Origin of the sequence: Aeromicrobium sp., from assembly GCF_023146395.1 — a bacterium.
In the GTDB taxonomy this organism is placed as follows: Bacteria; Actinomycetota; Actinomycetes; order Propionibacteriales; family Nocardioidaceae; genus Aeromicrobium.
The window spans coordinates 1-55,238 of record NZ_JAGLCD010000018.1 but is presented as its reverse complement, the minus strand read 5'-3'; the positions used below and the strand labels follow the sequence as shown (position 1 = coordinate 55,238).

General features: G+C 71.1%; 57 protein-coding genes and 1 tRNA gene (1 of these 58 running past the window's edge). 23 read left to right on the top strand and 35 right to left on the bottom strand.

The features are described from left to right. The 8 genes from KAG51_RS12960 to KAG51_RS12925 form a co-directional block, all read right to left on the bottom strand. On the bottom strand, positions 1 to 465 hold the 5' portion of the coding sequence (locus tag KAG51_RS12960; RefSeq protein WP_290584260.1) for an enoyl-CoA hydratase/isomerase family protein. 309 nt of this gene lie to the left of the window's left edge; only the first 465 of its 774 coding nucleotides appear in the window; it begins with the start codon at positions 463 to 465; its stop codon lies off the left edge, out of view. Continuing rightward, the gene (locus KAG51_RS12955) at positions 458 to 1,348 is read right to left on the bottom strand and encodes a GTP-binding protein (protein ID WP_290584259.1); all 891 of its coding nucleotides are present in this window, start codon (positions 1,346 to 1,348) and stop codon (positions 458 to 460) included. Before KAG51_RS12955 ends, KAG51_RS12960 begins: the two co-directional genes overlap by 8 nt. Continuing rightward, positions 1,345 to 1,737 (bottom strand): cobalamin B12-binding domain-containing protein, encoded by a 393-nt coding sequence (locus KAG51_RS12950; protein WP_290584258.1) that lies wholly within the window; start codon positions 1,735 to 1,737, stop codon positions 1,345 to 1,347. The genes KAG51_RS12955 and KAG51_RS12950 overlap by 4 nt, the downstream gene beginning before the upstream one ends. A gap of 1 nt (position 1,738) precedes the next feature. Beyond that, positions 1,739 to 3,349 carry a methylmalonyl-CoA mutase family protein gene (locus tag KAG51_RS12945; RefSeq protein ID WP_290584257.1) on the bottom strand — a complete coding sequence of 537 codons (1,611 nt, stop codon included), beginning with the start codon at positions 3,347 to 3,349 and terminating at the stop codon, positions 1,739 to 1,741. An 87-nt stretch (positions 3,350 to 3,436) separates the two neighbouring features. Continuing rightward, positions 3,437 to 4,537 carry an acyl-CoA dehydrogenase family protein gene (locus KAG51_RS12940; RefSeq protein ID WP_290584256.1) on the bottom strand — a complete coding sequence of 367 codons (1,101 nt, stop codon included), beginning with the start codon at positions 4,535 to 4,537 and terminating at the stop codon, positions 3,437 to 3,439. Positions 4,538 to 4,615: 78 nt separating this feature from the next. After that, a complete protein-coding gene (locus tag KAG51_RS12935; protein ID WP_290584255.1) occupies positions 4,616 to 5,545 on the bottom strand; it encodes an SMP-30/gluconolactonase/LRE family protein in 930 nt (309 codons plus the stop codon). 27 nt (positions 5,546 to 5,572) lie between these two features. Then, entirely contained in the window at positions 5,573 to 6,232 is a 660-nt protein-coding gene (locus tag KAG51_RS12930; protein WP_290584254.1) for a TetR/AcrR family transcriptional regulator, read from the bottom strand. 37 nt (positions 6,233 to 6,269) lie between these two features. After that, positions 6,270 to 7,064 carry an SDR family oxidoreductase gene (locus KAG51_RS12925; protein ID WP_290584253.1) on the bottom strand — a complete coding sequence of 265 codons (795 nt, stop codon included), beginning with the start codon at positions 7,062 to 7,064 and terminating at the stop codon, positions 6,270 to 6,272. 164 nt (positions 7,065 to 7,228) lie between these two features. Here KAG51_RS12925 and KAG51_RS12920 point away from each other — a divergent pair, with 164 nt between their 5' ends. From KAG51_RS12920 to KAG51_RS12900, 5 genes are all read left to right on the top strand, one after another. Then, a complete protein-coding gene (locus KAG51_RS12920) occupies positions 7,229 to 8,779 on the top strand; it encodes an AMP-binding protein (protein ID WP_290584252.1) in 1,551 nt (516 codons plus the stop codon). 147 nt (positions 8,780 to 8,926) lie between these two features. Beyond that, positions 8,927 to 10,879: an NAD(P)/FAD-dependent oxidoreductase gene (locus tag KAG51_RS12915; RefSeq protein ID WP_290584251.1), complete on the top strand. Its 1,953-nt coding sequence runs from the start codon at positions 8,927 to 8,929 to the stop codon at positions 10,877 to 10,879. A gap of 10 nt (positions 10,880 to 10,889) precedes the next feature. Further along, positions 10,890 to 12,041: an alpha-hydroxy acid oxidase gene (locus tag KAG51_RS12910; RefSeq protein WP_290584250.1), complete on the top strand. Its 1,152-nt coding sequence runs from the start codon at positions 10,890 to 10,892 to the stop codon at positions 12,039 to 12,041. Beyond that, complete coding sequence (locus tag KAG51_RS12905) at positions 12,038 to 13,057, top strand: zinc-binding dehydrogenase (protein WP_290584249.1); 1,020 nt, start codon at positions 12,038 to 12,040, stop codon at positions 13,055 to 13,057. The genes KAG51_RS12910 and KAG51_RS12905 overlap by 4 nt, the downstream gene beginning before the upstream one ends. Further along, positions 13,050 to 13,871: an enoyl-CoA hydratase/isomerase family protein gene (locus tag KAG51_RS12900; RefSeq protein ID WP_290584248.1), complete on the top strand. Its 822-nt coding sequence runs from the start codon at positions 13,050 to 13,052 to the stop codon at positions 13,869 to 13,871. The genes KAG51_RS12905 and KAG51_RS12900 overlap by 8 nt, the downstream gene beginning before the upstream one ends. On the opposite strand, the gene KAG51_RS12895 is transcribed toward KAG51_RS12900, so the two are convergent. The 7 genes from KAG51_RS12895 to KAG51_RS12865 form a co-directional block, all read right to left on the bottom strand. Continuing rightward, positions 13,861 to 15,519 carry a thiamine pyrophosphate-binding protein gene (locus tag KAG51_RS12895; protein ID WP_290584247.1) on the bottom strand — a complete coding sequence of 553 codons (1,659 nt, stop codon included), beginning with the start codon at positions 15,517 to 15,519 and terminating at the stop codon, positions 13,861 to 13,863. The genes KAG51_RS12900 and KAG51_RS12895 overlap by 11 nt on opposite strands. Positions 15,520 to 15,618: 99 nt before the next feature. Continuing rightward, positions 15,619 to 16,866: an ABC transporter substrate-binding protein gene (locus KAG51_RS12890; protein WP_290584246.1), complete on the bottom strand. Its 1,248-nt coding sequence runs from the start codon at positions 16,864 to 16,866 to the stop codon at positions 15,619 to 15,621. A 63-nt stretch (positions 16,867 to 16,929) separates the two neighbouring features. Continuing rightward, positions 16,930 to 17,814, bottom strand: a complete 885-nt coding sequence (locus KAG51_RS12885; protein ID WP_290584245.1) for a branched-chain amino acid ABC transporter permease — start codon at positions 17,812 to 17,814, stop codon at positions 16,930 to 16,932. Then, positions 17,811 to 18,617, bottom strand: a complete 807-nt coding sequence (locus KAG51_RS12880) for an ABC transporter ATP-binding protein (protein ID WP_290584244.1) — start codon at positions 18,615 to 18,617, stop codon at positions 17,811 to 17,813. The genes KAG51_RS12885 and KAG51_RS12880 overlap by 4 nt, the downstream gene beginning before the upstream one ends. Then, positions 18,614 to 19,348, bottom strand: coding sequence for an ATP-binding cassette domain-containing protein (locus KAG51_RS12875; RefSeq protein WP_290584243.1), 735 nt, complete (start codon positions 19,346 to 19,348; stop codon positions 18,614 to 18,616). Before KAG51_RS12875 ends, KAG51_RS12880 begins: the two co-directional genes overlap by 4 nt. Next, on the bottom strand, positions 19,345 to 20,439 hold the full coding sequence (locus KAG51_RS12870) for a branched-chain amino acid ABC transporter permease (protein WP_290584242.1): 1,095 nt from the start codon (positions 20,437 to 20,439) through the stop codon (positions 19,345 to 19,347). Before KAG51_RS12870 ends, KAG51_RS12875 begins: the two co-directional genes overlap by 4 nt. A gap of 243 nt (positions 20,440 to 20,682) precedes the next feature. Continuing rightward, positions 20,683 to 21,462: a hypothetical protein gene (locus tag KAG51_RS12865; RefSeq protein WP_290584241.1), complete on the bottom strand. Its 780-nt coding sequence runs from the start codon at positions 21,460 to 21,462 to the stop codon at positions 20,683 to 20,685. 167 nt (positions 21,463 to 21,629) lie between these two features. On the opposite strand from KAG51_RS12865, the gene KAG51_RS12860 reads away from it, so the two are divergent. The 5 genes from KAG51_RS12860 (at position 21,630) to KAG51_RS12840 (ending at position 26,082) form a co-directional block, all read left to right on the top strand. Then, entirely contained in the window at positions 21,630 to 22,454 is an 825-nt protein-coding gene (locus KAG51_RS12860) for an ABC transporter ATP-binding protein (protein WP_290584240.1), read from the top strand. Then, positions 22,451 to 23,284, top strand: coding sequence for an ABC transporter permease (locus tag KAG51_RS12855; RefSeq protein ID WP_290584239.1), 834 nt, complete (start codon positions 22,451 to 22,453; stop codon positions 23,282 to 23,284). The genes KAG51_RS12860 and KAG51_RS12855 overlap by 4 nt, the downstream gene beginning before the upstream one ends. Before the next feature lie 85 nt (positions 23,285 to 23,369). Beyond that, entirely contained in the window at positions 23,370 to 24,413 is a 1,044-nt protein-coding gene (locus KAG51_RS12850) for an ABC transporter substrate-binding protein (protein ID WP_290584238.1), read from the top strand. 5 nt (positions 24,414 to 24,418) lie between these two features. After that, the gene (locus KAG51_RS12845) at positions 24,419 to 24,808 is read left to right on the top strand and encodes a nuclear transport factor 2 family protein (RefSeq protein ID WP_290584237.1); all 390 of its coding nucleotides are present in this window, start codon (positions 24,419 to 24,421) and stop codon (positions 24,806 to 24,808) included. Between the two features lie 20 nt (positions 24,809 to 24,828). Next, on the top strand, positions 24,829 to 26,082 hold the full coding sequence (locus KAG51_RS12840; RefSeq protein WP_290584236.1) for an MFS transporter: 1,254 nt from the start codon (positions 24,829 to 24,831) through the stop codon (positions 26,080 to 26,082). Between the two features lie 30 nt (positions 26,083 to 26,112). On the opposite strand, the gene KAG51_RS12835 is transcribed toward KAG51_RS12840, so the two are convergent. From KAG51_RS12835 to KAG51_RS12825, 3 genes are read right to left on the bottom strand one after another with little or no spacing between them, the layout of a single operon-like run. Next, positions 26,113 to 27,210 carry a hypothetical protein gene (locus tag KAG51_RS12835; RefSeq protein WP_290584235.1) on the bottom strand — a complete coding sequence of 366 codons (1,098 nt, stop codon included), beginning with the start codon at positions 27,208 to 27,210 and terminating at the stop codon, positions 26,113 to 26,115. Next, positions 27,207 to 27,935 (bottom strand): ABC transporter ATP-binding protein, encoded by a 729-nt coding sequence (locus tag KAG51_RS12830; RefSeq protein WP_290584234.1) that lies wholly within the window; start codon positions 27,933 to 27,935, stop codon positions 27,207 to 27,209. The genes KAG51_RS12835 and KAG51_RS12830 overlap by 4 nt, the downstream gene beginning before the upstream one ends. Then, positions 27,932 to 28,843, bottom strand: a complete 912-nt coding sequence (locus KAG51_RS12825) for a branched-chain amino acid ABC transporter permease (protein WP_290584233.1) — start codon at positions 28,841 to 28,843, stop codon at positions 27,932 to 27,934. The genes KAG51_RS12830 and KAG51_RS12825 overlap by 4 nt, the downstream gene beginning before the upstream one ends. Here KAG51_RS12825 and KAG51_RS14045 point away from each other — a divergent pair. From KAG51_RS14045 to KAG51_RS12810, 4 genes are all read left to right on the top strand, one after another. Then, positions 28,842 to 29,228, top strand: a complete 387-nt coding sequence (locus tag KAG51_RS14045) for a DDE-type integrase/transposase/recombinase (protein ID WP_363316172.1) — start codon at positions 28,842 to 28,844, stop codon at positions 29,226 to 29,228. The genes KAG51_RS12825 and KAG51_RS14045 overlap by 2 nt on opposite strands. Then, positions 29,159 to 29,683 carry an integrase core domain-containing protein gene (locus tag KAG51_RS12820; RefSeq protein ID WP_363316175.1) on the top strand — a complete coding sequence of 175 codons (525 nt, stop codon included), beginning with the start codon at positions 29,159 to 29,161 and terminating at the stop codon, positions 29,681 to 29,683. Before KAG51_RS14045 ends, KAG51_RS12820 begins: the two co-directional genes overlap by 70 nt. Before the next feature lie 97 nt (positions 29,684 to 29,780). Continuing rightward, the gene (locus KAG51_RS12815; RefSeq protein WP_290584231.1) at positions 29,781 to 30,566 is read left to right on the top strand and encodes a helix-turn-helix domain-containing protein; all 786 of its coding nucleotides are present in this window, start codon (positions 29,781 to 29,783) and stop codon (positions 30,564 to 30,566) included. Continuing rightward, positions 30,497 to 30,970, top strand: a complete 474-nt coding sequence (locus KAG51_RS12810; RefSeq protein WP_363316174.1) for an integrase core domain-containing protein — start codon at positions 30,497 to 30,499, stop codon at positions 30,968 to 30,970. Before KAG51_RS12815 ends, KAG51_RS12810 begins: the two co-directional genes overlap by 70 nt. Before the next feature lie 60 nt (positions 30,971 to 31,030). On the opposite strand, the gene KAG51_RS12805 is transcribed toward KAG51_RS12810, so the two are convergent. Continuing rightward, a tRNA-Ser gene (locus KAG51_RS12805) sits at positions 31,031 to 31,117 on the bottom strand. Between the two features lie 43 nt (positions 31,118 to 31,160). Further along, positions 31,161 to 32,660, bottom strand: coding sequence for an alanine/glycine:cation symporter family protein (locus KAG51_RS12800; protein WP_290584229.1), 1,500 nt, complete (start codon positions 32,658 to 32,660; stop codon positions 31,161 to 31,163). Between the two features lie 135 nt (positions 32,661 to 32,795). On the opposite strand from KAG51_RS12800, the gene KAG51_RS12795 reads away from it, so the two are divergent. After that, positions 32,796 to 34,004 carry a trypsin-like peptidase domain-containing protein gene (locus KAG51_RS12795; protein WP_290584228.1) on the top strand — a complete coding sequence of 403 codons (1,209 nt, stop codon included), beginning with the start codon at positions 32,796 to 32,798 and terminating at the stop codon, positions 34,002 to 34,004. A gap of 76 nt (positions 34,005 to 34,080) precedes the next feature. Here KAG51_RS12795 and KAG51_RS12790 read toward each other — a convergent pair whose 3' ends face one another. From KAG51_RS12790 to KAG51_RS12780, 3 genes are all read right to left on the bottom strand, one after another. After that, positions 34,081 to 34,941: an aldo/keto reductase gene (locus KAG51_RS12790; protein ID WP_290584227.1), complete on the bottom strand. Its 861-nt coding sequence runs from the start codon at positions 34,939 to 34,941 to the stop codon at positions 34,081 to 34,083. Positions 34,942 to 35,010: 69 nt separating this feature from the next. Further along, complete coding sequence (locus KAG51_RS12785; protein ID WP_290584226.1) at positions 35,011 to 35,616, bottom strand: CE1759 family FMN reductase; 606 nt, start codon at positions 35,614 to 35,616, stop codon at positions 35,011 to 35,013. Beyond that, positions 35,613 to 36,710 (bottom strand): LLM class flavin-dependent oxidoreductase, encoded by a 1,098-nt coding sequence (locus KAG51_RS12780; RefSeq protein ID WP_290584298.1) that lies wholly within the window; start codon positions 36,708 to 36,710, stop codon positions 35,613 to 35,615. Before KAG51_RS12780 ends, KAG51_RS12785 begins: the two co-directional genes overlap by 4 nt. Positions 36,711 to 36,891: 181 nt before the next feature. Between KAG51_RS12780 and KAG51_RS12775 the strand changes: the two genes are divergently transcribed. After that, positions 36,892 to 37,344: a hypothetical protein gene (locus tag KAG51_RS12775; RefSeq protein ID WP_290584225.1), complete on the top strand. Its 453-nt coding sequence runs from the start codon at positions 36,892 to 36,894 to the stop codon at positions 37,342 to 37,344. Positions 37,345 to 37,357: 13 nt separating this feature from the next. Here KAG51_RS12775 and KAG51_RS12770 read toward each other — a convergent pair whose 3' ends face one another. Next, the gene (locus tag KAG51_RS12770) at positions 37,358 to 38,323 is read right to left on the bottom strand and encodes an MsnO8 family LLM class oxidoreductase (protein WP_290584224.1); all 966 of its coding nucleotides are present in this window, start codon (positions 38,321 to 38,323) and stop codon (positions 37,358 to 37,360) included. Between the two features lie 46 nt (positions 38,324 to 38,369). Then, on the bottom strand, positions 38,370 to 38,831 hold the full coding sequence (locus tag KAG51_RS12765; RefSeq protein ID WP_290584223.1) for a nucleoside deaminase: 462 nt from the start codon (positions 38,829 to 38,831) through the stop codon (positions 38,370 to 38,372). Positions 38,832 to 38,893: 62 nt separating this feature from the next. Here KAG51_RS12765 and upp point away from each other — a divergent pair, with 62 nt between their 5' ends. The 3 genes from upp to KAG51_RS12750 all read left to right on the top strand — a co-directional run bounded on the left by upp (position 38,894) and on the right by KAG51_RS12750 (position 41,795). Then, positions 38,894 to 39,535 (top strand): uracil phosphoribosyltransferase, encoded by a 642-nt coding sequence (upp, locus tag KAG51_RS12760; RefSeq protein ID WP_290584222.1) that lies wholly within the window; start codon positions 38,894 to 38,896, stop codon positions 39,533 to 39,535. A 325-nt stretch (positions 39,536 to 39,860) separates the two neighbouring features. After that, entirely contained in the window at positions 39,861 to 40,181 is a 321-nt protein-coding gene (locus KAG51_RS12755; protein WP_290584221.1) for a putative quinol monooxygenase, read from the top strand. 159 nt (positions 40,182 to 40,340) lie between these two features. Next, positions 40,341 to 41,795 carry an MFS transporter gene (locus tag KAG51_RS12750; RefSeq protein ID WP_290584220.1) on the top strand — a complete coding sequence of 485 codons (1,455 nt, stop codon included), beginning with the start codon at positions 40,341 to 40,343 and terminating at the stop codon, positions 41,793 to 41,795. On the opposite strand, the gene pntB is transcribed toward KAG51_RS12750, so the two are convergent. From pntB to KAG51_RS12735, 3 genes are all read right to left on the bottom strand, one after another. Next, positions 41,779 to 43,230, bottom strand: coding sequence for a Re/Si-specific NAD(P)(+) transhydrogenase subunit beta (pntB, locus tag KAG51_RS12745; RefSeq protein WP_290584219.1), 1,452 nt, complete (start codon positions 43,228 to 43,230; stop codon positions 41,779 to 41,781). The two genes, KAG51_RS12750 and pntB, sit on opposite strands and share 17 nt — an antisense overlap. Continuing rightward, entirely contained in the window at positions 43,172 to 44,752 is a 1,581-nt protein-coding gene (locus KAG51_RS12740) for a Re/Si-specific NAD(P)(+) transhydrogenase subunit alpha (RefSeq protein ID WP_290584218.1), read from the bottom strand. Before KAG51_RS12740 ends, pntB begins: the two co-directional genes overlap by 59 nt. 164 nt (positions 44,753 to 44,916) lie before the next feature. Beyond that, complete coding sequence (locus KAG51_RS12735; RefSeq protein ID WP_290584217.1) at positions 44,917 to 45,804, bottom strand: enoyl-CoA hydratase-related protein; 888 nt, start codon at positions 45,802 to 45,804, stop codon at positions 44,917 to 44,919. Between the two features lie 113 nt (positions 45,805 to 45,917). Between KAG51_RS12735 and KAG51_RS12730 the strand changes: the two genes are divergently transcribed. After that, positions 45,918 to 46,343 carry a hypothetical protein gene (locus KAG51_RS12730; RefSeq protein WP_290584216.1) on the top strand — a complete coding sequence of 142 codons (426 nt, stop codon included), beginning with the start codon at positions 45,918 to 45,920 and terminating at the stop codon, positions 46,341 to 46,343. Positions 46,344 to 46,399: 56 nt separating this feature from the next. On the opposite strand, the gene KAG51_RS12725 is transcribed toward KAG51_RS12730, so the two are convergent. Beyond that, on the bottom strand, positions 46,400 to 46,987 hold the full coding sequence (locus KAG51_RS12725) for a uracil-DNA glycosylase family protein (RefSeq protein ID WP_290584215.1): 588 nt from the start codon (positions 46,985 to 46,987) through the stop codon (positions 46,400 to 46,402). 60 nt (positions 46,988 to 47,047) lie between these two features. Then, positions 47,048 to 47,992, bottom strand: a complete 945-nt coding sequence (locus KAG51_RS12720; RefSeq protein WP_290584214.1) for a 1,4-dihydroxy-2-naphthoyl-CoA synthase — start codon at positions 47,990 to 47,992, stop codon at positions 47,048 to 47,050. A 95-nt stretch (positions 47,993 to 48,087) separates the two neighbouring features. Here KAG51_RS12720 and KAG51_RS12715 point away from each other — a divergent pair, with 95 nt between their 5' ends. Further along, entirely contained in the window at positions 48,088 to 48,975 is an 888-nt protein-coding gene (locus KAG51_RS12715; protein ID WP_290584213.1) for an SDR family oxidoreductase, read from the top strand. Between the two features lie 73 nt (positions 48,976 to 49,048). Here KAG51_RS12715 and KAG51_RS12710 read toward each other — a convergent pair whose 3' ends face one another. Next, positions 49,049 to 49,708 (bottom strand): amino acid-binding protein, encoded by a 660-nt coding sequence (locus KAG51_RS12710; RefSeq protein WP_290584212.1) that lies wholly within the window; start codon positions 49,706 to 49,708, stop codon positions 49,049 to 49,051. Between the two features lie 55 nt (positions 49,709 to 49,763). Here KAG51_RS12710 and KAG51_RS12705 point away from each other — a divergent pair, with 55 nt between their 5' ends. Next, positions 49,764 to 50,138 (top strand): DUF3817 domain-containing protein, encoded by a 375-nt coding sequence (locus KAG51_RS12705; protein ID WP_290584211.1) that lies wholly within the window; start codon positions 49,764 to 49,766, stop codon positions 50,136 to 50,138. Here KAG51_RS12705 and KAG51_RS12700 read toward each other — a convergent pair. Next, positions 50,086 to 51,333 (bottom strand): FAD-dependent oxidoreductase, encoded by a 1,248-nt coding sequence (locus tag KAG51_RS12700; RefSeq protein WP_290584210.1) that lies wholly within the window; start codon positions 51,331 to 51,333, stop codon positions 50,086 to 50,088. The two genes, KAG51_RS12705 and KAG51_RS12700, sit on opposite strands and share 53 nt — an antisense overlap. 134 nt (positions 51,334 to 51,467) lie before the next feature. On the opposite strand from KAG51_RS12700, the gene KAG51_RS12695 reads away from it, so the two are divergent. After that, a complete protein-coding gene (locus KAG51_RS12695; RefSeq protein ID WP_290584209.1) occupies positions 51,468 to 52,073 on the top strand; it encodes a hypothetical protein in 606 nt (201 codons plus the stop codon). A gap of 83 nt (positions 52,074 to 52,156) precedes the next feature. Here the strand turns inward: KAG51_RS12695 and KAG51_RS12690 are convergent, their stop codons facing one another. From KAG51_RS12690 to KAG51_RS12680, 3 genes are all read right to left on the bottom strand, one after another. Beyond that, on the bottom strand, positions 52,157 to 52,861 hold the full coding sequence (locus KAG51_RS12690; RefSeq protein ID WP_290584208.1) for a hypothetical protein: 705 nt from the start codon (positions 52,859 to 52,861) through the stop codon (positions 52,157 to 52,159). 144 nt (positions 52,862 to 53,005) lie between these two features. Beyond that, positions 53,006 to 54,334, bottom strand: coding sequence for a HAMP domain-containing sensor histidine kinase (locus KAG51_RS12685; protein ID WP_290584207.1), 1,329 nt, complete (start codon positions 54,332 to 54,334; stop codon positions 53,006 to 53,008). A 9-nt stretch (positions 54,335 to 54,343) separates the two neighbouring features. Next, positions 54,344 to 55,018 (bottom strand): response regulator transcription factor, encoded by a 675-nt coding sequence (locus tag KAG51_RS12680; RefSeq protein ID WP_290584206.1) that lies wholly within the window; start codon positions 55,016 to 55,018, stop codon positions 54,344 to 54,346. Positions 55,019 to 55,238: the final 220 nt, after the last annotated feature.

Here is a 55,238-nt window from a genome sequence, read left to right as displayed (position 1 = left end):
ACGCAGCGCCGGAACCATCTGCACCATGCGGCGCAGGCCGACCGGGTGGTACGCCACGCCGATCCGGGTGGCCGGGAGCCCGATGCGGCTGCCGGTCCGCGCGATCCGCAGGTCGCACGACGCTGCCAGGTCGAGCCCGGCACCCACGGCGTGCCCGTCGAGCACCGCGACGGTCGGGACCGGCGAGGTCCGCAACGCCGTCAGGAGGCTCTGCAGCTCGACGTCCCGCACCCCCGTCGTGACGCCGCTGAGGTCGAAGCCGCCGCAGAACACCCGTCCGCCCGCACCGCGCAGCTGGACGACCCGCACGTCGGGATCGGCCTGCAGCGCGCGCAGGGCCTGCTCGATCGCGACCGCGGTCTCCGGGAGCAGGGCGTTCGCCGCAGCACGCCGGTCGAACACGATGCGGGCCACGTGCCGGCCCACGGCCTCGGTGACGACGTCGGGGGACGAGTGCTCAGGCATGGCGAGCCCCCTCCAGCAGGTGGCGGATCGCCGCGGACCGGTCACCCGCGCGGGCGAGGTCGATCACGGCCGACCGCAGCGTGGCGTCGGCGAGCGACGCCCGGAGCGCGACGGAGGCGTCGTTCAGCACCGCCGACACCAGGGCGGCGTCCCGACGGCTGGCATCGCCGTCGCCCACCTCACGGGTCCGGTCGTCCAGGTCCTCGAGTCCCGTGCCGTCCGCCGCCGAGACCAGGACGATCGAGCCCTGACCCCGACCCCGCCACTGCGAGCGCAGCATCGTGCGCAGCGTCGAGGCGCCGGGACGATCGGCCTTGTTGATCGCGATGACGTCGACCATCTCGAGGATGCCGGCCTTGAGGGCCTGGATGTCGTCCCCGGACTCCGGGCTGACGACGAGGACGACGTGGTCCGCGCACGCGACGACGTCGACGTCGTTCTGGCCGCCGCCGACGGGCTCGATGAAGACGCGGTCCCAGCCGAGGGCCAGGGCCGTCTCGACCGCCGCCGGGATCGCGGCGGACAGACCGCCCGGGTGCCCCCGGCTCGCGAAGCTGCGGACGAAGACACCCGGGTCCGTCGCGTGCTCCGCCAGCCTGATCCGGTCGCCGAGCAGGGCGCCACCGGTCATGGGACTCGACGGGTCGACCGCCAGGACCACGACCCGCTCCCCGCGGTCCCGAGCCCGTCGGACGAGCGCCGAGATGAGCGAGCTCTTGCCGACCCCGGGCGGGCCCACGAGGCCCAGGATCGCGTCGCTCGGGCGCGGGGCGGCTCGCAGACCGGCTCCGCCACGCTCAACGTCGCTCAGTGCTCCGGCGAGCTCGCGCATGCGGACCAGGCCCTCGGCCACGGCGGCGTCCTCGACAGGCACGGGCGTCACGACGTCGCGGTCGGCAGGGCGGCGAACCAGCCGATGATCTCCTCGTAGGAGGTCCCGGTCGGGAAGACCGCCGCAGCGCCGAGGCCCGTGAGCAACGCGACGTCGCGCAGCGGGATGTTGCCGCCCACGATGACCGGGCGCTCCCCGAGGCCGGCCTCGCGGAGCTGCTCGATGACGTCGCGCGAGAGGTCGACGTGGGCGCCCGAGAGCATGCTGAGCCCGATCACGTCGACGTCCTCCTGCACCGCCGCCAGCGCGATCTTCTGCGGGGTCTGGTGCAGGCCGGTGTAGATGACCTCGCACCCGGCGTCGCGCAGGATCGTCGCCAGGACCTTGATGCCCTTGTCGTGGCCGTCGAGACCCGGCTTGGCCAGCAGCACACGTGTCATGTCAGATCCCCACCGGTGCGTCGAAGTCGCCGAAGACGTCGCCGAGCGCGCCACACATCTCGCCCGTCGTGGCGCCGGCCTTCGCCGCCTCCACGAGGAGCTCCATGACGTTGGTGTCGCCCTCGGCCGCGGTCGTCAGCGCCGCGAGCGCCGCCGTGACCGCCTGGGAGTCGCGGGTCGCGCGGTGCTCCTGGAGCCGCTTGATCTGCAGGTCGACCGCGCCGGGGTCGAACTCGTGGACCGTGATCTCGCCGTCACCCCCCATGCCGCGCTGGCCGCTGCCCAGGCCGACCCGGATCTCGCTGCCGTCGGCGACGCGTTCCTCCCAGACCCGCGCCTCCTGGCTGATCGCGGCCTGCATGCGACCGTCGGAGATCCACTCGATCGACCCGCCCGTCGAGGTGACCTCCTCGATGATCGCGCGCAGCTGGGCAGCGATCTTCTCGGTGAGGTCCTCCACGAAGTACGACCCTGCGAACGGATCGGCCGTGTAGCGCACGCCCGACTCGTAGGCGACGATGTGCTGCACACGCAGCGCGTTGAGGATCGCGGCCTCGGTCGGGATCTCGTAGGCCTCGTCGTAGCACGGGACCTGCATCGACTGCACGCCGCCGCAGGCACCCGCGAAGGCGTTCAGCGCCATGCGCGCCACGTTGTTGATCGGCTCCTCCGACGTCATCGCGTCGATGTCCCCGCCGCTGTGGACGCGGAACATCATGGAGCGCTCCTTCTGGGCGCCGAACCGGTCGCGGGCGATCTCGGCCCACACCGTGCGGCACGCCCGGAACCGGGCGACGGTCTCGAAGACGTCCTTGTAGGAGGAGGTCAGGAACGACAGGTTCGGCGCGAAGTCGTCGATGTCGATGCCGCGCGCGATGACGGACTCGCAGTAGGCGATCGCGTTCGAGAGCATGAAGCCGTCCGACATGACCGGCGTCGCGCCGGCCGATCGCATGTGGGCCGCGGAGATGCTGATGGCGTTCCACTTAGGCACGCTGCGCATGCAGAACTCGATGACGTCGGTCGCGAGACGCACGCTGGCGGCCGGTGGGTACAGGTAGGCGCCGCGGGCGACGAACTCCTTCAGGAGGTCGTTCTGCACGGTCCCGGCCAGCTGGTCGCGGGGGATGCCGCGGCGGTCGGCCATCGCGACGTAGTACGCCAGGATGACGGGCGCGGTGCCGTTGATCGTGAAGGACGACGAGATGCGCTCGATCGGGATCCCGTCGTAGACGGCCTCCATGTCGGCCAGGCGGTCGATCGCGACGCCGAGTCGACCGACCTCGTAGTTGGCCCGCGGGTCGTCGGAGTCGAGCCCCATCTGGGTCGGCAGGTCGAGGGCGATGCTCAGGCCCGACTGCCCGTTCTCGACCATGTACTTGAGCAGTCCGTTGGTGTCGCTGCCGCCGCCGTGACCCGCGTACTGGCGGAACGTCCACGGACGCGTGCGGTAGCCGTCCTCGCGGAATCCACGGGTGAACGGGAAGGCAGCCGGACCGGGGACCGGGGCGGGAGCGTCGGACGCCGTGTAGAGCGGTTCGACCGCGATGCCGCTCTCGGTGTGCGTGACGCCGAACGTGTCGATGTCACCCCGGGATGTCCACACTGCCATCGATCGCCCTCGTTCCGTCCGACTGCCAACACTGACGTTGATTCCTACCTCGGCAGCGTCGCACGCCCGACCGAAGGCTGTCAACTGTTACGTTGACAGCGCCGGAAAGGCGGCCGAGGACCCGGTGTCGACCGGCCCCAGCCCGAGGTGTGCGGCCAGCTCGCGCCGCACGTCGACGCCCGCCCCGCCGAGCAGCCCGTTGACCCGGGCGCGCTTCAGGAACAGGTGCGCGGGGTGCTCCCACGTGAACCCGATGCCCCCCAGCACCTGGATCGTCTGGGCCGCCACGAGCTCGAAGGACCGCGAGCAGTAGTCGTGCGCGAGGGCCGCCGCGACCGCGAAGTCGGGAGCGGCCGGGTCGACCGCGGTCCGCGCCGCGGCGTCGGCCGTCGACACCGCAGTCTCGAGCGCGAGGAGCATCTCGGCGCACGCGTGCTTGACCGCCTGGAACGAGCCGATCGGCTTCCCGAACTGCTCGCGGGAGCCGGCGTGCTCGACCGCGACGTCGAGACAGACCCGCGCCGCACCGACCGAGTCCAGGGCCGATCCGAGACGCCGGACCGCGAGAGCCGTCCGGCGCAGCAGGCCGACCGGGTCGGGCACGACCACGTCAGGAAGCACCCGGTCGAGCTCCAGACGCACGGTGTCGCGCGTCGGGTCGATCGAAGTCGTGCTCCGTCGCGTGACACCGGGCGCGTCCACCGCGACGACCACCGCCTGCCGAGGCGAGGGCCATGTCAGGAGGTGCGTCGCGCCGGCACCGGCGACGACGGCCTCCGTCAAGAACGAGACCGCGGTCGTCGGGCCGACATCACCCACGTCACGCACGCCGAGGTCGACGGCGACGATCGCGGAGCCCGCGGCGACGGCCGGCAGGAGATCAGGCGCGACGTCGCGCAGGACGACGGCCGCAACGGCCGCGTCGACGAGCGGGAGCGGCGACAACGCTCGACCCGCCTCCTCGAGGACGACCGCCATCTCGGCCAGGCCGAGACCCAGGCCGCCGTGCGCCTCGTCGACGGCCACGGCCGTGACCCCGAGGTCGGTCGTGACGCGCCGCCAGAGCGGCCCCCAGTCGGCAGCGGGCCCCGTGTCGAGGCCCGACCTCTCGACCGCCGACTCCAGCGGCAGCTCCTTCGCGAACAGCTGCCGCGTCGTCTCGCGCAGCTCGTCCCTCACGTCGTCCACCTCTGGAACCTCCCGGCCACCGGAACCCGCCCACTGCGGATCGCCCCTCACGCTAAGGGCGGTCGGGACGCGAGTCAACTACAGTGTTGACGCACGGCGCAGGGCGTCGAGGAACCCGAACCGGTGCTCGGGCACACCCCGCTCACCCACGTCCGCGACGTAGACGTCCCCCGCCCCCGGCTCGGCGGCCAGGACCTCTGGCGAGGCGAACGCGCGTCCCGAGGTCAGGAACATCCGGTCACCCGACGCCCCACCGAACGCCACCATGGTCGGGTGGGTGACGGGCGCCCGGAGCACACGGTCGAGGCGCCCGTCCGGCGCGAACCTCAGGACGAGCCCGGCACCGTAGACCGCGATCCAGTAACCACCGCGGGCGTCGACCGCGGCACCGTCCGGCAGGGCCGTGCCACCCTCGGATCCCTCCACGGTGGCGAAGACACGGCGGTTGCTGGGCGTGCCGGTGTCGAGGTCGTAGTCGAACGCGACGATGCTCCGCGACATCGAGTCCGCGGCGTACATGACGTCGCCCTCGGGGCTGAAGGCCGTGCCGTTCGACACCGAGAACCCGTCCATGTGCGGGGTCAGGCCGGCGGCGTCAAGGCGCCAGAACCGGGCCGACCCGCGGGGCGCACCCGAACCCGGGATCCGGTTCGACCCGATCCAGAGCCGGCCCCGCGTGTCGCAGCGCCCGTCGTTGAAGCGGTGCTGCGCGCGGTCGTACGGAGCGTCGAGCAGGCGTCGCAGGGTCCCGTCGGCACGCAGCTCATGGATCCCGTCGACCAGCACGACGACCGCGGCTCCCCCGTCGGCCAGGGCGAAGGTCGCGACGTCGCTCGGCATCGCGACCGACGTCGGCACGGCGCCGGCCTCGGCCGACCACCGCACCGACGGTCCGACGACGTCGGACCACCAGAGGCGCTCGGCCGCGGCGTCCCAGACGGGGTTCTCGCCCACGCCGTCCTGCGACGCCGACCAGCGGTCCCACCGGGGCGCCTCAGTCGTCGCCACGTCGCACCCCCGCGCGAGCGAGGCCGGTCAGGACTCCTGCGGCTCCGCGAGGACGCCGGCGAGGAAGATCTCGGAGAAGTTCTCGGCGATCTGCTCGACCGTGGTCGAGCCGTCGGGGCGGTGCCAGCGGTGCGTCCAGTTCAACATGCCCCACAGGGCCTTGGCCGTGAGCCGTGGGTCGAGACCAGGCCGGAACGTGCCGTCCTCGATCGCCTCGCGGATGAGCTCGTCGATCAGGCTCTCGAACTCGACGACCTGGCGCGCCATCTCCTTGGCCCACGGCTCGTCGTCCGGGGCCACCTTGGCCATGTTCTCCTGGATGTACACGTACACCTGGGGGTAGTTCTCGTCGTACGTCCGCAACGTGCTGAGGATGAACATCCTGATGCGCTCGGCCGTCGCGAGGTGCTGCTGACCGGCGAGCGACTTCGCCAGGTCGAGGTTGAGGCTGCTGACGCCCGTGACGGCCTCGAGCAAGAGCTCCTTCTTGCTCTCGACGTAGTAGTAGATCGAGGCACGGTCGACCCCGACCGCCTCGCCGATGTCGGCGAGGGTCGTGGCCTCGAACCCCTTCTCCTTGAAGAGCACGGCCGCGGCCTGCACCATCTGGCGCCGCTTCTCGAGATACGTGGGGTTGCCCTCCCGACGCGCCTGCGCCCGCCGGCGACCGATCCCGCTGGTCGTCATTACCCACCCCTTCCGTCCGACTCTCGAGCTCCACGGGTCAACCTACCTCCACGGCACCGGAGATCGGCGCGCTCGGCGTGCGCGTGCGCTGCCGCGCCACGTAGCCGCCGTCGACCACGAGCCGCGACCCGACGACGTAGCTGGCGTCGGGAGAGATCAGGAACCGGACCGCACGGGCGACCTCGTCGGCCCGCCCGAGCCGGCCTGCCGGGATGCGGTCGGCGGCCTTGCGGGTCCAGTCGAACTGCATGCTGCGCTCGCCCATCGGCGTCTCGACGACGCCCGGCGAGACGGCGTTGACGCGCACCTGCGGAGCCAGGCGCACCGCCATCCGCTCGGTCTCGCACAGGAGGCCCCACTTGCTGTGCGTGTACGCCTCGGCGGGCTCGCCCGCCACCGCCACGACCTCGTCGAGGAACCCCTCGCGCAGCGGGTCCTCGAGCAGGTCGGCGTGCCGGGCCACCGCGAGCTCGCCGGTGATCGACGCGACGTTGACGATCGATCCGCCCGCGCGCACCGAGACCGCCGCGGCGACCCGCAGCGGCGCCAGCAGGTTGACCGACCAGATCAACCGGGCGTTCTGGGCATCGGGCCCGAGGCCCGCGACGTTGACGAGCGCATCGACCTCACGACCACCGACCGCGGCCGTGATCGCGGCCGGGTCGGCGAGGTCGACCACGAGCGCCTCGACGAGCGAGCCGTCGGCCGCAAGGCGCCCGAGTCCGTCGGCGTCGACGTCGATCCCGACGACCCGATGGCCGCCCGCGGCGAGCAGGCGAGCGGTCGCCGCGCCCATCCCGGAGGCGGCTCCTGTGACGAGGACGTGGGACATCTCGGCTCCTTCGTGTCGATGGTGCCGAGGATGCTCGCAGGTCCCCGGAGCAAAATCAACACAGAAGTTGACTCGGCTTGTGACCGGTGTCACGATGTCCGCACGCCGCTGGCTCGACGTCACGAGACGCCGCCGCGACCACGCGCCATCCCGAAGGAGACCTCGTGCTGAACCTCGCGCAATGGACCACCAAGGCCGCCCACGCCGACCCCCACGGCGTCGCCCTGATCGAGCCTCACCTGAAGATCACCCGCACGTTCGCCGAGCTCGAGGACCGCACCCTGCTGCTCGCCGGGGCGATGACCGGACGACTCGAGGCAGGCCTCGGGGAACGGGTCGTCGCCTTCGGGCGGAACTCCCTGGAGTTCGTCGAGCTGTACATCGCCTGCGCCTGGTCGGGCACGGTGCTCTTCCCGCTCAACTGGCGCCAGTCGTCGGCCCTGAACCAGGCCGCGCTCGAGGACTGCCAGCCCCGGGTCGTGTTCTACGACGAAGAGTTCAGCGACGAGGTCGACGAGCTGCGACCCCATGCGCCAGGTGCGCAGTGGGTCATGTGGAGCCCGGGGAACGACTCGCCCTACGAGCAGCTCATCGCCGAGGCGGCCGCCGACCGGGGCTCCCTGCCCGAGCTCCCGGACCCGACGTCGCTGATCCACGAGCCCTACCTGGCCGTGTCGACCGGCGGCACGACCGGGATCCCGAAGGCCGCGGTGCACTCGCAGTACACCTACGCGGGCAACCTGGTGAACTACCTCGCGGCGCAGCGCATCGACGAGTCCGACGTGTTCATGATGCTGGGCCAGTTCTTCCACGTGACCGGGTACATGCCGTTCGCGCACCTGGCGATGGGGCGCCCCGTCGTCATCACGAACTTCGAGGCCGAGGAGACGGTCCGGGTCATCAACGACCACGGCGTCACGACGTTCTTCTGCATCGCGACGATGCTGCCGCGCATGGTCGAGGTCCTGCGGGCCAGCAGCATCGAGACCCCGTCGGTCCGCCTCGTGGGCTACGGCGGCGCCCGGATGGGCGAGGAGGTCATCCGGGCCGCCGGGGCCTACTTCGGGGCGGACCTCGTGCAGATCTGGGGCATGTCGGAGTTCGGCACGGGGACGATCCTGGGGCCGGAGGCGCACCGGCGGGCGCTCGCCGGCGACGAGCCCGGCCTGCTGCGCTCCTGCGGGCGAGCCGGACTGATCACCGACGTCAAGGTCATCGACCCCGACGGACACCCGGTGCCCCAGGACGGCCGCACGGTCGGTGAGCTCTGCCACCGGGGTCCGAACAACATGCTCCACTACTTCAACAAGCCCGAGGAGACCGCCGCACTGGTCCACGACGGCTGGGTCCACAGCGGCGACGGCGCGACCTGGGACGCGCAGGGCTACGTCTACATCGCCGACCGGATCAAGAACATGATCATCTCCGGCGGCGAGAACATCTTCCCGGCCGAGATCGAACGCGTCATCGCGAACATCCCCGGCGTCGCGGAGGTGTCCGTCGTCGGCGCGCCGCACGAGGAGTGGGGCGAGATCGTCCGCGCCGTCGTCGTGACCCGCTCCCCCGCCGTGACGACCGACCTCGTGGTCACGACCGTCGAGCGCGAGCTGGGCAACTACCGCCGACCGCGCATCGTGACGTTCGTCGACGAGCTGCCCATGACCCCGACGGGCAAGGTCAACCTGCGCGCCGTCCGGGAGATCCCCCTGTCCTGATCGATCCCGCCGATCATCCGACCGGTCGTGTCGGCAACACGAGTGTTGACACGTGTCCGACCGTCTGTCACGATCGTGCTGTCAACGTGAATGTTGATACCTGTTCTCGTCCCGCTACACCCGTGTTCTCGTGATGTTGGAGCCGCCATGACACCGCCGATCGACCTCGCCCCCGCACCGCGCCTCACCGAGGCGCAGATCCGGACGGCCGCGGCGAGCGCGAACGTCCCGGCGCTCCTCATGCTGGTGTTCCAGGCGACCGGCGACGAGCGCTGGCTGCGCGACCCGTACCGGCCGACGCGCGGCAAGGGCCTCGGCGACCACGACTCCGGCGGGCTGCCCGAGGACGTCCAGGCCGAGATCCGGGAGGCCGCGGTCGCCGCGATCGTCGACCTGCAGGAGGGCAAGCCGCCGGCGATCGAGTTCCCCTCGCCGGAGCTCACGATCGAGATGATGTCGATCTGCATGGGCGAGCCGGTCGGCGCCGAGTACGGCGGCATGCTGAGCGAGGGCATCGCGACGCGCATCGACCCCCACGTCGCCGAGCAGGCCATGCCGACCTCACCGCAGACGCATGGCCTGTCGGTCGTCGTGATCGGCGCCGGACTGGCCGGGATCGCCGCGACCCACCAGCTGGAGGCCATGGGGGCCGACTACGTCGTCATCGAGAAGCAGCCTGAGGCCGGCGGCAACTGGTGGCAGACGGTGTACCCCGGTGCCGGCGTCGACACGCCGAGCCACCTCTACTCCTACTCCTTCGCCCGCAATGACTGGGGCCAGCACTTCGAGCTGCGCGACCGCATCCAGGAGTACTTCGCCGAGGTCGTCGACCGCCTCGGCGCCACCGACCGGGTGCGCTACGACACCGAGGTCCTGCGTGCCGTCTACGACGAGGACGCGATGGTGTGGCGCACCACGATCCGCACCAGCTCGGGGGCCGAGGAGGTCCTGGAGTCGACGATCCTCATCAGCGCGGTCGGCGTCCTGAACCGTCCCAAGCTGCCCGCCGTCCCCGGCGTCGGCACGTTCGCCGGACCCGAGTTCCACTCGGCCGAGTGGCCTCCCGGGCTCGACCTCGACGGCAAGCGCGTGGCCGTCGTCGGCAACGGCGCCAGCGCGATGCAGATCGTGCCGGCCATCGCGGGCCGCGTCGGGCACCTGACGGTGTTCCAGCGCTCGACGCAGTGGGTCGCGCCGTTCGAGAAGTTCATGACCCCGATCGGGCCTGAGCTGCGCCAGCTCCTGGAGTCGTGCCCGATCTACTTCGCCTGGTACTGGGCCCGCCTGTTCTGGCAGTTCGGCGACAAGGTCATCGAGGCCCTGCGGGTCGACCCGGAGTGGGAGCACCCCGAGCGCTCCGTCAACGCACGCAACGACGCCCACCGGGCCTACTTCACGCGCTACATCGAGACGTTCCTGGCCGACCGTCCCGACCTGATGGAGAAGGTCGTGCCCACCTACCCGCCCTACGGCAAGCGGATCCTGCTGGACAACGGGTGGTACGACGCGCTGAAGCGCGACAACGTCACGCTCGTACCGGAGGGCGTCACCGCGGTGACCGAGGCCGGCGTCACGACCGAGTCGGGCACGACGCACGAGGACATCGACGTCCTCGTCTGGGCCACGGGCTTCGACGTCGCGCGCTTCCTGGCCTCGTTCGAGGTCGTCGGGCGAGGCGGGCAGACGATCCGCGAGGCGTGGGACGATGACAACCCGAGGGCCTACCTCGGGGTGGCGGTCCCGGGGTTCCCGAACCTCTTCATGCTCGGCGGACCCAACACGTTCCCCGGCAGCGGCAGCTTCACCTACTTCAACGAGATCCAGATGCAGTACATCCGCAGGCTCGTGACCCAGATGGTCGACGACGGGCTGCACGAGATCGAGGTCGACGAGACCACGTTCGAGGAGTACAACGACGCCGTCGACCGCACGCACGCGGCCATGGTCTGGACCCACCCGGGGACGTCGTCGAACTGGCGCAACGCCGAGGGCCGGGTCGTGTACCTGAACCCGTTCCTCAACGTCGAGTTCTGGCAGATGACCCGGACGTCCGACCTCGGCGACTTCGTCGGTCGACGCCGCGAGGCCTCCCGATCGTGATCCGGCCGTCATGACGCCCCCGGTGACCCTGGAGGACCTGCGCCGACGCTCCCGCCGACGGCTCCCGCGCTTCGTGTTCGACTTCGTCGACGGTGCGGCCGGCGACGAGGTCTCGATGGTCGACAACCAGGAGGCCTTCCGCCGCCTGCGGATCCAGCCACGGCAGCAGGTCGACGTCAGCGCGAGGTCCACCCGGACCACGGTGCTCGGCGAGGAGCTCACGAGCCCCGTCATGCTGGCGCCGACCGGTCTGCAGCGTCTCGTGCACCGTCATGCCGACCTCGAGGCAGCTCGTGCCGCGAGCCGCTTCGGCACGACCTACGTCGTGAGCTCGGCCTCCGCGTTCTCGGTCGAGGAGCTCGCCGCGGTGAGCGACCGCCCGCTCTGGTTCCAGCTCTACCTCTGGCGCGACCGCCGGGCCGTCGAGCACGTCGTCCGCCGGGCCCGGGACGCCGGGTACTCGACGCTGGTCGTGACGGTCGACGTCCCGATCGTCGGGACCCGCGACCGTGACCTCCGCAACGGCATGAGCCTGCCGCCGCGGATCACGGCCCGCAACGTCTTCGAGGGCGCGCGGCACCCGAGGTGGGCCCTCGACCTGGTGAGCGGCCCTCCGATCACGTTCAAGAACTTCGCCGAGTTCGCCCCGCAGTCACGGGGCATGGCGCTCATGAAGTACGCCAACGAGGAGCTGACCAACCCGGCCTCGGGCTGGGACGACCTGCGTTGGCTGCGCGAGCTCTGGCCCGGGCCGCTCGTCGTCAAGGGCGTCATGTCGGCCCACGACGCGGAGCTCGCGGTCGCCGCGGGCGCCGACGGGGTCATCGTGTCGAACCACGGCGGCCGCCAGCTCGACGGCGTCCCCGCCACGATCGACGTGCTGCCGGAGGTGGTTACCGCGATCGGCGACCGAGCGGTCGTGATGCTCGACGGAGGCGTGCGCCGCGGCACCGACGTGCTCAAGGCCCTCGCGCTCGGCGCTCGCGCGGTCTTCGTCGGCCGCCCGTACTGGTGGGGCCTCACGTGCCGCGGGGAGGCCGGGGTGACGCAGGTGCTCGAGATCCTCCGCTCCGAGCTCGACTCGGCGATGGCCCTGTCCGGCCGCCCGACGATCGCCGACGTCGGCGCCGACCTCGTGTGGCGCCCGCCCCCGACGCCGTGACCTCCGCGACCCCCTCGATGATGCGGGCCTGGCAGCTCGCCGGGCCCCGTCGGCTGGAGCCCCACGACGTTCCGGCACCTCGCCGGACGACCACCGACCAGGTGCTGCTCCACACGGTCGTGGGTGCCGTGTGCGGCAGCGACCTCCCGTGGTTCGACGGTGCGGTGTCGACGCTCTTCGACGACCGAGGCGCGCGGGCGGCGGAGGTCCCTGGCTACCCGCTGCACGAGGTCGTCGGCGAGGTCCTCGAGAGCGACGACCCCGACCTCCCGGTCGGCGCCCACGCGGTGGGCTGGGCGACCGGCTCGGACGCCCTGGCCGAGCTGACCCTCACCCACGCCGCGAGCCTGCTGCGCGTGCCTGCCGACCTCGACCCCCACGACGCCGTGGTGCTGCAGCCGCTGGCGTGCGTGCTCGACACGATGGCCCGCCTCGGCGACCTCGCCGGGCGGCACGTCGCCGTCGTGGGGCTCGGACCCTTCGGGCTGCTGTTCACGCACGCTGCCCGGGTGCTGGGCGCCGGCCGGGTCACGGGTGTCGACCCGATCGACCGGTCGGACGTCGCGGCCCGCTACGGGATGGACGAGGCGGTCCACGCGCACAGCGGCCGCTGGGCGGCCCGGATCGCGGACGTCGACCGACCTGACGTCGTGATCGAGGCCGTCGGACACCAGACGCACACCGTGGCGCACGCGATCGAGGCGGCCGCCCCCGGGGCGACGATCTTCCTCTTCGGCGTGCCCGACGAGCCCGTGTACCCCGTCCCGCTGCAGCTCGCGTTCCGCAAGGGCCTGACCCTGCGGACGGGCATCGTGACGGAGCGACGCCCCGCGCTGGAACAGGCCGTCGAGCACCTCCGCCGGCATCCCGACCTCGCGGCGGGCTACTTCACCCACACGTTCGGCTTCGCCGAGGCGACGGAGGCGTTCGAGCGTGCGAGCCGGTCACGACCGGGCCAGGTCAAGGTCCGCCTCCTCGCCGAGGACGCCCTGCACGCCGGTGGCGCCGATGGGTGACCCGGGACGCGAGACCGTCTCCCTCGCCGTCGACGACGGCGTCGCCACCATCACGATCGACCGCCCCGACCGCCACAACGCGCTCGACCTCGCGGCGATCCACGGCCTGCGCCGGGCCGCCGACGCGGTGCGCGACGACGAGACCGTCCACGTCGTGGTGCTCCGCGGCGTCGGCGGTCGTGCGTTCTCGACCGGCGTCGACCTCGACGTCGCCCGGTCCGAGCGGATCCTGGAGGACGGCGCCGCAGCCCTCCGGTTCACGGCGACGATCCGGGACACGCTCCTCGCGATCGAGACCCTGCCGGTCCCGACCGTCGCCGCGATCGACGGGTTCGCGCTCGCCGGCGGGCTCGAGCTCGCGCTCGCCTGCGACCTCGCGGTGTGCACCGACCGCAGTCGCCTCGGCGACCAGCACGCGGCGTACGACCTCGTGCCCGGTGCCGGCGGGAGCCAGCGCCTGCCGCGTCGCATCGGGACGCAGCGCGCGCTCGAGCTCCTCCTCACCGGGCGCCACCTCGACGGCCCCGAGGCCGAACGGATCGGGCTCGTCGTGCGGTCCGTGCCGGCCGAGGCACTCGGCCGTGCACTGTCCGAGATCACCGATCGTCTTCGCGCGACGAGCCGCGCCGCCCTCGTGACGATGAAGGCGATGGTCACCGAGGGCAGCGAGCTGCGCCAGCGCGACGCGCTCGAGCACGAGCGGCTGCTCAGCCAGGAGTACTTCGTCGGCCGTGGCGACGCCGTCGCCGGGCTCGCGGCGTTCGCCGCGCGCGAGCGGCCGACCGCGTCGCCCGGCCCCGACCTCAGGCCGTGACGCTGACCTCGTTGCCCATCACGGCCGACACGTCGACGACCGACGTCGAGACCTTGGCGTCCACGAGGGTCACGCCCGTCCAGGCGTGCCCGTCGAGGAGCTCGTCCAGGACCGCCTGGTCGCGCACGATCGACCCCTCGGCACCGAGGCCCTGAGCCACGAGGTCGAGGCGCGGCGTCGGCACGAGCGCCGCCGCGTCGGGGACCTGCTTCAGCCGGAGCTTGTGGAGCTCGGCCCCCATCGCGTCGTCGTCGAGCACCACCGCGGTGAGGTCGACGCCGGCGCGGACCGCCGTGTCGAGCTCCGCGACGTGCATGAGGATGCTGGAGTCCCCGTCGATCACGACGACCGGGCGACCCGGGTGACCGACCGCGACGCCGACCGCGACCGGCAGCGCCTGACCGATCGAGCCGAACCCGAGGCAGTACAGGAAGCGTCGCCCGCCGCGGCCCGTGAGGCCCTTGTTGACGAACGACCAGAAGTGCCCCGCGCCCGAGACCACGATCGCGTCGTCGGGGATCGTCCGCTCCAGCGCGGCCACGACGTCGCGCGGGTCCATGGCCTCCTCGCCGGGCTCGACCCGGCCGGCCTCCGCGGCGTCGTGCGGGTCCCACGCCTCGCGCTCGAAGCGCTCGCGCCAACCCACCGCGGTGTGCTCGGCCTCGGCCAGGGACTCCTCGAGGAGCTGGACCGTTGCCGCGGCGTCGCCCCGCAGGTAGAGGGTCGTGGGCTGCTTTTGCACCATCTCGGCGGCGGCCTGGTGCGAGATCTGGATCGTGCGCGCCTGGGCGAACAGGTGGCCCTCCTGGCGCGTGAACCGGTTGAGGCTCGCGCCGACCCCGATCACCAGGTCGGCCTCGCCGAGCACCTTCTCGGCCTGCGGCCGCGAGAACGTCCCGGCGACGCCGAGACCCCACGGGGAGTCGTCGAACGTGCCCTTGGCCAGCAGGGTCGTGGCGTACAGGGCACCGATGCGGTCGCCCAGTGCGGCGACGGGCCCGAGGGCGTCGCCCTGGACCGCGCCGGTGCCGACGATCAGGACGGGGCGCCGTGAGGACGCGATCAGGCCGAGCGCCTGATCGAGCGTGTCCTGGTCGGGCACCAGGACGCCCGAGGCCTCGCCGAGCTCGTGCGAGGGGGTGTAGCGGTACTCGTCGAGCAGCTGCTCCTGCACGTCCATGGGGACGCTCAGCATGACGGTCTGGCGCAGCGTGCGCGCGCGCAGGAACGCCCGCTGCACCGCGTCGAGGGCCTGGTTCGCGGACCGCACGGTCTCGACGTGCACGCCGCACAGACGCCCGAACGCCTCGTGGTCGATGTACTGGAGCGCGGCCGTGTCGCCGCGCTGGGTGTCGCCCGCGAACAGCACGACGGGCGACTGGTAGCGCGCGGCACCGACGAGGGCCGTCATCGCCTGGGCGAGGCCCGGACCGCTCGTGACCGTCGCGACGCCGACCGAGCCCGTGCTCCGGGCGTAGCCGTCGGCCATCGCCATCGCGGCGTTCTCGTGGCGCGCGTGGACGTTGGTGACCTGTCCGTCCGCGACCAGGGTCGCCATCCAGTACATGTTGGCGTCCCCCATGAGGGAGAACAGGGTCGTGGTGCCTTCATCGCGGAAGGCCTGGGCCATCGCTTCGTAGACCTTCATGGTCGTCCGTCCGGTCGAGGTGGTGGTCAGCGTCGGTGCTGCAGGTGGGGGGCACCTCGGCGGGACCCGCTCGTCGAGCGGGTCCCGCCGAGTCCGTGCTCAGGAGGAGGGGACCTCCGCCTCGAGCGTGTAGACGGATCCGGCGAACTGCTGGCCGTCGAGCGCCACGACGATGGCCGAGCCGTCCCACGAGTAGAAGGAGCCGCTGTTGGTCGCGAGGTGGTCGTCCTCGGTGAACGTCAACGGGCTGGGCGTGAAGCCACCGGTCTCGACCTCGAGGTCGTTGAACACGTCGGCGAGCTTGGCCCGGTCGCAGTCCTCACCGCACTCCTCGAGCGCCTTCACGACCGTGAGGCCCATCAGGTAGCCCTGCGTGTACTGCGTCGCGGACCGCGCCTGGTCGGCCTGGCCGGCGGCATCGACGAGCTCGACGAACTTCTTCGTGCCCTCGTCCTCGCTCAGCGGGTCGTACTGCGCCGCCGTGCGGAACACGTACAGACCCGGGTCGGCGATCGTCTCGAGCGTCTTGGACGCCGAGCCGAAGGAGAAGTTCACGATCGGCTTGGTGTAGCCGAGGTCGCGGATCTTCTCCACGAGGGCGACGAGGGGTCCGTCCGGAGCCTCCAGCAGCAGGATGTCGGGCGAGCCCTCGACCAGGCGCTGGGCCTGGGCCGTCACGTCGCCGGGGGTCACGGGGACCGAGACGCGACTCGTGATCGTGAAGCCCTTGTCCGACGCGAGGGTCTCGACGTTGTCGCCCCAGGCCACGCCGGCCGGGGTGTCGACCGGACCGATGCCGGCGGAGAACTTCTCCTTGCCGAGCAGCTCGGCCGCGAACTCCGTCATGGGCTGGGCGTTCGAGGACGACGTCTGGTCGATCTGGAACATCGTGCGACGCACGGGGTCCAGGATCGACGGAGGCGCACCCTGGGCGAGCAGGACGATCTCCTCGCGCTCGAGGGTCGGGAGGATGCCCTCGGCCACGGTGCTGATGTTCGCGCCCGCGACCATCAGGACGTCCTCGGCCGCCAGCGCACGGACCGCCGTGATGCCGGCCGAGGCGTCGGCCTCGTCGTCCTCGGTCACGACCTCGATCTCCCGACCGTTGACGCCGCCGTTCGCGTTCACGTCGTCGATCGCGAGGTTGAACCCGGCCAGGAGGGCCGTGCCCACCGGGGCCACGGCTCCGGACAGGCTGCCGACGAAGCCGATCTTGTAGGGGCCGTCCTCCGTCCCGGAGTCGCTCCCCCCGCCGCACGCGGCCAGCATCGTCACGACCAGAGCGGCCGCCCCCGACGCTCGTACGATCCGACCAGCACGACGGCCGGACAGGTTGTTCGTCCTCATGTGTTGCCTCTTCTTCTCGATGGGGCGGCCGGCCGTGCCGACACGCGGACCCGGGACCGTGCGCTAGACGCGGTCCACGATGGGGGAGCCGTACAGGCCTCGCGGACGGATCATCAGCACGAGCAGCACGACGGCGAAGCCGGCGGCGATGCTCGTCTGGACGTCCCAGAGCACGGCGGCGAACTGTTGGACCAGCGCCAGGATCATCGCGCCGACGAGACAGCCCTTGACACTGTCCATCCCGCCGATCATCGCGGCCGGGAAGGCCATCAGTCCGATCTCGGTGATGGTCGGGTCGACCGGCACGCGCATCGCGAAGCTGACGCCCGCGAGCACGCCGACGGCCGCCGCGATAGCCCAGGCCACCCCGAACCACCGCGTCAGCGGCATGCCGCTGTACGCCGAGAGTGTGGAGTTCTCGGCCGTGGCCCGCAGCCGGACGCCCATCGGCGAGACCGTCAGGAGCCAGTACAGGGCGAGCCACAGCAGGACGCCGCCCACCAGGATCACGACGTCGACACGGCTGATCACGGCGCCGCCGGGCAAGGTCCAGTTGACCCGCTCCCCCGGCGCGCTGAGGAAGCGCGGGTCCGAGCCCCAGACGAGCTGGGCGATGTTGAGGCCCGCGATCCCGAGGAACATCGTGAGCAGCATCTGGATCCAGTGCGGCTGACCGGCGGTGCGGTGTATCACGAGCGCGTACAGGGCGGCGCCGCCGATGCCCACGACGATCGTCGTGGCCACGAGGGCCAGCGCGAAGGTCGCGAGACTGTCGCCGCCCCACAGCGTGATGAACAGCAGCGCACCGAAGTACAGGAACTGCGCCTGGAGGAAGTTGAACACCCGGCTGGCGCGGTACACGACCACGTACCCCAGGGCGATGAGGCTGTAGATCACGCCGACGACCGCGGCGCTCACGACCGTCTGGTAGGCCATGTCGATGCTCATGCGTGCTCCTCGAGCGGCGTGGTGTCGGTGTCGGGTCGGCCGATGTAGGAGTCGATGACACGCGGGTCGGCGAGCACGACGTCGTTGGGCCCGGTCGCGATGACGGCACCGGCGTCGAGCACGACGAGGCGCTGAGCCAGGGCCGACACGAACGCGAGGTCGTGGTCGACGAGCAGCTGGGCGATGCCCATCGTGTCGCGGATGCGCGCGATGACGTCTGACATCACGGCCTTCTCGTCCGACGTCAGGCCCGCGGCCGGCTCGTCCATCAGGAGGATCTCCGGCTCGCAGGCCAGGGCACGACCCAGGTCGACGAGCTTGCGCACGCCGTACGGCAGGTTCTCGTAGGCGGTGTTGCGGCGCACGACCTCGGCGATGCCGAGGTCGGCGGCCAGCCCCTCGACGACCTGGCGCGCCGCGCGCTCGGCCTTCCGCGCAGGCGGCCAGCCGAACGCGTAGGCCGCGAAGCCCGACGGCAGGAACCGGTCGCGCCCCAGCATCATGACGTCGGCCGCGCCCATCCCGGACAGGCTCTCGGCCTGCTGGAAGGTCCGGGAGACGCCCAGCAGCGCCACCTGGCGGGGATCGAGTCCGCTGATGTCCCGGTCCGCGACCGTGACGACGCCCTCCTGGGGCACGTAGAACCCGGTCAGGCAGTTGATCAGGCTCGACTTGCCGGCACCGTTCGGTCCGATCAGGCCGACGATCTCGCCCGGGGCGAGGGCGAACGAGACGTCGCGCAGGGCCGAGACCCCGCCGAAGTGCAGCGAGACCGCGTCGCAGGTCAGCACGGGGGCGTTCACGAGGCGACCGCCTTGGAGTAGCCCTCACGGATGAGGCGTTCGTGCACGTTCGGGCCGGTCTCGAGGCGCAGGACCCCGGAGTCCATCGTGTAGACGTGGTGCGCGAGGTGCTGCGTCGACCGCACGTTCTGGTCGACCAGGAGCAGCGCCAGCTCACGCTCGGCCATGATGCGCCCGAGGGCACTCATCATCTCGAGCACGATGATCGGCGCGAGTCCGAGCGACGGCTCGTCGACCAGCAGGACGTCGGGCGAGCTGATGATCGCTCCCGAGATCGCGAGCATCTGCTGCTCGCCGCCGCTCAGGAACCCGGCCGGCCGGCCGGCGGGGAGCTTGGTCAGCGCCGGGAAGACGTCGAACGCGAGCTCCCGGTCATCGGCGAGTCCAGCCTTCGACCGGCGACGCTGGGCGAAGATCTCGAGGTTCTCCGAGACGTTGAGCTCACGGAAGATCTTGTCGCGCTCGGGGATGTAGGCGATGCCGCGGCGCGCCCGGCGCGCCGGGTCGAGCCGCCCGATCGACGTGCCGCCGACCGACACCTGCCCCGACACCTGCACGTTCTCGTGCGGCAGGAATCCGCAGATCGAGCGCACCAGGCTCGTCTTGCCGGCGCCGTTGGCACCCAGCACGACGACGCACTCACCGCGCGCGACCGACAGGCTGGCACCGTGGACCGCCGCTGCTCCGCGGCTGTAGCGGACGCTGACGTCCGTGACCTCGACGTGGCTCATCGCTTCCTCCTGACCAGTCGACCGAGACTCTCGCCGAGACCCACGAGCCCGCGGGGCTGGAAGATGACCATCGCCGAGACCGCCAGGCCGACCACGGCGCCCTGGACCAGGTAGATCTGGGTGTTGCTGATCGCGTCCTCCAGGCCGAGTCCGACCCGCAGCTCGCGGACCAGGTGCGGCAGGCTCACGATGACCGCGGCGCCGATGACCGGGCCGTAGACCGTGCCGAGCCCACCCAGGATGACCATCGCGAGGTACTCGATCGCGATGTGGAAGTTCTGGAAGTTCGCGTAGCTGACGTGCCCGATGTAGTAGGCCGTGAAGGCACCCGCGACGCCGATCAGCATCGAGCTGACGACGAAGGCCGTGACCTTGTGCCGCGTCACGGAGATCCCGCTCATCTGGGCCAGGGCCGGGCGCTCGCGGATCGCGTGCAGCGCCCGCCCCGGACGGCTCTCGACCAGCGCGCGGTATCCCAGCAGCACGACGACCAGCACGACGGCCAGGAACACGAACCAGACCCGCAGGTCCAGCAGCTCGAGACCGAACACGTTCGCGATGGGCACCGTGAACCCGCTGTCACCGACCTGACCGGTCTGCCACTCGCGCAGTGCCCAGATCGCGACGAAGTGGAAGCCCATCGTGGCGATGGCCAGGTACAGGCCCGAGATCCGGAGCGCCGGCAGCGCGACGATCATGCCGACGATGCCGCACACGAGCGCCGAGAGCGCGACCCCGAGGACGAAGGGCACCTCCATCTCCCGGTTGAGCACCGCGACGACGAAGGCTCCGATGGCCAGGAGCGCCGCGTTGCCCACGGAGATGAGCCCGGTGTGGCCGAGCAGGAGGTCGAGACCGATCGCCCCGAGGGCCGCGATGATCGCGAGGTTCGCGATGTCGATCCAGACCTGCGAGCCGCCGATGCCGATGGCGACCAGCACGACGAGCATCACGAGCATCGGGACACCGACGTGCGAGACGGCCCCGGCAAGGCGCGCGACGGGGCTGCGTGGCGGCACCTCCGAGCCCCCGCGGCGGGCCGTGGCGAGCGGTCGAGCGTCGTCGACCTCCACGGCTTCCTGCTGAGCCACCGTCACCAACTCCTTCTGCACAACGTGCTCTGGGTCACATCTGTCAACAGCACTGTAGACCAGGCTGCAGCCGAAAATCAACTGTTGTGTTGATCTCGGTCACCCGACGAGAAATCACTGGCATTGCAGTTGCATCACGCACCAATGTGACGCACCGCACGTCCAGGTCCCCGAGCCAATCACTGCGAATCTGCCCTGTCAAGCAAGCGTTTGTTTTATTGATTCGGACAGGGGTCGACGCCCTCAGGCGAACGTCACGCTCGCGTGACCGATCCCGGTGTACGACGCGGTGTAGGTGCCCGGCTCGGCCGACGGCGGGTAGAAGAACGTGCCCGAGGCGACGAGCACCCCGGCCCGCAGGATCTCGCCACCGCGGGCCACCATCCCCGAGAGCCACGCCACGGCGAGCACAGGATCGCCCATGACCGCGTCGCCGCGGCCCGTGCCGATCACGACGCCGTCGTGGCGCAGCTCGCCGACGACGGCGGACAGGTCGAGCGAGGCCGCCGGCACACCGACCTCGGCGTGCACGACGCGCCCGGCGAACGACGCGTCAGCGACGAGGTCGCCGACGGTCTGGCCGGGCACCGGCGACCACCCTCGCCAGCGGGAGTCGGGGATCTCCATGCCGGCCATGACGTCGCACGACTCCCGGACCTCGTCGGCGGACGCGTTCGGCGAGAGGTCGCGCCGGACGCGGAACACGAGCTCGGGCTCGACCAGCGGGTGGAACAGCGACGACATCGCGATCGTCCGCCCCGAGGGGACCAGCTGCGACTCCCCGAGGCGACCGCACGTCGGCTCGCTGGCCCCGAACGCGGCACGGTGCTCCGGCGCGACCAGGCTGACCTTGTAGCCCGCGGGCGACGATCCGTGCAGCTCTCCGAACACGCGGCGCTGGACCGCGTAGGCGTCGGCGAGCTCGAGCTCACCCTCCTCGTGGAGCGCCGGGACGGGCGCCCCGCCGGCGTGCACACCGAGCAGGCGCTGGGCTTCTCGTTCGATGCGGGCGTGCTGCGACATGGGCGCCTCCTCGGGCGACGGTCCGCTCCCGGCGGGGGCGGCGAGGTCACCGTACGAACCCGCTCGACGTTCGTCAACAGCAACGTTGCTTTCTTCAACTCATGTGTTGACGGCCAGTGTGACCCGTGCCACGCTGAGGCCCCAACGCACTCCAGGAAGGGACCCCGATGACATCCGACGCGGCCTCCGAGCCCCGCGAGACCTCGATCGAGATCCGAGGCGTGACCCATCACTTCACGTCGGGCGGTCGATCCGTGCAGACCCTGGACGACGTCTCGATCTCGATCCCGCAGGGCCAGTTCGTGTCGGTCGTCGGGCCCAGCGGCTGCGGCAAGACCACGGTCATGAACATGGTCGCCGGGCTCGTGACACCGTCCTCCGGCACCGTGACCGTCGGCGGACGACCGCGCTCCCAGGTCGGCCGTGACGTCGGCTACATGTTCGCCCGGGACGGCCTGCTGCCGTGGCGGACGGCCCGGCAGAACGTCGAGCTCGGGCTCGAGCTCCGCAAGGTGCGCGCCGAGGAGCGGCACCTGGCCTCGAGCCGCCTGCTGGCCAAGGTCGGCCTGAGCTCGTTCGCCGACTACTACCCCAAGCAGCTGTCCCAGGGCATGCGCCAGCGGGTCGCCGTCGCGCGCACGCTCGCCCTCGACCCCGACCTGTTCCTGCTCGACGAGCCGTTCGCGGCGCTGGACGCCCAGACCCGCGTGACGCTGCAGAACGAGTTCCTCTCGATCTGGGAGGGCCTCGGCAACACCGTCATGTTCGTGACCCACGACCTGGACGAGGCCATCGCGCTGGCCGACCGCGTGATCGTGTTCAGCGGACGGCCCGGTCGCGTCAAGCTCGACATCCCGATCGACCTCCCCCGTCCTCGCGACGTCGCCACGATCCGCTTCGACCCGGAGTTCCGGCGGCTGTCCGAGCTCGTCTGGGACGCGATGGAGCACGACACCGGCATCGACGAGTCGACCGACGAGGTCGCGTCGTGACGGCGGAGTCGACGGTCGAGCTCCGGGCGAGCCAGCCGACCGCGAACGACGAGGCCCGCCCCGCTCCCGTCCGCGGGCGCGGACGCTGGGCCCTGGTCCTCGGGCTGCAGCTGCTGGTGTTCGTGGTGGCGGTGGGCGGCTGGTCCCTCGCCGTCTCGCGCGAGTGGCTCGACGAGTTCTACGTCAGCTCGCCCGGCCTCGTCTGGGACGCGCTCGTGGAGTACTTCCGCAGCGGGGACGTCTGGACCCACGGCTGGGTCACGCTGCGCTCGACGCTCCTGGGCTTCGCGATCGGATCGGCGCTCGGCGTCCTGGTCGGCATGGTGTTCGCGCGGGTGCCGCTGCTCGACCAGGTGTTCTCGCCCTACCTGCGCGCGTTCAACGCGATGCCCCGCGTCGCGCTCGCGCCGCTGTTCATCCTCTGGTTCGGGATCGGCTCGGCGTCGAAGGTGTGGTTCGCGGTGAGCCTGGTCTTCTTCATCGTCCTGATCAACACCGAGGCGGGGATCAAGAGCGTCGACCGCGAGCTCACGACGACCGCCCGGTCGATGGGCGCCACGAGCCAGCAGGTCTTCACCAAGATCGTGCTGCCCGGCTCGGTGCCGACGATCTTCGCCGGACTGCGCCTGGGGCTCGTGTACTCGCTGCTCGGCGTCGTGTTCGGCGAGATGCTCGCCGCCTCGGCCGGCCTCGGCCAGCAGATCACGTCCTATGCGGGCCGGTTCCAGATGTCCGGCGTCCTCGCGACCCTCGTGATCCTGGCCGCGATCTCGCTGCTCCTCAACGCCTTCCTCGCGCTCGTCGAGCGACGGCTCCTGCGCTGGCAGTAGCCACTCGCCCACACCACCTGTCCACCACGCCCACCCCGTCACCTCGCCCCACCCCCGCGGGCGAGGGCTCCGAAAGGAACACCACATGAAGCTCCATCGACGCCTCGCCGCGTGGGCCCTCGCCACGTCGCTCGTCGCCGTCCTGGCCGCCTGCGGCGGATCGGACGACTCCGGCTCGGACGCCGGCGGGGTCGACACGATCCGCCTCGGCATGGTCCCGGGCGGCAACTTCAACAGCCTCGCCCCGCTCGTCGCCCTCGAGCAGGGCTTCTTCGAGGACCAGGGGCTCGAGGTCGAGATCGTCGACCTGGCCGGTGGTCCGCAGATGGTCAGCGCGATCGCGTCGGGAAGCATCGACGTCATGCTCAACTCCCCCGGCAACGGCATGCTGGCGAACGCCGCCGGGCAGCACCTGGTCGGGATCGTCGCGGGCTTCCAGGCGCCGGCCTACACGTGGATCGCCCAGGAGGACTGGGACACCCCGAACGAGGGCAAGGGCTTCCCCGCCGTCGCCAAGGACTTCAAGGGTGCCGTCGTCGGTGTGCCGGTGCTGGCCTCGGAGATCGAGAACATGACCCGCGCGTTCGCCGCTGAGGCTGGCCTGGACCCGGACCAGGACCTCCAGTACGTCGCGATCGGCACCGGCGCCCAGGCGATCGGCGCGTTCGAGGCCGGCCAGGTCGACATCTACGTCGCGACCGAGCCCGGACCGACGACGCTCCTGGACGGCACGCACGACGCCAAGGCCATGCTCGACCTGCGCAACCCGGACGAGGTGCCCGGCATCCTCGGCGGCTGGACCAGCATCGTCTACCAGGCCGACCGGAAGAACGCCGAGGAGAACCCCGAGAAGTTCGAGAAGTTCGCGGCGGCGATCGCTGCGGCCAACGACTTCATGCAGGAGGACAAGGACGGCACGGTCGCGGCCTACGGCCAGAGTCTGGACATGGACGAGGCCGTGCGCGCCGCGATCTACGACGCCAACCACCACAGCATCTCCTCGGTCGTGGACTGCGGCGGCTTCGACTCGATCTCGACGTTCCTCGTCAACGCCGGCCTGCTGACCGAGGACCAGACCCAGGACTGCGAGTCGTTCATGTGGTCCGGCTCCGGCGACTACCAGGAGTGAGCTTCATGACGCACCCCGAGATCGCCGCGCTCTACGACGCGTACGGACGGGCCTTCGACGAGGGCCGCCCCGACGACTACGTCGAGACGTTCACGCCGGACGGCCGGTTCACCCTCCCCGACGGGAACGTGGTCGAGGGACGGGACGGCCTCCACCGACTCGCCAGCCGGGCCGCGAGCAGCTCGGCCCGCTCGCACCACTTCGTGCGCAACCTGCAGGTGGAGGTGTCCGGGGAGACCGCGACGGGGACGGCCCACGCGATCGCGGTGGCCGTGGCCGGCGACGCCGTCGAGCTGCTCGTCGCCGGCGTGTACCGGGACACGCTCGTGCGCACCCCCGACGGCTGGCGGTTCGCGACCCGGACCGTCACGCCGCTCGGGCCGGAGCAGCTGTAGCGACCGGCCGCAGCGACGACGTGAGCCACGTCGACGCACCGCGCGACCTCGAGCTCGGCGCCGCCCGGCGCCGACTCGGGTTCGCCGGTGCGGGGGCCGCGATGGCCGCCGTCATGCTGGCCGCCGGGGCCCCCGGACCCCTCCATCCGGTCTACATCGAGGCAGGCCGAGTCGGCACCGCAGGCGTCACGGCGTCCTACGGGGCCTACCTGCTGGCGGTGACGTTCGCCGTCCTGGTGCTGGGTCGCGTGTCCGACGTCGTCGGCCGTCGTCCGGCGGCCCTCGCGAGCCTCGCCGGAGGCGCGGCCGCGTGCCTCGTGATGCTCGACGTCCAGTCGACACAAGCACTCGTCATGGGCCGACTCGTCCAGGGCGTCGCCACCGGCATGGCGATGACCAGCATCGGGGCGATGGTCGTCGACCTGCGCGCCCCTGGCCGCCACCAGCTCGCCTCGCTCGTGACGAGCGCGACACCGACCGGGGCGGTGGCGCTGGGGGCGGTGGCCTCGGGCGTCGCGATCTCCCGGATCGACGTCCCCGACCGCACGCTCTACACCGCGGCGATCGTGCTGACGGCCATCGCCGCCGTCGGCATCCTCCTCGCTCCCGAGACGGTCCGCCCACCCGCCGCGCCCACCCATCGCGCCCGTGAGCTGGCGAGGAACCTGCGCCCCACGATCACGGTCCCGAGCTCGGTGCGTCCGCTCTTCGCCGGCGCGGCGGCCGCGTACCTCGCGGCCTGGACCCTCGGCGGGTTCTACCAGTCGCTCGGGCCGTCGCTGGCGCAGTCGACCTTCCCCTCGGCCGGACCCGTGTTCTGGGGGCTCGTCGTCGCCTCGATGCTCGGGAGCACGGTCCTCGGTGGACCACTCACGTCACGACTCGCTCCCCGGGCGGCGGGCCTGTGCGGGCTCGCCACGTTCGTGACCGGGGTCGTGGGGGTCCTGCTCGCCCTCGAGTGGCGGTCCGGCGCGGCGTTCCTGGCGGCCAGCGTCGTGGCCGGCATCGGGTTCGGCGCCTCCACGAGCGGCTCGATGCGCGCCCTCGTGGCACGGCTCGGCGGCGAGAGCGTCGCCGGCACCCTCGCCGCGATCTACCTCGTGAGCTACACGTTCGCGTCGATCCCGGCCTTCGGCGGCGGCCTGCTGATCGAGCGTCACGGCTTCGCGGCGATGATGCCCTGGTACGCCGGGCTCGTCATCCTGCTCGCCGCAGCGGCGGCAGTCGTCCTGGTCACCACGGGGCGTCGGGACGCCGCCGCACGGCAGTCCTGAGCGACTCGAAGTCCGACGGCCGGACCCCGGTCAGGGGGTCGGCGGGTGGTCGTACTGGTGGCGGAAACCACGCGGCGTGAAGCCGATCGCGGCCGCCCGCGCGTGGAACCGTTCGAGCTCCTCCGCGAACCGGTCCTCCGCCGCGTAGTCGAAGGCGTCGGCAAGCGTCGACTCGGCCTCGCCGCCACGCTCGAGCGGCCAGGAGGTGCAGTGGCGCGCGACGGCGTCGACGGCCATGGCGTAGGGGACGACGTCACGCAGGCCGAGCTCGTCACGAATACGGTCTGACGAGATCAGGCGATGACGCGTGGAGGCCGGCCGCCCCTCGACTGCGGCGTCGAGGTCCCGACCCACGCCCCAGAACCCTCCGGGACCGTGAACGGTCTGGGGCAGGTTGACGAGTCGCACCTCGGGTCGCCCGAGCGCCGCACACAGGTCCCGCACACGCGTCGCGTCGTCGGGCGTCTCGGCGTCGGCCACGTTGTACGTCCGCCCAGCCGAGGCCCCGGGTCGGTCGACGGCGAGCAGGACAGCAGCAGCCGCCGTCGTCACGAAGCACTTGGACTCCAGGGTGCGTCCGCCGTCGACGACGGGGATGAACGCACGTCCGTCGAGGACCCTCCGCACGATGCTCCACTCCTTCGGGGCGATCTGACCCGGGCCCCACAGGAGGGGGAACCGCAGGTGCGTGTGCACGAAGTCCCCGGCCGCGTGCGCCTCCGACAGTGTCTGCTCGGTCTCGACCATGCGCCGCACGATCGTGTGCACGAGGTCGCGCGGGGAGTCCTCGACCGCGGCCCCGGCGGGCAGCTCGGCATAGGCGGTCCCCCCGACCGTCACGAGACGATCGGTGCACTCCCGCAGGATCGGCGGCATCAGTCGGAGCCTGCCGTAGGTCGCCACCACGACGTCGAAGCTCCGGTGGCGCAGCGCGGACGCCAGGCTCTCGGCGACGTGCGGATCGGCCACGACCTGCTCGACGGCACCGGCGAACCGGACCGGCCGACCACCTCGGTTCAGGACCGTGACGTCCATGCCCCGCGCCAGCAGTCCGTCGACGACGTGGGGGCCCGTCGGCCCGGTGCCGCCGATCACGAGTGCGGTGGTCGGCCCCCCGGGTGGGCTCACCGCGCTGCGCGACCCAGGTAGGCGTCCATGACGACCTCGGACGACTCGAACGCCTCCGGAGGTCTCTCCCACAGCAGGCTTCCGGACTGCAGCACGATCACGCGATCGCACAGCGGGAGGAGGAAGTCCATGTGGTGGTCGATGATCCCGACCGCGATGCCCACCTCGGGGAGGACCCGGAGCCGCCGCTGCACCTCGGCCGACTCCATCTCGTTCAGCCCGCTGGTCGGCTCGTCGAGGAGGACGGCCTGAGGTGCCGTGGCCAGCGCCATCGCCACCCCGAGCAGCCGGCGGTTGCCGTAGGACAGCGCCCCGGCCGTGCGGTGACCCTGCCCGGCAAGTCCCACGACGTCCAGCAGGTCGTCGGCGCTGCGCAGCTCCGACGCCCGAGCGCCCCGACGGGCCTGCTCACGGGCGACCTCGACGTTGTCGCGCACCGACAGGCTGCCGAAGACCTCGGCGTCCTGGAACGTGCGGACCAGCCCCCGACGCGACCGCTGGCGCATCGACGTCCGGGAGATGTCCTCGCCGTGCCACCGGATCGAGCCGCTCGTGATCGGGTAGAAGCCCGAGAGACAGTTGAACAGACTCGTCTTGCCGGACCCGTTCGGCCCGGTGACGCCGCAGATCTCGTTCGCCGACAGGCTCCACGAGACCGAGTCGACCGCGTGGACCGCTCCGAAGTGCTTGGCGACGTCGGTCGCCTCCAGCAGGACCTGGCTCATGCGGGCACTCCTTCGTCGGCACGGTCGACGGGGGGCCGAGCTCGCGGGGGACGACGTCGCCGCACCCGGCGGGCGGCCTGCCGGACCCAGCCGGTCAGGCCGTCGTTGGCGTAGGTGGCGATGAGCACCACGATCATCCCGTAGACGGCCCGGTTCATGACGCCGTCGAACGGGAGCAGCTCCGGGAGGAACGCCAGGAGCACCGCACCGACCAGGGGCCCGAGGAGGTACGTGGACCCGCCCACGATGACCGCGAGGAGGACGTTGATCGCCACCGTGTCGTGGAAGAGGCTGGGGTCGACGTAGCGGTTGTAGTGGACGTAGAGCACCGCTGAAGCGCCGACCACGACGCCGGAGACCGCGAAGCCCACCACCTTGACGAGATGGGTCCCGACGCCGAGGCTCGTGGCCAGGGTCTCGGCGTCCCTCACCGCGATCATCCGGCGGCCCACACGGCTGCGCTGCAGGAACCAGAGGGCCGCGACCACCACGCCGATCAGCACCGAGCCGATCGAGTAGACCATGATGTCGGTGTCCTGGGGCGTGTACTCCACGCCGAACAGCTCCAGCGGCGTCACGAAGGTCAGGCCCGTCGTGCCGCCGGTGACCTCGAGGTTGCCGAGGACGTTGACGATCAGGCCAGCCAGTCCGAGGGTGACGGCCGCTGCCGACACCAGGCCGCGGACCCGCATCGTCACGCTCGCGACCACCGCCGCCAGGACGACGCCCACGACCATCGCGACGGCGAACCGTGCGAGCAGGCCGATCTCCCACTCACGGGTCCCGAGGATCGCGACGTACGCGGCCGCGCCCCAGATGGCCACGTGACCGATCGACGCGACGCCGATGAAGTGCAGGGGCATCCAGACCGCGTAGGCCAGGAGCACGCACCGTTTCGAAGCCTCCATGCCGAACGAATGCTGGCAGTCAGATTTCACCCACTACCGCCTCACCGACGGCACCGCGGTCGAGATCCTGACCTGGCTCGACGACTGCACCCGCTACGCCATCCACGTCACCGCCCACCACGCCGTGACCGCCATCATCGTCCGAGACACGTTCCGACAAGCCGTCAAAACAGCTGGAATCCCGGCATCAACATTGACCGACAACGGCATGGTCTTTCCCCCAAGCACTTCGTGCAGGGAGGTGCCCCCACCACCCGGTTCGCGTCCAGACCAGGCAGGAACGCCCTCGAGAACGAGCTCCGCCGCCTCCACGTCATCCAGAAGAACGGCCGCGCGAACCACCCCACGACCCAGGGCAAAGTCGAACGCTTCCAGCAGACCATGAAGAAATGGCTCCGCGCTCAACCGCAGCAGCCGACCACGACAGCCGAGCTCCAGACCCTGCTCGATGAGTTCGTCGACGAATACAACAACCGCCGACCGCACCGCTCACTCCCACACCGGGCGCCACCAGCGACGCTCTTCGAGACCATGCCCAAAGCGCTACCGGCCAACAGTCGCGACGCCGAGACCCACGCCCGAATCCGGCATGACCGCATCGACACCAGCGGCGTCGTCACCCTGCGCATCGCCGGCCGCCTGCACCACATCGGCATCGGCCGGACCCACGCCCGAACCCACGTCATCCTGCTCGTCCACGACCTCCACGTCCGCGTCGTCGCAGCCGCCACCGGCGAACTCCTCCGAGAGCTAGAAATCGACCCAGAACAGGACTACCAACCCCAGAAACAACAAGGCGTGAACCCACATCCGTGGGTTCACGCCTTGCCGATGTCCTGAGACATCACAACGCGGTGGCGGTGGTGTGCTGGTTCAGGACATCGGCGACACATCTCTCAAGACATCGGAGACAGCCAGGCTGGGTTGATGCTCGGGGATGTCGAAGGCGCGCCTGGTCATCACCGCCCTGTTCGTCGAGCACCAGAGCCCCGCGGAGGTCGCTGCCCGCTACGACGTCCACCGCTCCTGGGTCTACAAGCTCAAGGCCCGCTACGAGGCCGAGGGCGACGCCGCGTTCGAACCACGGTCGAGGCGACCGAAGACCTCACCGACCGCCATAGATCCTGCTGTCGTCGAGCTGATCATCGGCCTGCGCACGAGGCTGACCGGCAAGGGTCTGGACGCCGGCCCCGACACCATCGCCTGGCACCTGGCCCAGCACCACGGCGCGGTCGTTTCGCCGGCGACGATCAGCCGGACCCTGACCCGCGCCGGCCTGGTCGAACCCGAACCGAGGAAGCGACCCAAGTCCTCCTACATCCGCTTCGAAGCCTCCCTGCCGAACGAGACCTGGCAGTCCGACTTCACCCACTACCGCCTCACGACGGGCGTCGACGTCGAGGTCCTGACCTGGCTCGACGACTGCACCCGCTTCGCCATCAACGTCACCGCCCACCGAGCCGTGACCGCGATCATCGTTCGAGACACGTTCCGCCAGGCGGTCAGAACCGCTGGGATTCCAGCCTCCACTCTGACCGACAACGGCATGGTCTTTCCCCCAAGCACTTCGTGCAGGGAGGTGCCCCCACCACCCGCTTCGCCAGCCGTCCTGGCCGCAACGCGCTCGAGAACGAGCTCCGCCGCCTCCACGTCATCCAGAAGAACGGCCGAGCCAACCACCCCACCACCCAAGGCAAAGTCGAACGCTTCCAGCAGACCATGAAGAAATGGCTCCGCGCCCAACCGCAGCCAGCCACGATCGCCGAACTACAGGCGCTGCTCGATGAGTTCGTCGACTACTACAACCACCGCCGGCCGCACCGCTCACTCCCACACCGAACCACCCCCGCAGCCCGCTATGACGCGCTCCCGAAAGCACTGCCATCGAGCAGCCGCGACGCCGAGACCCACGCCCGCATCCGACACGACCGCATCGACACCAGCGGCGTCGTCACCCTGCGCATCGCCGGCCGACTCCACCACATCGGCATCGGCCGAACCCACGCCCGAACCCACGTCATCCTGCTCGTCCACGACCTCCACGTCCGCGTCGTCAACGACGCCACCGGCGAACTCCTCCGCGAACTGGAAATCAACCCAGAACAGGACTACCAACCCCAGAAATGACAACACCCGAACCTGCCAATGCAGGTCCGGGTGTCTCCGATCTCTTGAGAGATCACAACGCGGTGGCGGTGGGATTTGAACCCACGGTGGGTTTGACCCCACACATCATTTCGAGTGATGCACCTTCGGCCGCTCGGACACGCCACCGCCGAGGATCTTACGTCAGCGGCCCTGCCGGGCGCGAACGGGGTCAGTCGCCCGCGTCGGCGCGGACCAGGCGGCCTTCGGCGCGGTCGGCCCAGTACTCCTTGAGCTCGCGGCGCACGACCGGGAGCAGCAGGTAGAGGCCGAGGATGTTGACCAGGGCGCAGATGAACAGCATCGAGTCGGCAAGGTTGATGACGTCGGTCAGCGTCACGACGCTGCCGGCGACCGTGAAGAGCAGGAACACGACCTGGAAGGTGCGCTCCTTGGCCACCGACCGGCCGAACAGGTAGGTCCAGGCCTTCTGCGTGTAGTACGCCCACGTGATGAGGGTCGAGAACGCGAAGAGCGCCACCGCGACGGCCAGGACCTCGGGGAACCACGGCACGACCGTGGCGAACGCGTCGGAGGTCAGCACGACGCCGTCGGGGTTGGCGGGCTGGCCCGAGGCCGCGGCCTCACGCGCGTCGAGGAATGACTGCGGATGGGCGATCACGATCGTCAGGGCGGTCATCGTGCAGATGATCACGGTGTCGATGAACGGCTCGAGCATCGCCACCAGGCCCTCGGTGACCGGGCGGCGGGTCTTGGCCGCCGAGTGCGCGATCGCGGCCGATCCGACGCCCGCCTCGTTGGAGAACGCCGCGCGCTGGAAGCCGATCACGAGCACGCCCAGCACACCGCCGGCGACTCCCTCGGGGTTGAACGCCCCGGTGATGATCTCGCCGAACGCCGCGGGCACCTCGGTCACGTTGACCACGATCACGGTGACGCAGGCGATGACGTAGACGGCAGCCATGGTCGGCACCAGGCGCGCGGTCGTGGCGCCGATCGACTTCATGCCGCCGATGATCACCAGGCCCACGAGCACGGCCAGGACGATGCCGAAGATCAGCGCCGCCCGGTCGCTGCCGAGGATGCCGTCGTCGCCGCCGGTCACGTTGCGGGCCTGCGCGAAGGTCTGGTTGGCCTGGAACATGTTGCCGCCGACGGCACCGAAGAAGAAGATCGACACCGCGAACACGCCCGTGAGGATCGCGGCCGGCGCGGCGCCGAAGCGCTTGAACGCGATCGGCAGGTACCGGAACGGGCCGCCGCTGACCGTGCCGTCCTCGTGCTCGACCCGGTACTTCACCCCGAGCGTGCACTCGACGAACTTGGTGCACATGCCGAGCAGGCCGGCCAGGATCATCCAGAACGTCGCACCGGGTCCACCGAGCGACACCGCCACCGCGACACCGGCGATGTTGCCCAGTCCGACGGTGCCCGACACCGCCGAGGTGAGGGCCTGGAAGTGCGACACCTCGCCCGGGTCGTCCTTGCTCCCGTACTTGCCGCGCACCAGGGCGATGGCGTGGCCCACGCCCCAGCCCTGCACGACCTTGAAGGTGATCGTGAAGATCAGCGCACCGAGCACGAGCCACCCCACGATGAGGGGAAAGCTCGTGCCTCCGATGCTGACCTCGGCGAAGACGACCGACGACACCGCGTCGGAGACCGGGGCGAAGACGCGGTCGATGCCTGACTCGATGTCGGAGACGTTCATCTGCACACTCCACCCCAGGGCCGGAGACCCGGCAACCCGAGCGCTCTGCAATCCTCGGCGAATCTTGCGGATCGTCACAGGCTGACCACAGAGCCCCGAGCTTCTCTGGAGCTACGGACCAGAAGGAGCCCCGACGTGAGCGACGAGACGACACCCCGCCCCGAGCCCCATGGCGAGCAGCATGCCGCCCCCATCTCCCCGCCCCCGGCGCAGGCCGTTGCCGCGCCGCCGCCCCCGCCGTTCGATCGGCCTCCGGCGACCACGACGCCCAACCGCGGCCTGATCGCCGCGATCGCCGGTCTCGCGGCCGCGGTGGTCCTGAGCGCCGCCGGCGTCGCGTTCGCGATCACCGAGGCGCGCCCCGACACCACGGCCGCCGTGCCCGGCATGATCGAGCTGCAGCCGAGCAACCAGGGCCAGACCCACAACGCCAGCTCCCCCGCCACGGATGCGACGAAAGAGCAGGAGAAGGGCCTGGTCTACATCAACACCGTCGTCGACTACGGCGACGGTGGCGGTGCGGGCACCGGCATGATCCTGACCTCGAACGGCACGATCCTCACCAACCACCACGTGATCGAGGGCGCCACGAGCATCCAGGTCGAGGTCGTCAGCACCGGCAAGACCTATGCCGCCGACGTCGTCGGCTACGACGACACCGCCGACGTCGCGGTGCTGCAGCTGAAGGACGCCTCCGGCCTGACCCCGGTCGACCTCGACCGCAAGGCCAAGGTCACGGTCGGCGACAAGATCGTGGCGGTCGGCAACGCGAACGGCGACGGCGGCGCGGCGAGCGCCGCGGCCGGCACCGTGACCGATCTCGACCAGCAGATCACCGCCCGGTCCGCCTCCGGCGCCGAGGACCTCACGGGACTCATCGAGATCGACGCCGACGTCGTGGCCGGTGACTCCGGGGGCGCGCTGCTCGACTCCCACGGCAAGGTCATCGGCATGACGACCGCCGCTTCGCAGGGCCAGGCCGACATCGTCGGCTACGCCGTGCCGATCGACGACGCCGTCACGATCGTCCGCCAGATCGTCAAGGGCGACGCGTCCGACACGATCCACCTCGGCGACAGCGCCTTCCTCGGCGTGCAGCTCGACCCGCAGTCCGAGGTGCCCCTCGTGACCGGAGCGGTCCAGGACACCGCCGCGGCGAAGGCGCAGATCGCGGCCGGCAGCACCATCACGGCGCTCGACGGGACCCCCGTGGCCACGACCGCCGAGCTGTCAGACCTGATCGCCCAGCACGCCCCGGGCGACCAGGTCACCGTGGCGTGGACCGACGCGGGCGGCGCCGCGCAGTCCGCCACGGTCACGCTCGGCACCGGCCCCGTCGGCTGAGCCGGACGAGCGAAGCCGGGTCGCGACCCCACGGTCGCGACCCGGCTTCGGTGCGGGTGGTGGCTGGCGCCAGCGCTCAGACCGCAGCGGTCAGCGCGTCGACCTCGTCCTGGCTCAGCTCGAGCGCCGCGGCGGCCACGTTGTCCTCCAGGTGCTCGACGCTCTTCGTGCCCGGGATCGGCAGCACGACGGGGGAGCGGTGCAGCAGCCAGGCCAGGGCGAGCTGCGACGGGCTGGTGCCGTGCTCCCTCGCGAGCTCGGTGAGCGGTCCGTCGGACGCGGCGAGCTGACCCGTCGCGAGCGGGAACCACGGGATGAAGGCGATGTTCTCGGCCGTGCAGTGGTCCAGCAGCTCCTGGGAGTCGCGATGCGCGAGGTTGTAGAGGTTCTGCACCGAGACGATCTCGGCCGTCTTCTGAGCCTCCGTGAGCTGGGCTACGTCGACCTCGCTCAGGCCGATGTGGCGCACCTTGCCCTCGTCCTGCAGCTCCTTGAACGCGCCGACCTGGTCGGCCACGGGCACCTCGGGATCGATGCGGTGCAGCTGGATCAGGTCGATCCGCTCCAGGCCCAGGCGGCGCAGGCTCAGCTCGACCTGCTGCTTCAGGTAGGCCGGGCGCCCGACCGGGATCCACTCACCGGGGCCCGTGCGGGTCAGACCCGCCTTCGTCGCGATCACGACGTCGTCGGCGTACGGGTGCAGGGCCTCGCGGATGAGCTCCTCGGAGACCGTGGGGCCGTAGGAGTCGGCGGTGTCGATCAGCGTCACGCCGAGCTCGACCGCCCGGCGCAGCACGGCCACGGCGCCGTCACGATCCTTCGGCCATCCCCACACGCCCTCGCCCGTGATCTGCATGGCCCCGTACCCGAGGCGGTTGACCGGGAGGTCGCCTCCCAGGTCGAAGGTGCCTGCGGCGGACGCGGTGGGCTGGTTCATGCTCGCTCCTCTGATTCGGGTACGCGTAGGTCAACGTGCCCAGGGCGAGGATGCTTCCGCCCGAGCGGACTAATCGCGACGCGGGTCGGAGATGCTCAGCATCGTCTCACTGAACAGGTCGATGTCGTCGCTGGCCGACCGGCCCGAGCCGGTCCCGCCGAGCAGCGACAGCATCTCGCCCACCGCCCGCTCGACCCGCGACTCGAGCGCGCCCGCGCCCTCGCTGCCCCAGTCGTGCGGGGAGGCGAAGACCCCGGTCGGCACCACGACGGCCTGCAGGTAGGCGAACAGCGGACGCATCGCGAAGTCCAGGGCGAGCGAGTGGCGCGCCGTGCCGCCCGTGGCCGCCAGCAGCACGGTCGTGCCCACCAGGACGTCCTGGTCGATCGCGTCGAAGAAGGCCTTGAACAGGCCCGTGTAGGACGCCTTGTAGACCGGCGAGACCACGACGAGCCCGTCGGCCTGCGAGATCAGGTCGTGCACGTGCTGCAGCCGCGGCGACGCGAAGCCGGTGATCGACGCGTCGATCACGTCGTGCGCCAACGGGCGCAGCTCGACGGTCTCGATCGAGATCGTCGCGTCGGCCCGGGTGATCGCCGCGGCGACCTGCCCGGCGAGCAGCGTGCTGCTCGAGGCGTCACTGACGCCCGCAGAGACGACGACAATCCTCGTCATGCCGACACCGGAGCCTCGAGTGCCGCGTCGCGCGCGGCCACGCGGGCCGCGTGGGTGGGCGCGTCCGGCACGTCGGCCGGGCGGCGCGCGTCGAACTCGGCGCGCAGGGTCGGCAGGACCTCGCCGAGCAGGTCGAGCTGCTCGAGCACGATCTTCTGCGGCAGGCCCGCGTGGTCGACGAGGAAGAGCTGACGCTGGTAGTCGCCGAAGTAGTCGGCGAACGTCAGGGTCTTCTCGATGAACTGCTGCGGGCTGCCCACCGTCAGGGGCGTCTGCGCCGTGAAGTCCTCCAGCGACGGACCGTGGCCGTAGACCGGGGCGTTGTCGAAGTACGGGCGGAACTCGTCGACCGCGTCCTGGCTGTTCTTGCGCATGAAGAACTGACCGCCGAGACCCACGATCGCCTGGTGCGGCTGGCCGTGGCCGTAGTGCGCGTAGCGCTGGCGGTAGAAGTTGATCAGCCGGATGTAGTGCTCCTTCGGCCAGAAGATGTTGTTCGCGAAGTAGCCGTCGCCGTAGTACGCGGCCAGCTCGGCCACCTCGGGGGTGCGGATCGAGCCGTGCCACACGAACGGCGCGACGCCGTCGAGCGGGCGCGGGGTCGCGGTGAAGCTCTGCAGCGGGGTGCGGAACTTGCCCTCCCAGGAGACGACGTCCTCGTCCCACAGGCGGCGCAGCAGCTGGTAGTGCTCGATCGTCAGCTCGACGGCCTTGCTGCCGTCGTAGCCGAACCACGGGTAGACCGGCGCGGTGTTGCCGCGGCCGAGCATGAGGTCCGTGCGGCCGTCGACGAGGTGCTGCAGGGTCGCGTAGTCCTCGGCGAGCTTGACCGGGTCGTTGGTCGTGATGAGCGTCGTCGACGTCGAGAGCAGGAGCTTCTCGGTCTGCGCGCCGATGTAGGCCAGCGTCGTGGTCGGGCTCGAGGGCACGAAGGGCGGGTTGTGGTGCTCGCCCGTGGCGAAGACGTCGAGGCCGATGTCCTCGGCCTTCTTCGCGATCTCGACCGTGTTCTTGATCCGCTGGTGCTCGCTGATCGTGGTGCCCGCGATGGGGTCGCGCGTGACGTCACCGACGGTGAAGATGCCGAACTGCATGCTGGTCATGATGGAAGCCTCTCACATAGTAGTTCACATTTCAACTACACGGATGAGCGGGCTATTCCGCGCCGGTCCACAAGCGGCCTCCGTCCACAGGCCCGTCCGACATCACTGGCCCCCGTCCGAGCACCGCCGTAGCCTGCTGGCCAAGGCTCAATCGCCGTTGCAGACTGAAGGAATGGTGACCGTGGACGCCGAGCAGCTCGTCACTCTCGTGACGTTCCTCGCCACGTCCCTGGCCGTCGTGGCCTATCTGAGCCGCAGCCTGACCCGCGGTCTCGCGACGCTCGGGGAGCGCATCGACCGGATCGAGGTCCGCATCGACAAGCTCGACGCCCGCATCGACCGGATCGAGGTCCGCATCGACAAGCTCGACGCCCGCATCGACCGGATCGAGGTCCGCATCGACAAGCTCGACGCCCGGATCGACAAGCTCGACGCCCGGATCGACGGCCTCGACAGCAAAGTCGACCGGGTCGAGGTCAACCTCCGTGACGAGCTGCGCGCCGGTTTCGCGTCGATCGACACCCGTTTCCTGGCCATGGAGAGCCGCTTCACGACCCTCGAGTCGAGGCTCTACGACCTCGCCACGCGCGTACCGGCGGCCGCCTCACCGTCAGCGGCGTCCTGACCTGCCGCAGGCCTCAAGCGACGAGGTCACGCAGCAGCCGGTCGGACTCGAGCAGCGCGTCGCGGTCGTGGGTCGAGGTCGATGCCATGAGCTCGTCCGCGCCCGTTCGGGCCTGGAGGTCCCCGAGCGCCGCCCGGACGGTCGAGGCCGAGCCGGCCACCGCCTGGTCGAGGCCCTGCTCGACCCGCCGCCGCAGCTGGTCGTTCCAGGGCTGAGCGCGGATCGCCGCGACCGACTCCAGCGGCGGGAACTCTCCGGTCTGACGAGAGCGCGCCATGGCCCAGATCTCCGGCAGGGCGAGCTCGCGGGCCGCGGCGTCGTCGTCGGCCACCGTCACGTCGAGCGAGACCGTCACGTGAGGTGCGTCCGCCTGGCCGCTCGGGCGGAAGTGTCGCCGGTAGTCGGCCAGCACGCCGCCGATCTCGTCTCCCCACAGCACGGGCCCGCCGATCACGACCGGGAGTCCGAGCTGCGCTGCCAGCTGCGTGCCGCGGCCCGTCGCGAGGAGCGAGACCGGCACGACCGGGTCGACCACGGGGTGGGCCGTGACGGCAGCGGTGCCCGCGAGCAGCTGCAGCAGCTCGCGCAGGTCGTCGGCGTAGGTGTCGGCGTCGGTGTGCCGCAGGGCCTCGCGCACCGGCGCCGTGAAGCCGAGCGAGCGACCGATGCCCAGATCGACCCGGCCCGGGTTGAGCGCCTGCAGCATCGCGAACTGCTCTGCCACCACGAGCGGCTGGTGGTTCGGCAGCATGACCCCGCCCGACCCGATCCGGATGCGCGACGTCGTCGCACCGATCGCCGCCAGCAGCACGGCAGGCGACCCGCTCGCGATGCCGGGCACCGCATGGTGCTCGGCGACCCAGAACCGTTCGTACCCGAGCCGCTCGGCGTGCACCGCGCGCTCGACCGACCTGGTCAGTCCCTCCGCCTCGGGCCGTCCGGCACGGGTCCGTGACCGGTCGAGCAGGGAGAGCCTCACACCGTGGTCAACCGCTCGAGCCGCGGCGGTGTTCCCCGCCGAGCGGTCACCGGTGCTGGGCGAAGAAGCCGATCAGCAGCGCTGCGGACTCCTCGGCCAGGACGCCCGAGACGACCTCCGGCCGGTGGTTGAGGCGCCGGTCGCGCACCACGTCCCACAGCGAGCCGACCGCGCCCGCCTTGTCGTCCCACGCACCCAGCACGAGCGTGCCGATCCGGGAGGCCACCACCGCTCCGGCACACATCGTGCAGGGCTCGAGCGTCACGACGAGCGTGCAGTCCTCCAGACGCCACTCGCCGCGGGCCGCGGCAGCCTCCCGGATCGCGACGACCTCGGCATGGCCGGTCGGATCGGCGTCACGCTCGCGGGTGTTGCGGCCGCGGCCGATGACCTCACCGCTCGGGTCGAGCACCACCGCGCCGACCGGGACGTCGCCCGTCGCGAGCGCGCCGCGCGCCTCGTCGAGCGCGAGCCGCATCGCGGGCTCCCACCTGCCGACGGTGTCCATGTGCCGATCGTCCCAGACCGCGGCGCTCCGCGCCGACGCTGCCCGGCACTACGCTCAGCACCATGCAGGTCCACGTCGCCGACCATCCGCTCATCTCGCACAAGCTCACCGTGCTGCGCGACGAGCGCACCGACTCCCCGACCTTTCGGCGTCTCGCCGAGGAGCTCGTGACCCTCCTGGCCTACGAGGCCACGCGGGACGTCCGGGTCGAGCCCGTCCAGGTGCGCACCCCTGTCGCGGCCGCCACGGGGGTGCGGCTGTCCGAGCCGCGACCGCTCGTCGTGCCGATCCTGCGCGCCGGGCTCGGGATGCTCGAGGGCATGCAGCGGCTGCTCCCGACCGCCGAGGTCGGCTTCCTGGGCATGATCCGCAACGAGGAGACCCTCGAGGCCGACACGTACGCCGAGCGGCTGCCCGAGGACCTGTCGGGTCGCCAGTGCTACGTGCTCGACCCGATGCTCGCCACGGGCGGCTCGCTCGCCGCGGCGATCGGCTTCCTCGTCGCGCGCGGGGCCGACCACATCACGGCGGTCTGCCTGCTGGCCGCACCCGAGGGCATCGCCCGCATTGAGCGCGAGCTGGAGAGCATCGGCGTCCCGGTCACGCTCGTGGTGGCGGGGGTCGACGAGAAGCTCGACGAGAACGGCTACATCGTCCCCGGCCTGGGTGACGCGGGCGACCGACTTTACGGTGTCGTGGACTAAGGGGCCCTCTGGGGCGCGTACGTCGACGACGGGTTTGCCCGAGGTCGAGCGCCCTCTCGGGCGCGAGCGCCGAGGGCAGGTTGAGCGATACGCCGCGAAGCGGCCCGCCCGTCGAAACCCCCGCACCCGAAGGCACCCGCCCGCCCCCAGCCGGTCCGACCGCTCACCGGCAGCCGTCCGGGTCTCGATACGCCCACTCGTTCCTCGCGGGCACTCGACCAGCGGGGACGCGGCGGCCTCCCCCACTCGGCCACCGGGGGTGCCGCGCCACCAGTCCCCTGACAGTCTGGGAACGACCCCGTTCCCACCGCCCGCAGGAGGCCCCATGATCGTCATCACCGCCAAGTTCCGCGTGAAGGCCGAGTCGGCCGACCGCTGGACCGAGATCACGCGCTCGTTCACGGAGGCGACGCGGGCCGAGCCGGGCAACCACTGGTTCGACTGGTCGCGGAGCGTCGACGACCCGCAGGAGTTCGTGCTGCTCGAGGCGTTCGACGACGACGCTGCCGGTGCGCACGTCAACTCCGACCACTTCCGGCAGGCGCAGACCGACCTGCCGCCTCACCTCGAGCAGACCCCGCAGATCATCAACGGCGTGCTCGACATCGACGGCTGGTCCGAGCTCGGCGAGATGCAGGTCGACTGACCTCGACCCTCACCAGTTCCGCCCGCCCAGATTTGCTCCCTTGCCCACCGAATCGCGCCGGCGAGAGGGTGGGGAAGGGAGCAAATCTGGGGCCGCGGTTCGCCACGCTGGCGGAAGGTCCGAGATTGCGGGGTTGGGTTCCTGGGGCAGGCTGAGCGGGTGCACGAGGAGGCGTTCGAGACAGAGGCGCGGCAGACAGCCGATCCCGCGGACGAGCCGGACCCTCGGCGGTGGCGCATCCTCGCCGTCACGCTCGTCGTGGGGTTCATGTCGCTGCTGGACGTCACGATCGTCAACGTCGCGCTCCCGTCGATCCAGGAGGGCCTGGGGTCCTCGGCGTCCACCGTGCAGTGGGTCGTCTCCGGGTATGCGCTCACGTTCGGCCTGACGCTCGTCGCCGGCGGACGGCTCGGCGACGCGTACGGCCGGCGCCGGCTCATGCTGATCGGCCTGACCGGCTTCGTCCTGTCGAGCGCAGCGGTCGGGCTGGCGCCGACCGCCGAGCTCGTGGTCGTGGCCCGGTTGCTGCAGGGCGCGTCGGCCGGACTGCTGACCCCGCAGAGCTCCGGGCTCATCCAGCAGCTGTTCTCCGGGCCCGAGCGCGGGCGCGCGTTCGGGTACTTCGGGCTGACGGTGTCGCTCGCGTCGGCGACCGGCCCCCTGCTCGGTGGGGCGATCATCGGGCTCGCCGGCGAGGAGCACGGCTGGCGCCTGCTGTTCCTCGTCAACGTCCCGATCGGGCTCGTGGCCATGGTGGCGATCGCGCGGCTGGTGCCCGGCCGTGTCGACGACCCCGACCGCGAGCGCATCGACATCGCCGGCGCCGTCCTGCTCGGCCTGGCCGTGCTGTGCCTGCTGTACCCGCTCGTGAGCATCGAGTCCGGCGCGACCCTGCCGCTCGTCCTGCTCGTGGGCGTGCCGCTGTTCGCCTGGGCCTTCGGCGCCTGGGAGCACCGGCTGCAGCGGCGCGGCCACGCCCCGCTGCTCGACCTCGGCCTGCTCAGGAGCCTGCCGGGGTACGGCGGCGGCCTGCTCATCGGCACGCTCTACTTCACCGGGTTCACGGGCGTGTTCCTGACGGCGTCGGTGTGGCTGCAGGACTCGAGGGACGTCAGCGCCCTGCACGCCGGGCTGCTGCTGACGCCGTTCGCCCTCGGCTCAGCGGTCTCGTCACCACTCGCCGGCCGCTTCGTGAGCCAGGTCGGCCGGCCGCTCACGGTGGTCGCGATCGCGACCATGATGACGGCCGTGGCGCTCGCCGCTCTGGTCGGACCGGGCCAGTCCACCGGTGCGCTGTGGTGGGCCTTCGCCCCGTTCCTGCTGCTCGCCGGGCTCGGCGGCGGCGCGGTCGTGTCGCCCAACATCACGCTGACGCTGGCCGAGGTGCCCCCGCGGATGGGCGGGGCCGCCGGCGGAGCCCTGCAGACAGGTCAACGCATCGGGTCGGCCCTCGGCGCGGCCCTGCTCATGACCACCTACCAGGTCGTCACGGCGAGCCACGGCGGCGACGCGGGCTTCCGGACCGCACTGGCGCTCGCGGTCGTGATCCTCAGCCTCGCGCTCGCCGCCGCCGTGTGGTCGTGGCGCACCGCCCGCGTCACAGCGCGCGGATGATGTCCTCGACCCGGTCCTTCGCGTCACCGAACAGCATCTGCGTGTTGTCGCGGAAGAACAGCGGGTTCTGCACCCCGGCGTAGCCCGCGGCCATCGAGCGCTTGAACACCACGACGTTCTCGGACTCCCACACGTGCAGCACCGGCATGCCGGCGATGGGGCTGCTCGGGTCCTCCGACGCCGCCGGGTTGACGGTGTCGTTGGCGCCGATCACGAGCACGACCGACGTCGACGCGAAGTCGTCGTTGATCTCGTCCATCTCGAGCACGATGTCGTAGGGAACCTTGGCCTCGGCCAGCAGCACGTTCATGTGGCCCGGCAGCCGGCCCGCGACGGGGTGGATGCCGAAGCGCACCTCGACGCCGCGCTCGCGCAGCTTCTTGGTGAGGTCGGCGACGGGGTACTGCGCCTGCGCGACCGCCATGCCGTAGCCGGGCGTGATGATGACGCTGGAGGCGTTCGTCAGCAGCTCGGCGGTCTCCTGCGCGGAGATCTCGCGGTGCTCGCCGTACTCGGTGTCGTCGCCGCCCGAGGCCTCGATGCCGAAGCCGCCGGCGATGACCGAGATGAACGACCGGTTCATCGCCTTGCACATGATGTAGCTGAGGTAGGCACCCGAGGAGCCCACGAGCGCGCCGGTGACGATCAGCAGGTCGTTGTTGAGCAGGAAGCCCGCCGCAGCGGCCGCCCAGCCCGAGTAGCTGTTGAGCATCGAGACCACGACCGGCATGTCGCCGCCACCGATCGAGGCCACGAGGTGCCAGCCCAGGGCGAGCGCCACGATCGTGACGAGGATCAGCAGCCACAGCGCCGGCGAGATCACGAACCAGGTCGTGAGGATCGCGAAGAGCGCCAGCGCACCGAGGTTGATGAGGTTCTTGCCCGGGAGCACGAGCGGCGCCGAGCTGATCTTGGCGCTGAGCTTGAGGTTGGCCACGATCGAGCCGGTGAACGTGACACCACCGATGAAGACGCCGATGAAGACCTCGGCGTTGTGGATGTCCTCCAGCGACTGCAGGACGAAGTCGGGGTGCTCGAGATAACCGTTCCAGCCCACGAGCACCGCGGCCAGGCCGACGAAGCTGTGCAGCAGGGCGATGAGCTCGGGCATCCCGGTCATCTCGACGATCCGGGCCCGCCACAGGCCGATCGCGCCACCGATGGCGACGGCGACGATCAGCAGGATCACGCCGAGCGCCTCGGCCCCGTCGACGACCGCGATGATCGTCGCCACGAGGGCGATCGTCATGCCGGAGATGCCGTAGATGACACCCGCCTTGGCGGTCTCGTGCTTGCTCAGGCCGGCCAGGCTCAGGATGAAGAGCAGGGCCGCCACGATGTAGGCCGCAGTCGCGGCAGATTCGACACTCACAGGATCAGCCCTTCGAGAACATGCTGAGCATGCGTCGGGTGACGGCAAAGCCGCCGAAGACATTGATGCTCGCGATCAGGACGGCGACGAACGCCAGGAGCGAGATCGCGAGGTCGTCGCTCGTGATCTGCACCATCGCACCCACGACGATGATGCCGCTGATCGCGTTGGTGACGCTCATGAGCGGTGTGTGCAGCGCGTGGTGCACCTTGCCGATCACGTAGTAGCCGATCACGATCGACAGCACGAGCACCGTGAAGTGCTGCGGCAGCGGCTGAGGCGCGAACGCGTTCACGAGGAACAGCGCGGCGATGCCGCCCGCGATCGCCAGGCCCTTGGCGAGCGGGGTCGCCTTGGCCTTCGGCTCCGGGGCGGGCTCGGGCGAGGCGGCGGGGGCCGGTGCGGCCGCCGAGACCTTGACCTCCGGCGGTGGCCAGGTGGTCTGCCCGTCGCGCACGACGGTGACGCCGCGCTGGACGACGTCGTCGAAGTCGAGCACGAGCTGGCCGTCCTTGCCCGGGGTCAGCAGCTTCAGCAGGTTCACGAGGTTCGTGCCGTACAGCTGCGAGGCCTGGGTGGGCAGGCGACCCGCGAGGTCGGTGTAGCCGATGATCGTCACGCCGTTCTCGGTGACGACCTTCTCGCCCGCCACGGAACCGGCGACGTTGCCGCCCTGGGCCGCGGCCATGTCGACCACGACGCTGCCGGGCTTCATCGAGGCGATGTCGGCCTCGGTCAGCAGACGGGGCGCAGCACGGCCGGGGATGAGCGCGGTCGTGATGACGATGTCGACGTCGGCAGCCTGCTCGGAGTAGATCTCCGCGGCGCGGCGGTCGTAGTCCTCGCTCGTGGCCTTGGCGTAGCCGTCGGTCGACTCCTCGACCTCGACGTCGACCTTGAGGTACTCGCCACCGATCGACTTGACCTGGTCAGCGACCTCCGGTCGCGGGTCGGTGGCCCGCACGATCGCGCCGAGGCTCGACGCGGCACCGATCGCGGCCAGACCGGCCACACCGGCGCCGGCCACGAGCACCTTGGCGGGCGGGACCTTGCCGGCGGCCGTGACCTGGCCGGTGAAGAAGCGGCCGAACTCGTGCGCCGCCTCGACCACGGCGCGGTAGCCGGCGATGTTCGCCATCGAGCTCAGGACGTCCATCGACTGGGCCCGCGAGATGCGCGGCACGGCGTCCATCGCGAGCGCGGTGATCGACCGCTGCGAGAGCGCTGCGAGCAGGTCGGGGTTCAGCGCGGGCGCGATGAAGCTGGCCACGATCGCGTCGTCCTTGAGCTGGGCGATCTCGCCGGTGCTCGGGGCGTTGACCTTGAGCACCACGTCGGCGCCCCAGGCGGTGGCCGTGTCGGCGACCTCGGCTCCGGCCTCGGCATAGGCCTCGTCGGTGAAGCTGGACTTCTCGCCGGCGCCGGTCTCCACGGCCACGCGGTAGCCGAGCTTGATCAGCTGGGCCACGGTTGCGGGAGTTCCGGCCACTCGGGTCTCGCCAGGAGCGGTCTCCCGGACGATCCCGATGACGGCGGCAGGCGCGGCGGTCTCGACCGGGGCCTGCTCGTCGATCTCGTCGTTCATTCGGCGAACGTTACCCTTTCGTAATCCGCGCGTCCCGGTGGTGCGACGCGCATCACACTCGCCCGATCCGACGCACCCCTCTGAGGCGAACTGTCGCGCATGGTTGATGACCGTAAAGTCTTAATATCATGATGAATCGCAGTTGAACAGGGTGCCGGGCGACTTCAGAGTCCGTCGGGGCGCTGGGCGGGGCGCTCGACCGTGTCGGGCAGCTGCGCGGGCACGGTCATGGGGAACTGCGGCGTGCGCTTCTCAAAGAACGAGCCGATCCCCTCGACCAGGTCGGTGCTCGCGAACCGTTCGGCCAGGGCGCGGGACTCGGCGGCGTGGGCGTGCCACGGCGAGTCGACCTCGAGGCCGCGCCACAGCATCTGGCGCGACAACGAGACCGAGACCGCCGAGGTGTGGTCGGCGATCTCCCGGGCGATCTCGAACGCCCGGGCCTCGACCTGGTCGTCGGCCACGACGTGGTTGGCGAGTCCGGCCGTCAGCGCCTCGTCGGCGCCGACGAGACGACCCGTCAGGACCCACTCCAGCGCCTTGCCCGGCGAGACGATGCGCGGCAGGAACCAGGTCGACGCGGCCTCGGGCACGAGCGCGCGACGGTTGAAGACGAAGCCGTACCGGGCCGACTCGCCCATGACGCGCACGTCCATCGGGAGGGTCAGGGTGGCGCCGATCCCGACGGCCGACCCCGAGACCGCGGCGACGACCGGCTTCAGCGACTGGGCGATGGCCAGGGCAGCGAACCCGCCGGAGTCCCGCTCGACGCCCGTGATGTCCCCGGCGGTCTCGGCGAAGGCGTCGTTGGCGCCCAAAGACCCCGACAGGGCGGCCTCGAGGTCGGCCCCCGCACAGAAGTGACCGCCGCTGCCCGTCACCACGACGACCCGTACCGCGTCGTCGGCATCCGCCACGGCGAACGCCTGCGCGATGTCGAGCGCCATCGGCTTGGTGAAGGTGTTGCGCTTCTCCGGACGGTTGAAGCGCACCGTGGCCACGTGGTCGGCGACGTCGTAGTCGAGGTTGGCCAGTCGCAGGCTCTCGCTCATGGGGGATCTCCTGGTGGATCGTCGGACCGGGTCCAGTCAGGGATGACCGTAGCGGCTGGCGCGGCGCGGTGGCGAGAGCGCGCGGGCTTGCCGGCGGTTGAGACGATGGACCGATGACCCGACGACTCTCGCTGCTGGTGCTTCCCCTGCTCGGCCTGTTCGCCCTGGGCGCGTGCTCCGAGGTCGAGGACGCGATCTCCGACACCGCTTCGGACGCCGGCTCCCGCGCGAGCTGCGAGATCGCGCAGCCGGCCATCGACGCCGGGCGTTCCCTCGTCGACGACGTGTCGGCGCGCATCGACGCCGATCCCGCCGCGGCCCAGCGGGAGCTGACGGCCGCGGCGGAGGCGCTGGGTCTCGGCGAGGCGACGCTGAGCGGCGAGGCCCGCGACCTCGTCGACCGTGCCGGCTCGGCCCTCGAGGAGCTCCGCGCGCAGGCTGAGGCGGCGGCGGACGGCACCACGGTCGACGACCAGGTCGTCCAGGCTGCCCGCGACGAGTACGACGCAGCAGCGGAGCAGCTCACCGGCGTCTGCTGAACCCGGCCGCTCGACGGCAGGTGGTCGCTCCCCGGGTGCCGCGGGCGCGCCTGGCGCTACGGCGAGTCCCCGCCCAACGCCTCAGCGACGCGCTCGCGCAGCTCCGGAAGGACGTCCGTGACGAACCACGGATTGCGGGCCTGCCAGCGGAAGTTCAGCGGTGAGGGGTGCACGAGCGGGAAGCGTTCGGGCAGGTAGTCCCGAAACGCGCGCACCCGCTCGGTCAAGGACCCGCCGGTACCGAGGTAGTACCGCTGGGCGTAGTCCCCGATCACCAGCGTGAGACGGATGTGGGGCATCTGGCGCAGCAGCGGTGGGTGCCACGTCGGCGCGAAGTCGGGGCGTGGCGGGAGGTCACCCACGGAGCCCTTGCCGGGGTAGTAGAAGTCCATCGGCAACAGGGCGAACGCGGCAGGGTCGCGAAAGGTGGTCTCGTCGACACCGAGCCACTCGATCAGCCGTCGACCGGTGGCGTCGTTCCACGCGATTCCGCTCTCCTGCGCCGTGAGGCCCGGTGCCTGACCGACGACCAGGCACCGGGCCTCAGGCGAGGCCACGTACACCGGGGCGTACCCAGCGTCGGCGGCCCAGGCGTTGCTCGGGTCGGAGACGATGTCCTCGCGGATCTGGTCCAGCTCAGTCACGACACCCTCCTTCCGCAGTCCCGGTACCCAGCCTTCGTGCCCGGTGGAGCTGCCGCGGACTCAGTAGTACCAGGGGAAGGGCGACCAGTCGGGGTCGCGCTTCTCGAGGAACTGGTCGCGTCCCTCCTGCGCCTCGTCGGTCATGTAGGCCAGGCGCGTCGTCTCGCCCATCAGCACCTGCTGGCCCACGAGGCCGTCGTCGATCATGTTGAACGAGTACTTGAGCATGCGCTGCGCCGTCGGGCTCTTGCCGTTGATCAGCCGGCCCCACTCCAGCGCGGTGGCCTCGAGCTCGGCGTGCGGCACGGCGCGGTTGACCACGCCCATCGCGACCCCGTCGGCCGCGGAGTACTCCTGACCGAGGAAGAAGATCTCGCGGGCGAACTTCTGGCCGGCCTGGCGCGCGAGGTAGGCCGAGCCGAAGCCGCCGTCGAAGCTGCCGACGTCGGCGTCGGTCTGCTTGAAGCGGGCCTGCTCGGCGCTCGCCAGGGTCAGGTCGGACACGACGTGCAGGCTGTGTCCGCCGCCGGCGGCCCAGCCCGGGACGACGCAGATGACGACCTTCGGCATGAACCGGATCAGTCGCTGCACCTCCAGGATGTGCAGGCGGGCCAGCTTGGCCTTGTCGAGCGGGCTCGGCTCCTCGGCACCGGTGTCACCGCTGGAGGCTGCCACGTCCTCGTACTGGTAGCCCGCGCGGCCGCGGATGCGCTGGTCGCCGCCCGTGCAGAAGGAGTGCTTGCCGTTCTTCTCGCTGGGCCCGTTGCCCGTCAGCAGCACGCACCCGACGTCGGCGGAGGTGCGCGCGTGCTCCATCACGCGTAGCAGCTCGTCGACCGTGTTCGGCCGGAAGGCGTTCAGCACATCGGGGCGGTCGAAGGCCACGCGGACCGTGCCGTGCGCCTTCGCCCGGTGGTAGGTGAGGTCGGCGAGGTCGTCGAAACCGGGCACCTCGTCCCAGGCGTCGGCGTCGAAGGTGTCGGAGACGAAGGGCAGTGCGCTCATCCCCACAAAGTAGTGCTTGCCAGATCTCGCCCGCGTGACGAGCGCCATGTGACACCCGGAGTGACACGTTCACATACCGTCGGTATCTTGGCGGGATGAGCAATCGCTACGCGGGCAAGGTCCTGGTCGTCACGGGCGCGGCACGAGGCATCGGAGCCGGCGTCGCCCGGGCCTACGCCGCCGAGGGCGGCACGGTGGCCCTGCTCGGCCTCGAGCCGGACCTGCTCGCCGCGGTCGCCGACGAGATCGGCGACGCTGCAGCCTGGTGGGAGGCCGACGCCCGCGACGGTGCCGCGATGACCGCCGCGATCGACGCCGCCGCCGCCCACTTCGGTCGCATCGACCACGTGCTGGCCAACGCCGGCATCGCGTCGTACGGCACGGTGCGCCAGATCGACGAGGCGTCCTTCGAGCGGGTCATCGACATCAACATCACCGGCGTCTACCGCACGCTGCACCCCGCGATCCCGCACCTGGTCGAGACGAAGGGGCACGCCCTGGTCGTCGCCTCGCTCGCGTCGTTCGGCAACCTCGCGGGCCTCGCGTCCTACAACGCCTCGAAGGCCGGCGCGGAGTCCCTCGCGCTGGTGACCAACCAGGAGGTTGCGCACCTGGGCGTGCGGGTCGGCGTCGTGCACCCCGGCTGGATCGACACCGACATCGTGCGCGGCGCCGAGGCCGACCTGCCGACCTTCCGCGCGATCCGCAAGAAGCTCCCCTACCCGGCCAACTCCACGACCGACCTCGACGACTGCGTCGCCGGGATCATGCGCGGATTCGCCAAGCGCAAGACCCGCGTCTACGTCCCCCGTGGCGTCATCGTGGCCAACTGGACCAAGGCGCTCGTCAACTCACCGCTCGGCGCGCGCCTCGTGCTGCCCATCGCCAAAAAGCACGTGCCCGACCTGGAGTCAGAGGTGGCCGCGCTCGGCCGGTTCCAGCATGCTCACGTGCCGCTCACCGAGGCCAAGCCCGCCGACTGACCGCAACAAACTCGCTCGTCGCCACCAACAAAGTCGCTCCTGACCACCAACAAAGTCTCTCGCGAGCGGAACCTCAGGAGGGGGTCTGGACGCTGGCGGCGAGCGAGACCATGTGGCCGAGGCGGGCCAGCTCGGAGGTCAGGAACGCGGGACCGCCGTGCCGTCCGACCACGATCGTGACCGGACGCCCGTCGCGCGGGCGGCCGGGAGCCGCGGCGAGCACCGTCGAGTCCCAGGCCTCGATCTCGGGCAGCGTCGCCGACTCGGCGAGCGCGGTCCACCCGACCGCCTGCGGCACGTCGCCGTTGTCGAGCCGCGGCGCCGCCGACGACGCACCGACGACCTCGATCCCGTCGCCGTCGGGCCTGATCGCGATCGCCCAGTCGACCCGGAACGTGGTGGGCACGACCTCGACGAGCTTCGCGATGGCGCGGGCCGGGTCCTCGGTGAACTCCTCCACGGCCTCGAGGTCCATCCGCAGGTTGACCCCCGCGTTGTAGCGGGAGATCCAGTGCACCCGCACGCCCTCGAGCTCGTGGCACGCCGTGACGAGCGAGTCGGGCATGACCGTGGGCGGCAGCTCGAGCAGCACGTCGTCGAGCGCGACGCCGTCGGACCGGTGCTCGACGATCTCGATCGCCTCGATGTCGGCCCCGGCCGAGCCGAGTGCCGTGGCCAGCGCGCCCAGGGATCCCGGGACGTCGGGAAGCTCGACCCGCAGCAGGAATGCCATGGGCGCATTCTCACCCATGCCCGTTACGCGTGTGTGACGCCGGTAGCGTGAGGGGGTGACCCAGCTCCAGTCCGCCACGCGTTCCGTCTTCCGCATCGTCGCCGTCGCCGAGGCCCTCAGCTGGGCCGGACTGCTGATCGCGATGTTCTTCAAGTGGGTCGTCGCCGACGACCCACACGCCGGCGCCGAGGGCGGCGTGCCGATCATGGGCCCGATCCACGGCGGCGTGTTCGTGCTGTTCGTCCTCACGAGCCTCGTGGCGTGGCGCGTGTTCAGCTGGCGCCTGGGCACCCTCGCGCTCGCGCTCGCCTCGGCCGTGCCGCCGTTCGCGACGATCTGGTTCGAGCGCCGGGTCGACCGCCAGGGACGGCTCGGCGTCAGCGCAGCGGGTCGAACGACCGTAGCAGCGGGTCAGTCCGACCCTGCATGACCTGGTCGGCCACGAGCCGACCCGTGAGCGGGCCGAGGGCGATGCCCCACATGCCGTGACCGCCGGCCACGAACACCCCAGGCGTGCGCGTGGCGCCCACGAGCGGCAGCCCGTCGGCCGTGCACGGTCGCGACCCGACCCACTCGTCGGTGCGCGCCTCCCAGTCGACCCCCGTCAGCATCGGCCGCACCGCGTCGACGATCGCCGCGATGCGGCGCGGGTCGAGCGGTGCGTCCGGGCGACGGAACTCCATCATGCCGGCGACCCGCAGCGCATCCTCCGCACCCGACTCGCCGAGGGGGGTGCAGGCCACCCGCTGCGTCGGGAAGTACACCGGCCCGCGCGGCTGGCTCTGCGGACGCACCGCGAACGAGTAGCCGCGGCCGGCCTGCACGAACGCCCGGACGCCGTGGGGTCGCACGAGCCGCGACGCCCACGCACCGGCCGCGATCACGACGGCGTCCGCGGCGATGGTCCCGGTCGAGGTCCGGACCACGACTCCCGCGCCCTGCCGGTCGACCTTCTCGACCGAGGCCAGCGCGATCTCGCCGCCACGTTCTCGCACCGCGTCCGCGAGCGAGCCGACGTACCGGCCCGGATCGATGAAGCGCTGCCCGTGGATCCGCAGGCCGCACGAGACCTGCTCGCCCAGGGCCGGCTCCAGAGCGTGCACGGACGCCTCGTCGAGCAGCTCGACGTCGGTGGCACCGCCCAGCGCGGCGACGTTCGCGAACTCTTCGACGAGCACCTCACGGTCCTGCACCGTGCGGAAGGCGGCGAGGAAGGGGTCGGCGTGCTTGGTCGGCTCCTCGACCGCGAGCGCGTCGAACGCCGCGAGGGCCTCGCGATTCGCCGCGGTGAAGACCGTCATCGCCGATCGCCACTTGGCCGGCGTGCAGTGCCGCGCGAACGCGACGAGCCAGGCGAGCAGCCGCGGGTCGGCGGTCGGCGGCAGGTACACGGGGGAGGACGGCTTCAGCGCCGCGAGCACGCCGGTCGCCAGGATGGCCGGATCCGGCAGGGGCAGGGTGAGCGCGGGCGCCAACCAGCCGGCGTTGCCGCGCGACGAGCCCGCCATGACCCCGGTGCGGTCCACGACCGTGACCCGAGCCCCGCGTTCCTGGAGGAACCAGGCCGTGGCCAGGCCCACCATGCCCGCGCCGACCACGACGACGTGCTGCGGTCGTTGCGCCATCTCGGTACCTCCCTTGCAGCGAGGCTACCGGCGCCGCGGCCCACGGGGGTCGCGCCGGCCAGGGGCCGTCGTCGGTCAGGGTGCGAATGACGCACCGCCCGTTAGGGTCATGAGCAGGACCACGAGGAGGAACCATGCCGCTGCGCAAGAAGAAGAAGCACACCGTGCGCGACACCATCGAGCACACGTACGACGACCTCCGCGCACAGGTCGCCAAGAACGCCCCGATCCTGCGTGACCAGGTCGTCGACCAGGTCAGCACCAAGGCGCCGGTCGTCCGCGACCAGGTCGTCTCCAAGCTGGGTGAAGGACGCGACGAGCTGAAGACCCGCCTGCCGGAGCTGCACGCCTCGCTCTTCGAGCGTCTGCCCGACGACGTCACGGACCGTCTGCCCGAGGGCGCCAAGCCCAAGAAGAAGAAGTCGAAGCTCAAGAAGGTCGCCGTGATCGGTCTGATCGCCGCGGCCGGAGGTTTCGTGTTCTCCAAGCTCAAGGCGCAGAGCTCGGGCCCGACGTACACGCCGCCGGCCCAGGGCTCGGGTGTCGACCTCTCGAAGCCGGCCGACGTGGTCAATCAGGCCGCCGACAAGGCCAAGAGCGTCGCCGACGATGCGACCGACAAGGCCAAGAAGGTGGCCGACGACGCCGCCGACAAGGCGAAGGACGCCGCCGACGACGCCAAGGGCGCCGCGAACGACGCCGCCGACAAGGCGAAGGACGCGGCCGACGACGCGAAGTGACGCGTCAGCCGCATGGCTGAGATCGACGAAGGGCCGCACCCGGTGGGTGCGGCCCTTCGTCGTGTCTACTTGCGACGCCCCAGTCAGTCGTCGTCGCCGTCGTCGTCACGGTCGGTGCCGACGACCTGGAACGACTGGTTCAGGTCCAGCTCGACGGTCGAGCCGGACGAGGTGCGGATCTCGACCGAGTAGCGGTCGTCGTCGGACTCGATCTCGACGACCCGACCCGCGGTGTTGGCCGTGGCCGCCGCCACCAGCGCCGTGACCGAGTCGGCGGTCAGCGGCAGGTCGTCGCCGTCATCGTCGTCGTCCTCCTCGGTGACGCGGGCACCCGACCCGTCGACGACGACCTCGTACTCACGGCCGCCGCCCTGGACGTCGACGCGCCACAGGCCGGGCGAACGCTCCTCGATCTTGACGACGTCGCCCTGCGCGACCGTGAGCGCCTGGCTCGCGGCGTCGAGCATGCCGTCCAGGTCGGTCTCGTCGTTGGCTGCCGTCGCACCACCGCCGCGCGGCCCGTCGAACCCGTTCGAGCCGTTGGAGTCGTTCTGGCCCGACGTGGTGAAGCCGGTGATGTCACCGTCGTCGTTGTCGGACACCACCAGCGCAAAGGCCGCGCCGACTCCGGCCGACAGGATCACGGCGGCGGCGACGCCCGCCACGAGCAGGCCCGTGCGACGGCGCGGGGCCAGGGCGGCGGCGGGAGCGGGGGCCGGCGCGGGGGTCAGCTGCTCGGTCGGCTCGTGATCGGCGGGGGGCGTGGGAGGCGTGTTCTCGTTGCTCATGACTCCACTCTCGTCGGCGGACGCTGAAGCCAGCCTGAAGCGACCTGAAGCCGTCTTCAGGCTCGTGCTCGACGGTGCTCGACGGTGCTCGATCTCGCCGCCCAGGGCCCGGCACCCCTGCCTCCCCGGGGGGGATGGAGGAGGTCAGTCCTCGTCCCAGGCCGGGAGGCGCACCGTGAACCGCGCACCACCGCCCGGGGCCTCGTCGACCACGACGGTGCCGCCGCCCTCCCCCACGACGGCTGCGACGATCGCGAGCCCGAGACCAGACCCGCCCTCGTCGCGCGCGCGGCCGTCGTCGAGCCGCACGAACCGGTCGAAGATCCGCTCACGGTCCGGCGCGGGCACCCCCGGACCGTCGTCGGCCACGACCAGGAACGCACCGGCGTCGTCGCTGCCCGTCGCGACCCGGACCCGCGACGTCGTGTGGCGCATCGCATTGGCCAGGAGGTTGCGCACGACCATCGCGAGCCGGCGCTCCTGACCCGCGACCTTCGTCGGCCGCACGGAGGCGGCGTCGATCGTGACACCAGCGGACCGGAAGGCGACGAGCTCGGTGAGCACCAGGTCGTCCAGGTCGATCTCCTCCCGCCGGCGGTCACCGGACTCGGCCACGGTGGCCAGCACCAGCAGGTCGTCGACGAGGGTCTGCAGCCGCAGGCTCGCGGCGTCGACGACCTCGGCGAGCTCGCCGGGCGCCAGATCCTCGGGATGGGTCGAGGCGAGCTCGGCGTACTGGCGCAGCGTCGCCAGGGGCGAACGCAGCTCGTGCGAGGCGTCCGCGACGAAGCGGCGCTGCGCCTGCGACCCCGTCTGGAGACGGTCGAGCAGGGAGTTCATGGTCGTGGCGAGGTCGGCGATCTCGTCGCGCGTGGGCGGGACCTCGATGCGCCGGTGCAGGTCACTCGCACCGATCGCCTCGACCTCGCGCCGGATGTCACCCACCGGCCGGAGCGCGCGCGACGTCGAGAGCCAGGCCAGCACCGCGACCAGCACCAGCAGCGTCGGTGCCACGGCGACCAGGACGGTGCGAGCGGTCTCGCGCGCCTCGCTGTCGTCGTCGTAGGCGCGGGCCACGCGCACCTGCAGCTCCGTGCCGGGCACCCGTTGGTCGGCGACGTAGTACCGGGTGCCGTCGATCGTGGCCGGGCCCGAGGCGGCCGGCACCGTGAGGTTCGCCGCTCCACTGCCGACGGCCGCGATGCGGTTCGCGGCGTCGACGACCTGCACCAGCGCCTCGCCGTCGTACTCGGTCACGACCGCGAGCCCGTCGACCGCGACCCGGTCGACCAGGACCTCCGCGGTCGTCTCGGCCAGCTCGCGGGTCTGGCCGTCGGCATTCCACCGCAGCACCCAGGAGAAGCCCACGATCACGACACCGAGCACGACCGCGATCGCGAGCGCCGACGCGATCGCGGACCGCGCCCGCACCGAGAGACCCCGGAGCAGGCCGGTGCCGCCGCGTCGTGTCATCGCACCGACCTAGGCCTGGTCGTTCCAGAGGTATCCCGCGCCACGCACGGTCTGCAGGCTCGCCCGGCCGAAGGGCCGGTCGAGCTTGCGGCGCACGTGCCCGACGTAGACCTCGACGATGTTGGGGTCGCCGTCGAAGGCCTCGTCCCAGACGCCCGCCAGCACGTCGAGCTTCGAGACGACCTGACCGGCGCGGCGCAGGAGGAACTCGGCGACCGCGAACTCCCGCGTGGTCAGGGCCACGGGCTGACCGGCCCGGCTGATCGTGCGGCCCGCCGGGTCGAGCACGACGTCACCGACCTCGAGCACCATGGGTCGCTCGGGGGCGCCGCGCCGCGCGAGGGCGCGCAGCCGCGCCACGAGCACCGTGAACGAGAACGGCTTGGTGAGGTAGTCGTCGGCACCGCCGTCGAGCGCCTGGACCTGGTCGGCGTCGGTGTCGCGGGCCGTGAGCATCAGGACCGGGGTCCAGTTGCCCTGCGCGCGCAGCTCCTTCACGACGGTCCAGCCGGAGTGCCCCGGCATCATGACGTCGAGCACGATCACGTCGTACGGGTGCTCGGTCGCGTACCAGAGACCGTCGACGCCGTCGTGCGCCACGTCCACGGCGCAGCCTTCGGCCTCGAGCCCGCGGCGCACGCCCTCCGCGAGCTGGACCTCGTCATCGACCACCAGTACCCGCACCCGCCCAGTATGCGGGGCACGAGGAACGAGTGCCCCGCAGGTCGAGTGGCCCGAGGCGACGCCCTGAGTGGCGTGCGAGGAACGAGCACGACGTATCGAAGGGAACGAGGGCCGTACCGAGACCACGGCCAGACGACCACGCCCCACAACCACCGACCGGTCCGACCCAGACCCTCAACCTCACCGGGTCTCGATACGCCGCTCGCAGAGCTCGCGAGCA

Excerpts from the sequence above, each read along its gene's own strand:
- KAG51_RS12950 (WP_290584258.1), bottom strand. The coding sequence starts at position 1,737 with ATGACACGTGTGCTGCTGGCCAAGCCGGGTCTCGACGGCCACGACAAG.
- KAG51_RS12945 (WP_290584257.1), bottom strand. The coding sequence starts at position 3,349 with ATGGCAGTGTGGACATCCCGGGGTGACATCGACACGTTCGGCGTCACG.
- KAG51_RS12930 (WP_290584254.1), bottom strand. The coding sequence starts at position 6,232 with ATGACGACCAGCGGGATCGGTCGCCGGCGGGCGCAGGCGCGTCGGGAG.
- KAG51_RS12925 (WP_290584253.1), bottom strand. The coding sequence starts at position 7,064 with ATGTCCCACGTCCTCGTCACAGGAGCCGCCTCCGGGATGGGCGCGGCG.
- KAG51_RS12915 (WP_290584251.1), top strand. The coding sequence starts at position 8,927 with ATGACACCGCCGATCGACCTCGCCCCCGCACCGCGCCTCACCGAGGCG.
- KAG51_RS12910 (WP_290584250.1), top strand. The coding sequence starts at position 10,890 with ATGACGCCCCCGGTGACCCTGGAGGACCTGCGCCGACGCTCCCGCCGA.
- KAG51_RS12900 (WP_290584248.1), top strand. The coding sequence starts at position 13,050 with ATGGGTGACCCGGGACGCGAGACCGTCTCCCTCGCCGTCGACGACGGC.
- KAG51_RS12895 (WP_290584247.1), bottom strand. The coding sequence starts at position 15,519 with ATGAAGGTCTACGAAGCGATGGCCCAGGCCTTCCGCGATGAAGGCACC.
- KAG51_RS12890 (WP_290584246.1), bottom strand. The coding sequence starts at position 16,866 with ATGAGGACGAACAACCTGTCCGGCCGTCGTGCTGGTCGGATCGTACGA.
- KAG51_RS12885 (WP_290584245.1), bottom strand. The coding sequence starts at position 17,814 with ATGAGCATCGACATGGCCTACCAGACGGTCGTGAGCGCCGCGGTCGTC.
- KAG51_RS12875 (WP_290584243.1), bottom strand. The coding sequence starts at position 19,348 with ATGAGCCACGTCGAGGTCACGGACGTCAGCGTCCGCTACAGCCGCGGA.
- KAG51_RS12865 (WP_290584241.1), bottom strand. The coding sequence starts at position 21,462 with ATGTCGCAGCACGCCCGCATCGAACGAGAAGCCCAGCGCCTGCTCGGT.
- KAG51_RS12860 (WP_290584240.1), top strand. The coding sequence starts at position 21,630 with ATGACATCCGACGCGGCCTCCGAGCCCCGCGAGACCTCGATCGAGATC.
- KAG51_RS12850 (WP_290584238.1), top strand. The coding sequence starts at position 23,370 with ATGAAGCTCCATCGACGCCTCGCCGCGTGGGCCCTCGCCACGTCGCTC.
- KAG51_RS12845 (WP_290584237.1), top strand. The coding sequence starts at position 24,419 with ATGACGCACCCCGAGATCGCCGCGCTCTACGACGCGTACGGACGGGCC.
- KAG51_RS12830 (WP_290584234.1), bottom strand. The coding sequence starts at position 27,935 with ATGAGCCAGGTCCTGCTGGAGGCGACCGACGTCGCCAAGCACTTCGGA.
- KAG51_RS14045 (WP_363316172.1), top strand. The coding sequence starts at position 28,842 with ATGCCGAACGAATGCTGGCAGTCAGATTTCACCCACTACCGCCTCACC.
- KAG51_RS12825 (WP_290584233.1), bottom strand. The coding sequence starts at position 28,843 with ATGGAGGCTTCGAAACGGTGCGTGCTCCTGGCCTACGCGGTCTGGATG.
- KAG51_RS12815 (WP_290584231.1), top strand. The coding sequence starts at position 29,781 with ATGTCGAAGGCGCGCCTGGTCATCACCGCCCTGTTCGTCGAGCACCAG.
- KAG51_RS12800 (WP_290584229.1), bottom strand. The coding sequence starts at position 32,660 with ATGAACGTCTCCGACATCGAGTCAGGCATCGACCGCGTCTTCGCCCCG.
- KAG51_RS12790 (WP_290584227.1), bottom strand. The coding sequence starts at position 34,941 with ATGAACCAGCCCACCGCGTCCGCCGCAGGCACCTTCGACCTGGGAGGC.
- KAG51_RS12785 (WP_290584226.1), bottom strand. The coding sequence starts at position 35,616 with ATGACGAGGATTGTCGTCGTCTCTGCGGGCGTCAGTGACGCCTCGAGC.
- KAG51_RS12780 (WP_290584298.1), bottom strand. The coding sequence starts at position 36,710 with ATGCAGTTCGGCATCTTCACCGTCGGTGACGTCACGCGCGACCCCATC.
- KAG51_RS12775 (WP_290584225.1), top strand. The coding sequence starts at position 36,892 with ATGGTGACCGTGGACGCCGAGCAGCTCGTCACTCTCGTGACGTTCCTC.
- KAG51_RS12765 (WP_290584223.1), bottom strand. The coding sequence starts at position 38,831 with ATGGACACCGTCGGCAGGTGGGAGCCCGCGATGCGGCTCGCGCTCGAC.
- upp (WP_290584222.1), top strand. The coding sequence starts at position 38,894 with ATGCAGGTCCACGTCGCCGACCATCCGCTCATCTCGCACAAGCTCACC.
- KAG51_RS12755 (WP_290584221.1), top strand. The coding sequence starts at position 39,861 with ATGATCGTCATCACCGCCAAGTTCCGCGTGAAGGCCGAGTCGGCCGAC.
- pntB (WP_290584219.1), bottom strand. The coding sequence starts at position 43,230 with ATGTCTTCGGCGGCTTTGCCGTCACCCGACGCATGCTCAGCATGTTCT.
- KAG51_RS12740 (WP_290584218.1), bottom strand. The coding sequence starts at position 44,752 with ATGAACGACGAGATCGACGAGCAGGCCCCGGTCGAGACCGCCGCGCCT.
- KAG51_RS12735 (WP_290584217.1), bottom strand. The coding sequence starts at position 45,804 with ATGAGCGAGAGCCTGCGACTGGCCAACCTCGACTACGACGTCGCCGAC.
- KAG51_RS12730 (WP_290584216.1), top strand. The coding sequence starts at position 45,918 with ATGACCCGACGACTCTCGCTGCTGGTGCTTCCCCTGCTCGGCCTGTTC.
- KAG51_RS12720 (WP_290584214.1), bottom strand. The coding sequence starts at position 47,992 with ATGAGCGCACTGCCCTTCGTCTCCGACACCTTCGACGCCGACGCCTGG.
- KAG51_RS12715 (WP_290584213.1), top strand. The coding sequence starts at position 48,088 with ATGAGCAATCGCTACGCGGGCAAGGTCCTGGTCGTCACGGGCGCGGCA.
- KAG51_RS12710 (WP_290584212.1), bottom strand. The coding sequence starts at position 49,708 with ATGGCATTCCTGCTGCGGGTCGAGCTTCCCGACGTCCCGGGATCCCTG.
- KAG51_RS12700 (WP_290584210.1), bottom strand. The coding sequence starts at position 51,333 with ATGGCGCAACGACCGCAGCACGTCGTCGTGGTCGGCGCGGGCATGGTG.
- KAG51_RS12695 (WP_290584209.1), top strand. The coding sequence starts at position 51,468 with ATGCCGCTGCGCAAGAAGAAGAAGCACACCGTGCGCGACACCATCGAG.
- KAG51_RS12690 (WP_290584208.1), bottom strand. The coding sequence starts at position 52,861 with ATGAGCAACGAGAACACGCCTCCCACGCCCCCCGCCGATCACGAGCCG.
- KAG51_RS12685 (WP_290584207.1), bottom strand. The coding sequence starts at position 54,334 with ATGACACGACGCGGCGGCACCGGCCTGCTCCGGGGTCTCTCGGTGCGG.